The sequence below is a fragment of the Streptomyces sp. NPDC055955 genome, from assembly GCF_042270245.1.
Lineage (GTDB): Bacteria > Actinomycetota > Actinomycetes > Streptomycetales > Streptomycetaceae > Streptomyces.
This window is the reverse complement of the sequence record NZ_JBHJYS010000030.1, coordinates 62,328-109,819: the sequence shown is the minus strand read 5'-3', so window position 1 is coordinate 109,819 and position 47,492 is coordinate 62,328. Positions and strand designations below refer to the sequence as shown.

General features: G+C 71.8%; 42 protein-coding genes and 1 pseudogene. 13 read left to right on the top strand and 30 right to left on the bottom strand.

The window, feature by feature from the left end:
• Positions 1 to 100: 100 nt before the first annotated feature.
• From ACFC96_RS40775 to ACFC96_RS40745, 7 genes are all read right to left on the bottom strand, one after another.
• Positions 101 to 328, bottom strand: coding sequence for a DUF6059 family protein (locus ACFC96_RS40775; RefSeq protein WP_351442484.1), 228 nt, complete (start codon positions 326 to 328; stop codon positions 101 to 103).
• A complete protein-coding gene (locus ACFC96_RS40770) occupies positions 325 to 2,112 on the bottom strand; it encodes an acyltransferase domain-containing protein (protein WP_376617381.1) in 1,788 nt (595 codons plus the stop codon). Before ACFC96_RS40770 ends, ACFC96_RS40775 begins: the two co-directional genes overlap by 4 nt.
• Before the next feature lie 114 nt (positions 2,113 to 2,226).
• Positions 2,227 to 2,496 carry an acyl carrier protein gene (locus tag ACFC96_RS40765; protein WP_362909328.1) on the bottom strand — a complete coding sequence of 90 codons (270 nt, stop codon included), beginning with the start codon at positions 2,494 to 2,496 and terminating at the stop codon, positions 2,227 to 2,229.
• 63 nt (positions 2,497 to 2,559) lie between these two features.
• Positions 2,560 to 3,771, bottom strand: coding sequence for a ketosynthase chain-length factor (locus ACFC96_RS40760; protein ID WP_376264834.1), 1,212 nt, complete (start codon positions 3,769 to 3,771; stop codon positions 2,560 to 2,562).
• A complete protein-coding gene (locus ACFC96_RS40755) occupies positions 3,768 to 5,033 on the bottom strand; it encodes a beta-ketoacyl-[acyl-carrier-protein] synthase family protein (RefSeq protein ID WP_376264831.1) in 1,266 nt (421 codons plus the stop codon). The genes ACFC96_RS40760 and ACFC96_RS40755 overlap by 4 nt, the downstream gene beginning before the upstream one ends.
• A 261-nt stretch (positions 5,034 to 5,294) precedes the next feature.
• Complete coding sequence (locus ACFC96_RS40750) at positions 5,295 to 6,884, bottom strand: acyl-CoA carboxylase subunit beta (protein ID WP_376617379.1); 1,590 nt, start codon at positions 6,882 to 6,884, stop codon at positions 5,295 to 5,297.
• A 53-nt stretch (positions 6,885 to 6,937) separates the two neighbouring features.
• Positions 6,938 to 7,732, bottom strand: a complete 795-nt coding sequence (locus ACFC96_RS40745; RefSeq protein WP_376264825.1) for a BTAD domain-containing putative transcriptional regulator — start codon at positions 7,730 to 7,732, stop codon at positions 6,938 to 6,940.
• Positions 7,733 to 7,982: 250 nt separating this feature from the next.
• On the opposite strand from ACFC96_RS40745, the gene ACFC96_RS40740 reads away from it, so the two are divergent.
• From ACFC96_RS40740 to ACFC96_RS40725, 4 genes are all read left to right on the top strand, one after another.
• The gene (locus ACFC96_RS40740) at positions 7,983 to 8,300 is read left to right on the top strand and encodes a hypothetical protein (protein WP_376264822.1); all 318 of its coding nucleotides are present in this window, start codon (positions 7,983 to 7,985) and stop codon (positions 8,298 to 8,300) included.
• Entirely contained in the window at positions 8,297 to 10,570 is a 2,274-nt protein-coding gene (locus ACFC96_RS40735; RefSeq protein ID WP_376617377.1) for a TOMM precursor leader peptide-binding protein, read from the top strand. Before ACFC96_RS40740 ends, ACFC96_RS40735 begins: the two co-directional genes overlap by 4 nt.
• 90 nt (positions 10,571 to 10,660) lie before the next feature.
• Positions 10,661 to 11,872, top strand: a complete 1,212-nt coding sequence (locus tag ACFC96_RS40730) for a sensor histidine kinase (RefSeq protein ID WP_376264816.1) — start codon at positions 10,661 to 10,663, stop codon at positions 11,870 to 11,872.
• Positions 11,873 to 11,893: 21 nt separating this feature from the next.
• A complete protein-coding gene (locus tag ACFC96_RS40725) occupies positions 11,894 to 12,508 on the top strand; it encodes a DNA-binding response regulator (protein ID WP_227297739.1) in 615 nt (204 codons plus the stop codon).
• Between the two features lie 129 nt (positions 12,509 to 12,637).
• Here ACFC96_RS40725 and ACFC96_RS40720 read toward each other — a convergent pair.
• The 10 genes and pseudogenes from ACFC96_RS40720 to ACFC96_RS40675 form a co-directional block, all read right to left on the bottom strand.
• Positions 12,638 to 12,973 (bottom strand): annotated as a pseudogene (locus ACFC96_RS40720) (4'-phosphopantetheinyl transferase family protein); the annotation flags it as partial.
• Between the two features lie 370 nt (positions 12,974 to 13,343).
• A complete protein-coding gene (locus tag ACFC96_RS40715; protein WP_376264813.1) occupies positions 13,344 to 14,594 on the bottom strand; it encodes an acyltransferase domain-containing protein in 1,251 nt (416 codons plus the stop codon).
• 37 nt (positions 14,595 to 14,631) lie between these two features.
• Complete coding sequence (locus ACFC96_RS40710; protein WP_376617375.1) at positions 14,632 to 16,365, bottom strand: acyl-CoA dehydrogenase; 1,734 nt, start codon at positions 16,363 to 16,365, stop codon at positions 14,632 to 14,634.
• The gene (locus ACFC96_RS40705) at positions 16,362 to 18,107 is read right to left on the bottom strand and encodes a fatty acyl-AMP ligase (RefSeq protein ID WP_376617374.1); all 1,746 of its coding nucleotides are present in this window, start codon (positions 18,105 to 18,107) and stop codon (positions 16,362 to 16,364) included. Before ACFC96_RS40705 ends, ACFC96_RS40710 begins: the two co-directional genes overlap by 4 nt.
• A 128-nt stretch (positions 18,108 to 18,235) precedes the next feature.
• Entirely contained in the window at positions 18,236 to 18,415 is a 180-nt protein-coding gene (locus ACFC96_RS40700; RefSeq protein WP_376264804.1) for an acyl-CoA carboxylase subunit epsilon, read from the bottom strand.
• 118 nt (positions 18,416 to 18,533) lie between these two features.
• A complete protein-coding gene (locus ACFC96_RS40695) occupies positions 18,534 to 19,166 on the bottom strand; it encodes an antibiotic biosynthesis monooxygenase (RefSeq protein ID WP_376617372.1) in 633 nt (210 codons plus the stop codon).
• Positions 19,153 to 20,145 (bottom strand): aromatase/cyclase, encoded by a 993-nt coding sequence (locus ACFC96_RS40690; RefSeq protein ID WP_376617370.1) that lies wholly within the window; start codon positions 20,143 to 20,145, stop codon positions 19,153 to 19,155. The genes ACFC96_RS40695 and ACFC96_RS40690 overlap by 14 nt, the downstream gene beginning before the upstream one ends.
• Positions 20,146 to 20,285: 140 nt before the next feature.
• Positions 20,286 to 21,314 (bottom strand): ketoacyl-ACP synthase III family protein, encoded by a 1,029-nt coding sequence (locus ACFC96_RS40685; RefSeq protein WP_376617368.1) that lies wholly within the window; start codon positions 21,312 to 21,314, stop codon positions 20,286 to 20,288.
• Between the two features lie 59 nt (positions 21,315 to 21,373).
• Complete coding sequence (gene cimA, locus ACFC96_RS40680; RefSeq protein ID WP_376617366.1) at positions 21,374 to 23,011, bottom strand: citramalate synthase; 1,638 nt, start codon at positions 23,009 to 23,011, stop codon at positions 21,374 to 21,376.
• A gap of 117 nt (positions 23,012 to 23,128) precedes the next feature.
• Positions 23,129 to 24,175: a CaiB/BaiF CoA transferase family protein gene (locus ACFC96_RS40675; protein ID WP_376617364.1), complete on the bottom strand. Its 1,047-nt coding sequence runs from the start codon at positions 24,173 to 24,175 to the stop codon at positions 23,129 to 23,131.
• A 162-nt stretch (positions 24,176 to 24,337) separates the two neighbouring features.
• On the opposite strand from ACFC96_RS40675, the gene ACFC96_RS40670 reads away from it, so the two are divergent.
• The 3 genes from ACFC96_RS40670 to ACFC96_RS40660 all read left to right on the top strand — a co-directional run bounded on the left by ACFC96_RS40670 (position 24,338) and on the right by ACFC96_RS40660 (position 27,933).
• Complete coding sequence (locus tag ACFC96_RS40670) at positions 24,338 to 25,564, top strand: cytochrome P450 (RefSeq protein ID WP_376264787.1); 1,227 nt, start codon at positions 24,338 to 24,340, stop codon at positions 25,562 to 25,564.
• An 82-nt stretch (positions 25,565 to 25,646) separates the two neighbouring features.
• Positions 25,647 to 26,768, top strand: a complete 1,122-nt coding sequence (locus ACFC96_RS40665; RefSeq protein ID WP_376264784.1) for an epoxide hydrolase family protein — start codon at positions 25,647 to 25,649, stop codon at positions 26,766 to 26,768.
• A gap of 49 nt (positions 26,769 to 26,817) precedes the next feature.
• Positions 26,818 to 27,933 (top strand): winged helix DNA-binding domain-containing protein, encoded by a 1,116-nt coding sequence (locus ACFC96_RS40660; RefSeq protein WP_376617362.1) that lies wholly within the window; start codon positions 26,818 to 26,820, stop codon positions 27,931 to 27,933.
• Here the strand turns inward: ACFC96_RS40660 and ACFC96_RS40655 are convergent.
• Entirely contained in the window at positions 27,930 to 28,460 is a 531-nt protein-coding gene (locus ACFC96_RS40655) for a DinB family protein (RefSeq protein ID WP_376264778.1), read from the bottom strand. The genes ACFC96_RS40660 and ACFC96_RS40655 overlap by 4 nt on opposite strands.
• Positions 28,461 to 28,679: 219 nt before the next feature.
• On the opposite strand from ACFC96_RS40655, the gene ACFC96_RS40650 reads away from it, so the two are divergent.
• Positions 28,680 to 29,210 carry a nuclear transport factor 2 family protein gene (locus ACFC96_RS40650; RefSeq protein WP_376264775.1) on the top strand — a complete coding sequence of 177 codons (531 nt, stop codon included), beginning with the start codon at positions 28,680 to 28,682 and terminating at the stop codon, positions 29,208 to 29,210.
• An 87-nt stretch (positions 29,211 to 29,297) separates the two neighbouring features.
• Here ACFC96_RS40650 and ACFC96_RS40645 read toward each other — a convergent pair whose 3' ends face one another.
• Positions 29,298 to 29,753: a hypothetical protein gene (locus ACFC96_RS40645; RefSeq protein ID WP_376617360.1), complete on the bottom strand. Its 456-nt coding sequence runs from the start codon at positions 29,751 to 29,753 to the stop codon at positions 29,298 to 29,300.
• A 228-nt stretch (positions 29,754 to 29,981) separates the two neighbouring features.
• On the opposite strand from ACFC96_RS40645, the gene ACFC96_RS40640 reads away from it, so the two are divergent.
• The gene (locus ACFC96_RS40640) at positions 29,982 to 30,746 is read left to right on the top strand and encodes an SDR family NAD(P)-dependent oxidoreductase (protein ID WP_376617358.1); all 765 of its coding nucleotides are present in this window, start codon (positions 29,982 to 29,984) and stop codon (positions 30,744 to 30,746) included.
• A gap of 76 nt (positions 30,747 to 30,822) precedes the next feature.
• Here the strand turns inward: ACFC96_RS40640 and ACFC96_RS40635 are convergent, their stop codons facing one another.
• From ACFC96_RS40635 to ACFC96_RS40625, 3 genes are all read right to left on the bottom strand, one after another.
• Complete coding sequence (locus tag ACFC96_RS40635; RefSeq protein WP_376617356.1) at positions 30,823 to 32,250, bottom strand: alpha/beta fold hydrolase; 1,428 nt, start codon at positions 32,248 to 32,250, stop codon at positions 30,823 to 30,825.
• 101 nt (positions 32,251 to 32,351) lie between these two features.
• Positions 32,352 to 33,440, bottom strand: a complete 1,089-nt coding sequence (locus tag ACFC96_RS40630) for a winged helix DNA-binding domain-containing protein (protein ID WP_376617355.1) — start codon at positions 33,438 to 33,440, stop codon at positions 32,352 to 32,354.
• Positions 33,441 to 33,505: 65 nt separating this feature from the next.
• Positions 33,506 to 33,970, bottom strand: coding sequence for a nuclear transport factor 2 family protein (locus ACFC96_RS40625; protein ID WP_376617353.1), 465 nt, complete (start codon positions 33,968 to 33,970; stop codon positions 33,506 to 33,508).
• A gap of 174 nt (positions 33,971 to 34,144) precedes the next feature.
• Here ACFC96_RS40625 and ACFC96_RS40620 point away from each other — a divergent pair, with 174 nt between their 5' ends.
• Entirely contained in the window at positions 34,145 to 35,314 is a 1,170-nt protein-coding gene (locus tag ACFC96_RS40620; RefSeq protein ID WP_376617351.1) for a winged helix DNA-binding domain-containing protein, read from the top strand.
• Positions 35,315 to 35,335: 21 nt separating this feature from the next.
• Here the strand turns inward: ACFC96_RS40620 and ACFC96_RS40615 are convergent, their stop codons facing one another.
• Positions 35,336 to 36,355, bottom strand: coding sequence for a zinc-binding dehydrogenase (locus tag ACFC96_RS40615; RefSeq protein ID WP_376617349.1), 1,020 nt, complete (start codon positions 36,353 to 36,355; stop codon positions 35,336 to 35,338).
• A gap of 211 nt (positions 36,356 to 36,566) precedes the next feature.
• On the opposite strand from ACFC96_RS40615, the gene ACFC96_RS40610 reads away from it, so the two are divergent.
• Positions 36,567 to 37,838 carry a nucleotide disphospho-sugar-binding domain-containing protein gene (locus tag ACFC96_RS40610; RefSeq protein WP_376617347.1) on the top strand — a complete coding sequence of 424 codons (1,272 nt, stop codon included), beginning with the start codon at positions 36,567 to 36,569 and terminating at the stop codon, positions 37,836 to 37,838.
• Between the two features lie 256 nt (positions 37,839 to 38,094).
• Here the strand turns inward: ACFC96_RS40610 and rfbH are convergent, their stop codons facing one another.
• The 5 genes from rfbH to ACFC96_RS40585 are packed head-to-tail and all read right to left on the bottom strand — an operon-like array spanning position 38,095 to position 42,410.
• On the bottom strand, positions 38,095 to 39,402 hold the full coding sequence (rfbH, locus tag ACFC96_RS40605; RefSeq protein ID WP_376264752.1) for a lipopolysaccharide biosynthesis protein RfbH: 1,308 nt from the start codon (positions 39,400 to 39,402) through the stop codon (positions 38,095 to 38,097).
• The gene (locus ACFC96_RS40600; protein ID WP_376264749.1) at positions 39,399 to 40,355 is read right to left on the bottom strand and encodes an NAD-dependent epimerase/dehydratase family protein; all 957 of its coding nucleotides are present in this window, start codon (positions 40,353 to 40,355) and stop codon (positions 39,399 to 39,401) included. Before ACFC96_RS40600 ends, rfbH begins: the two co-directional genes overlap by 4 nt.
• Positions 40,352 to 41,332 (bottom strand): dTDP-glucose 4,6-dehydratase, encoded by a 981-nt coding sequence (gene rfbB / locus ACFC96_RS40595; protein ID WP_376264746.1) that lies wholly within the window; start codon positions 41,330 to 41,332, stop codon positions 40,352 to 40,354. The genes ACFC96_RS40600 and rfbB overlap by 4 nt, the downstream gene beginning before the upstream one ends.
• A complete protein-coding gene (locus ACFC96_RS40590) occupies positions 41,329 to 41,928 on the bottom strand; it encodes a dTDP-4-dehydrorhamnose 3,5-epimerase family protein (protein ID WP_376264743.1) in 600 nt (199 codons plus the stop codon). Before ACFC96_RS40590 ends, rfbB begins: the two co-directional genes overlap by 4 nt.
• Positions 41,929 to 41,936: 8 nt before the next feature.
• Positions 41,937 to 42,410 carry a hypothetical protein gene (locus tag ACFC96_RS40585; protein ID WP_376617345.1) on the bottom strand — a complete coding sequence of 158 codons (474 nt, stop codon included), beginning with the start codon at positions 42,408 to 42,410 and terminating at the stop codon, positions 41,937 to 41,939.
• A 171-nt stretch (positions 42,411 to 42,581) separates the two neighbouring features.
• On the opposite strand from ACFC96_RS40585, the gene ACFC96_RS40580 reads away from it, so the two are divergent.
• Positions 42,582 to 43,058 (top strand): hypothetical protein, encoded by a 477-nt coding sequence (locus tag ACFC96_RS40580; protein WP_376264737.1) that lies wholly within the window; start codon positions 42,582 to 42,584, stop codon positions 43,056 to 43,058.
• A 141-nt stretch (positions 43,059 to 43,199) separates the two neighbouring features.
• Here the strand turns inward: ACFC96_RS40580 and ACFC96_RS40575 are convergent, their stop codons facing one another.
• Both ACFC96_RS40575 and ACFC96_RS40570 read right to left on the bottom strand, forming a co-directional pair.
• A complete protein-coding gene (locus ACFC96_RS40575) occupies positions 43,200 to 44,402 on the bottom strand; it encodes an acyltransferase family protein (protein WP_376264735.1) in 1,203 nt (400 codons plus the stop codon).
• A 202-nt stretch (positions 44,403 to 44,604) separates the two neighbouring features.
• Complete coding sequence (locus ACFC96_RS40570) at positions 44,605 to 46,098, bottom strand: MFS transporter (protein ID WP_376264732.1); 1,494 nt, start codon at positions 46,096 to 46,098, stop codon at positions 44,605 to 44,607.
• Between the two features lie 289 nt (positions 46,099 to 46,387).
• Between ACFC96_RS40570 and ACFC96_RS40565 the strand changes: the two genes are divergently transcribed.
• Positions 46,388 to 47,455, top strand: a complete 1,068-nt coding sequence (locus ACFC96_RS40565) for a glucose-1-phosphate thymidylyltransferase (protein ID WP_376617344.1) — start codon at positions 46,388 to 46,390, stop codon at positions 47,453 to 47,455.
• The last annotated feature ends 37 nt before the right edge of the window (positions 47,456 to 47,492 follow it).

The window sequence follows — 47,492 nt, the reverse complement described above, 5'->3', positions numbered from 1 at the left end:
GTCTCCGAAGTGAACCGGTCACCCGTCAGCTGCATACCGTCGCCCGAGTCACCCGCAAACCGGATGATCACCCGCTCCAGACGCCGTACGTCCTTCACGTTCACCGCTGCTCCCTGATCGGCTCCATGAGCTGCCTCTGCAGCGCGAGTTCGGTCGACGTCAGCGCGATGTCCGGACGGAGCCGCTCAGGGTGCCCCTGGGGCGGCTCGTCCAGACCCGGCTCGGGCCCGACCGGCGGTGGGCCCAGGGTGGACATCCCCAGCCAGATCCATCCCGCGGCCGTCAGCCAGTGGTAGATCTCGCGCAGGGCCTTGGAGACGATTCTCATGCGACCAGAGCCTTTGCCGGTATGGGCGGCGTCCTGGTGCCGGCCGCCGCGAATGCGTCGTCGTCGCTCCACGTCCACAGGCGGGCGATCGCGTTCAGGTCCAGGTCGTGGCCCTCGGTCCATAGGCGCGCGGCCGCGTTGAGCACGGACTGGCGGTCGGCCTCCTGGGTGCCCGGGCGAGCCGGGAGGAGCGGGCAGACCGCGCCGGCGCCGAGGCGGACCGAGCGGTGCCTGCGGGCGAAGGCGGTGAGCGTCTGACGCGGGCCGGCCTCGATGAGGAGGACGTCGTCGGCGGCGAGGAGCTCGTCCAGGGCGTCGCGGAAGTGGACGGTGTCGGTGATCTGATCGGCCCAGAAGCGGGGGCTGCGCGCGGCCTCGGGGCTCATCAGGGTGCCGGTGTAGCCGGAGTAGAGGGGCAGTTTCGGCTCGCGCAGCGGGATGCCGCGGTAGTCGGTCTCGATCGCGTCGGAGGCGGGTGCCATCGCCGGGGAGTGGAAGGGGCTGGTGGCGGGGACCGCGACGACCGTGAGTCCGTCCGCACGCAGGCGGTCGGCGACTTCGCCGAGGGGCTGGTCCGAACCGGCCAGCATCACCTGCTGGTTGGCGTTGACGGCCGCGATGCCCACCCCGTCCGTCAGGTAGGGGCGCAGCCGCTCCTCGCTCGCGGCGACGGCGAGCATGCCGCCGGCCGGGATCTTCACGGCCTCCCTGACCCGGGCCTGGACCATGGCGACGGCGTCGCGCAGGGAGACCACGCCGGCGAAGGTGGCCGCCACGAGCTCGCCCGCGCTGTGGCCGAGGAACGCCGTGGGACGTACACCCCAGCTGAGGATCATGCGGCCCAGCGCGTAGTCGATCGCGAAGAGCAGCGGCTGGGCGCGGCGTACGTCGTCGATGCCGATGGCGGCGCTCTGCGGGTTCAGCCAGTCGGCGCGTACCCGGGAGCCCTCCTCGCCCAGGTGGGACAGGGCCGCGTCGACGGCCGCGGTGAAGACGGGCTCGCGGCGGTAGAGGCCGGCCGCCATGCCGGCGTGCTGCGAGCCCTGGCCGGGGAAGAGCAGGACGACGGGACGACTGCGGGACACGTCGACGGCGCGGGCCTGGTGGACGGCGCGGGCGGCGAGCGTGGACACGGCGACGGCCGCGCCGCGTACCGGGCCGGGCGGGGTGCCGCAGGGCACGGCGGTCGGCAGCGCGGGGTACGCCTCCCGGTGGATTCCGCCGAGCATCGGCAGGAGTTCGGCGCGCACCCGGACCTCGTCGTCCGCGGTCCGGCCGGACCAGAGGATCAGGCGGTGGCGGTCGGGGTCGGTGCCGCGGGGGTTCTGGCGCACGGGCCGCAGGGGCGGCGCGTCCTGCGGGCGGTGCGGGGCCGCCACATCGAGTACGCCGAGGACGGCGTCCCCGTCGGCCACCGCTTCCGCGGCGCGCTTCACCGCGTAGACGGTGATGGTCTGAGCGTCGGGCTCCCCGAAGCCCGCGACGAGGGCGAGGTCGGCGGCGCCCTCGTGGAGTTCGTGGTGGGCGCGGCGCAGGGCCAGGCCGGCGGTGGCCTCCGTGCGGACGGTGAAGCCCTCGTGTTCGGCACCGAGTCCGGGGTCGACGGCGGAGGATCCGATGAGGACGACGGTTCGGGCCGGCAGGTCCTCGGGGGAACGGCCGAAGGCGCGCAGTACGGCCGAGACGGCGGCGGCCGAGGCCACGACCGGAGCGTGCTCCTGCGGAGCCGCGCCGGGGCTGACGATCAGCCGGCGGACCACCGCACTGTGAGACGTGAGTGACATGGTTCCCTCCTCGTGGACCGTGGCTCGGCCCCATGGATGTCAAGGGATCGGGGCACGGAGCGGCCGCCCTGCCTGCCGGGGGAACGAAGGCAGGGCGGCCGCGGGGTGTCCGGCTCAGGCGGCGGGCGTCCGGCCGGAGTTGATGAGGGCGAGGAGCGCGCCCGGGGTCTCCGCGTCGACGACGGCGTCGTCGGGGATGCTGATGCCGTACTCGCGCTGTATCTCGCCGATGACCTGGAGCAGGGCGAGGGAGTCGTAGCCGAGTTCTATGAACGGCGTGTCGATGACGTCGCCGTCGAGGTCGACGCCCTCTTCCTCACCCGCGCTCTCGCGGAGCATGCGGGTCAGGTCGGCCAGGGTCACGGTGGCGGTGGAGATGGTCATGGTTGGTGCCGTCCTCTCGGTTGGGCTCGCTGATGCGGCGGGGTGTGGCGACTGGGGAACGGTTCAGGCGGTGCGGCGCACCACGAGTGCGGCGTTGAAGCCGCCGTGGCCGCGGGCGAGGACAAGTGCGGTGCGCAGATCGGCCTCGCGTGCTTCGGTGACCAGGTCGATGGTGTGCTCCGGGGCGGGAGCGGTGACATGGACGGTGGGCGGGACGACTCCGTCGCGCAGGGCGAGCAGCGCGGTCGCCGCGTCGAGGGCGGCGCCCCCGGCGAGGAGGCGGCCGGTCATCGTCTTCGGGGCCGTGACGGGGACGCCGGCCGGCCCGAACAGCTCGGTCAGTGCCAGGGCTTCGGCCCGGTCCAGGTCCGGTACGCCGGCGGCGTCCGCGAAGACGACGTCGATGTCGCCGGCGGTGATCCCGGCGTCGGCGAGGGCGTTCTCGGCGGCCCTGCGCAGTCCGGGCGGGCGGCCGGTGCCGGGGGCCGGGTCGAGGGTCGCCGCGTATCCGGCGATCTCGCCGTAGACGTGCCCGGCGCCGCGCGCGGCGGCCGAACCCGCCTCTTCGACGAGCAGGATGGCGCCGCCCTCTCCCGGGACGTATCCGCCGGCCTCGGCGGCGAACGGGAGGTAGGCCCGGGTGGGGTCGTCGACGGTGCTCATCAGGCCGGAGGCGATCTGCGGCACCCAGCCCCAGGGGCAGATGGCCGCGTCGACGCCGCCCGCGATGACGGCGGGGAAGCCCTTGCGGATGTGGCGGCGGGCGTGTCCGATGGCGTCGATGCCGCCGGCCTGCTCGGTGAGCAGGACACCGCTGGGGCCGCGCAGCTTGTGCCGGATGGAGATCTGCCCGGTGTTGACCGCGTAGAACCAGGCGAAGGACTGGTAGGCGCTGACGTACTCCTTGCCCTTGCTCCACAGGTTCTGGAGTTCGCGCTGGCCGAACTCGACGGCTCCACCGGACGCGGCCGTGACCACGCCGATGCCGTACTCGGGAAGTTCGTCGGTGTCGATGCCCGCGTCCTTCAGCGCCCAGTCGGCCGCGGTCAGCGCGAGGCGCGTCATGTGGTCGGTCTGCGGCATCAGCCGGCTGGGGATGTGTTCCTCGGCGACGTATCCGGACACCTCGCCGGCGACCCGGGACGGGTACTGGGCGGCGTCGAAGCGGGTGACGGGGCCGAGGCCCGACTCGCCGGCCAGGGTGGCCTTCCAGAACTCCTCGGTGCCGAGGCCGTTGGGGGCGGTGATCCCCAGGCCGGTCACGACGGCGGTCATACGGTCCTCCTGTCCGGGCGGGCCAGCACCATGGCGCTCTGGAATCCGCCGAACCCGCTGCCCACGCTGAGCACCACGTCGGTCTGCTGCTCGCGGGCGACGAGCGGGATGTAGTCGAGGTCGAGCTCGGGGTCCGGCTCGTGGAGGTTCGCGGTGGGCGGCAGGACGCCGTGTTTCATCGCGAGGGCGCAGGCGGCGATCTCCAGGGAGCCGATGGCTCCGAGCGAGTGGCCGATCATCGATTTGATGGAGCTCACGGGGGTGCGGTAGGCGTGCTCGCCGAGGCTGCGCTTGAAGGCGCCGGTCTCGTGGCGGTCGTTCATCTTGGTGCCGGAGCCATGGGCGTTGATGTAGTCGACCGAGTCCGGGGCGAGCCGCGACTCGGACAGGGCGGCGTCGATGGCCTCCGCCATTTCTAGGCCGTCCGGCTTGAGGCCGGTCATGTGGTACGCGTTGCAGCGGGAGGCGAATCCGGAGATCTCGGCGTACACATGGGCACCACGCCGCTTCGCGCTCTCCAGCTCCTCCAGGACCAGGATGGCGGCGCCCTCACCGAGGACGAGGCCGCTGCGGGTCCGGTCGAAGGGCCGGCAGGCGCTCTCCGGGGTGTCGTTGCGGGGTGTGGTGGCGAGGATGGCGTCGAAACAGGCCGAGGTGATCGGCGAGATGGGCGCCTCGGTGGCACCGGCGATCATGACGTCGGCCGTGCCCTCGCGGATGAGTTCCACGGCGTGGCCGAGGGAGTCGAGGCCGGAGGTGCATCCGGTGGACACGACCGCGGCCGGCCCCTCCGCCCCGGCGGCCCTGCCGACCTCGGCGGCCAGCGAGCTGGGCACGAAGTGCCGGTACAGCTCGGGTACGGCGTACTCGTGGTCGACGTTCCACTTGCGGCCGCCGTCGCTGACGACGGCGTACTCGCGCTCCAGGCTGGTGGTGCAGCCGACCGCGCTGCCGACCGCCGTGCCGACGCGGCCGGGGTCGAGGGCGGAGATCTCCAGGCCGCTGTCGGCGAGGGCCTCACGGGTGGAGACGACCGCGAACTGCGCGGCCCGGTCGAGCCTGCGGGTCTCCTGCTGGGAGAGCCCGGCCGCGAAGGGGTCGAAGTCGACCTCGGCGGCGACCTGCGAGCGGAACGGTGAGGGATCGTAGAAGGAGATCCGGCGGGTGGCCGTGCGGCCCGCCGTGAGCAGCTCCCAGTACTCCTTGACACCGACCCCACCCGGGGCCACGACGCCCAGGCCGGTGATGGCGACTCTGCGCATGGTCTACCTGGCCTTCGACGGGGCCTGGGGCGTCGCTGCGCACCAGCCGGTTGGCACTCTGGGGGTCACTGTCGATCCCTTCATCCGTGCTGATCATGGGTCGGTGGCAGCGGCCGGAGGGGGTTCGGGGTGGGAACCCCCCCGGCCGGCCTGTCCCGGTCTGCGGCTCGCTCGTAGCGTGCTGCCCTGACCGGTGAAGCTATGGAACGTCCGTGCCCTAGAACTGGACTCGTGTGTGCGTGGACCTGCCGAACTGCTGGTCTATGTCGGGACATTTCCGTGCTTGCGCGACGGCACTTCGGCGCGCTTCGAGCGCAGCATCGCGAGTGAGCTGATGAGGACGCGGCGGGTGTCCCCGGGATCGATGACGTCGTCCACCAGGCCGCGCTCCGCCGCGAAGTAGGGGTGCATGAGCTCGTTCCTGTACTCGTCGACGCGGCGGGCGCGTACCGCCGCGGGGTCGTCCGACGCGGCGATCTCGCGGCGGAAGATGACGTTGGCGGCGCCCTCCGCGCCCATCACGGCGATCTCGTTGGTGGGCCAGGCGAAGGCGAGATCGGCCCCGATGGAACGGGAGTCCATGACGATGTACGCGCCGCCGTACGCCTTGCGCAGGACGAGGGAGATCCGCGGCACGGTCGCGTTGCAGTACGCGTGCAGGAGCTTGGCGCCGTGCCGGATGATGCCGTTGTGCTCCTGGTCGACGCCGGGCAGGAAGCCGGGGACGTCCACCAGGGTGACGAGCGGGATGTTGAAGGAGTCGCACGTGGAGACGAACCGTGCGGCCTTCTCGCTCGCGTGGATGTCCAGCACGCCGGCGAGGGCCGCGGGCTGGTTGGCGACGATGCCGACCGTGCGGCCGTCGAGGCGGGCCAGGGTGCACACGACGTTGGGCGCCCACGCCTCGTGGACCTCGAAGGTCTCGCCGTCGTCGACGATCTCCTCGATCACCGCGCGGATGTCGTAGCTGCGCCCGGGGTCGGCCGGCACCAGGTCGACCAGGCCGTCGGTGCGCCGGTCGGCGGGGTCGTCGCAGGGCACCGCGGGCGGCAACTCACGGTTGTGGGACGGCAGCAGCGCGATGAGGAAGCGCACGTCCTCCAGGCAGTCGGCCTCGTCGTCGTAGGCGAAGTGGCAGACACCCGAGGTCGTGGCGTGCACGTCGGCGCCGCCGAGACCGTTGTGGGTGATCTTCTCGCCGGTCACCGCCTGCACCACGTCGGGTCCGGTGATGAACATCTGAGCCGTCTCGCGGACCATGAAGACGTAGTCGGTCAGGGCCGGCGAATAGGCCGCGCCTCCGGCGCAGGGGCCCAGCATCACGCTGATCTGCGGGATGACCCCCGAGGAGGCGACGTTGCGGCGGAAGATGCCGCCGTAGCCCGCGAGCGCGGTGACGCCCTCCTGGATGCGCGCGCCCGCCCCGTCGTTGAGGCTGACGAGCGGTGCACCCGCGTCCGCCGCGAGGTCCATCACCTTGTGCACCTTCGCGGCGTGCGCCTCGCCGAGCGCTCCGGCGAAGACGCGGAAGTCGTGGGCGTAGGCGAAGACCGTCCGGCCGTGGACCAGGCCCCAGCCGATCACGACACCGTCGCCGTGCGGCTTGCGGTCCTCCAGGCCGAACCCGGTGGCCCGGTGCCTGCGCAGCGGCTCGATCTCGGTGAACGTGCCCTCGTCGAAGAGGAGTTCGAGGCGCTCGTGCGCGGTGAGTTTGTTCTTCTCGTGCTGCCGCCGGGTCGCCGCGGGATCGGGCCCGCGACTCACCTCCTCCTTGAGCCGCCGCAGTTCAGCGGTGGCACGGCGGAGGTCGGGGGCTGCCGGACTGACGGTGATGTCGTCGAGGATCGTCATCGGCCGAACGTAGGAACGCCGGCTAGAGAGGTGCTGGAGGGAACCCCGGCCAGTCAGCCGGTCGCGGGGACGTGGGCGTCCAGGGCCGGGTCGGCGGACAGCACCGCCTGATGGAGCTGCTGCAACCGGGCCGAGGGCTCGAGTCCCAGCTCGTCGACGAGCGTCACCCGCAGCCGCTGGTAGGCCTCGAGCGCCCGCCAGGCGCTGCCCGACCGGTGCAGTGCGGTCATCAGCTGGGCACAGAAGTTCTCGTGCATCGGGTGCCGGGCGACCAGCACCCGCAGCTCCGGCACGATCTCGCTGTGCCGGCCGAGCTTCAGATCGGAGTCGATCCGCCTCTCCAGAGCGGCCATCCGGTCCTCCTCCAGCCGGAGCACCTCCAGCTCCAGCGCGGTGCCGACGCGTACGTCGACGAGGGCGGGGCCGCGCCACATCTTCAGTGCCTGGCCGAGGAGTTCGGAGGCCGCGAGGTGGTCCCCCGCCTCGTGGGCGGCCCGGCCCGACGCGGTAACGCGCAGGAACTCGTGCGCGTCGACCTGGCCCGGCTGCACCTGGAGCAGATAGCCGCCGTGCTGCGTGACCAGGACGTCCTTGGCCTGGCGGGCGGGGTCGCCGTCGAGCGCCGCGGCGATCTTGCGGCGCAGCTGGAGGATGTACGTCTGCAAGGTGGTGGCCGCGCTGCGCGGGATGTCCTCTCCCCAGATCTCCTCCATGAGCGTCGCCACGGTCACGACGCGGTCGGACTGCAGGGCGAGCAGGGACAGGATCTGGCGCGGTTTGGCGGCCGTGGGTACGACGGAAACCCCGTTCTCACGGGCCGTCAACGGCCCCAGGACATTGATCTCCATGATGGCGCCCTCCCCTTCGTGCGCTGATGCGGCAGGTCCGTCGGCGGGCCTGCACGGATTCGCGGAGTCTGCACCGACCCTCGCACCCGGGGCATCACGGTCCCAGTGAGGTGGTCACGTGACCGGGCATGAAAATGTCATGTCCCGATGGTGACAGTGGCACTGTGCCGTTCGACGTGGTGGGACGCAGAATCCAGGAATTCGGCAAGCGAACAACGTCTCGCACGATCGACTCAGCAGGGGGCTCTCCATGGACACCGCTACGGTTCAGCTGACTTCGGATCACCAGTTCGCACTCCTCACCGCCCGGGCCGGCCTCGAGCCCGACCTGGCCCAGCGCTACACGAGCGACCCCGTCTCCGTACTCGTCGAGTTCGGTCTCCCCGCCGTGGAGCCGGTGTACGGCGACGACGTCGCGGACCTCTTCGGGGAGGTGTACAAGAGCGGGAGCGCCGACCGGGGCCTGGTCATCGACCACCTGGACCGGCCCGGCACCGTCATGCTCTACGGCTGCGCCACCGGCATGGCGCCCCTGCCCGGCGAAGAGGCCGAAGCGGCGCGTGCATGAACATATCCGGGGGGGTACCCACCGAACTCCTGGTGGGGTTCAAGAGACATCTGCGGGTCGAGGCGATCGAAGGGGACGCCGTCTACCTGTTGTCCGAGCGGGAGACAACTGCCCTGCAGGGCCGTGAGGTTCAGCACCTCGCGGCCCTGCTGGACGGGACCCGCACGCTGGCGGGCGTGCTCCGGGACGCGGCGGCGACCCTGCCGCCGACGACCGCGGCCCGCATGATCGCCGAACTCGCCCGGGCCGATCTGGTCGGCTATCACGACCCGGCCGCCGACGCCTCGACGGAGGCGTACTGGGAGATCGCCGGCCTGCACGGGCCCAGCGCCTCCGCCTCGTTCCGGGAGACCCGGGTGGCGCTCGTGCACCTGGGGAAGGGGGATCCCGCGGCGGTGCGGGCCGAGTGCCTGGCGGCGGGCCTGCGGATGGCCGGCCCCGGCGACGAGGACGTGGCCGAACTGTCCCTCGTCCTGTGCGACGACTACCTGGATCCCCGGCTGGCCGAGGTCGACGCCCGGCACCGGGCCTCGGGCCGCTCCTGGCTGCTCGCCAAACCGAGCGGCGCGGAGCCCTGGGTGGGGCCGGTGTACGGGGGCGGGGACAGCGCGTGCTGGGAGTGTCTGGCACACCGCCTGCGCGGACACCGGTCCTCGACGGCGCCGGTCCGGCAGGCCCTGGGGCTGGGGGCCGTGCTGCCCGTGCCGGAGGCCTCGTTCGCCACCGTGCGCGCCCTGGGGCTGCACACCGCGGTGCTGGAGGCGACGAAGTGGGTGGCCGGCATGCGGTACGAGGGCCAGGGCGCCGTCTGCACGCTGGACACCCGTACCCTCGCGACCCGCCGCCACCCGGTGATCCGTCGTCCGCAGTGCTCCACGTGCGGGGATCCGGAGCTCGTCGCACGACGGGTACGCGCACCCTTCACCCCGCGCTCCAGCCCCAAGGTCCGCACGGTGGGCGGCAATCACCGGTCGCAGAGCGCGGAGACGGTGCTGTCCCGCTACCGGCATCTGGCCGACCCGGTCACCGGCGTCGTGTCCGAACTCCGTCCCGCCCCGGGCGCGCCGGACGGACTGAACCGGTACGTCGCCGGCCGCAATCTGGCCCTCGGTGACAGCCGTTCCCTGGCCGGGCTGCGCGGTGGCCTGCGCGGCCAGAGCGGGGGCAAGGGGACCACTCCGCAGGAGGCCGAGGTCAGCGCGCTGTGCGAGGCGCTGGAGCGTTACTGCGGTACCCGTCAGGGCGACGAGCCCACCGTGCGCGACACCCTGGCGGGGCTCGGTGACGCGGCCCTGCATCCCAATCTCTGCCAGCTGTTCGCCGACCGGCAGTTCCGGGAGCGGGACCGGTGGAATCCGCGGCACTCGCGCTTCCAGCAGGTCCCGCCGCCGTTCGACGCCCAGGCGCCGGCCGACTGGACGCCGGTGTGGTCCCTCACGTCCGGCGAGCAACGGCTCCTGCCGACGTCGATGCTGTACTTCGGCCCCGGTCCCGACGGTGTGCCGGCCACACCGTGGGCCGACTCCAACGGCAACGCGGCGGGCAGCAGCCCGGAGGACGCCGTCGTGCAGGGCTTCCTCGAACTGGTGGAACGGGACGCGGTGGCGCTGTGGTGGTACAACCGCACGCGCCGGCCCGCGGTGGACCTCGACGCCTTCGACGAGCCGTGGCTGGCCCGCACCCGGCAGACGTTCGAACGGCTCCACCGTCATGTCTGGGCGCTCGACCTCACTTCGGATTTCGGCATTCCGGTTGTGGTGGCCCTGTCCCGGCGCACCGACGGGCCGGGACAGGCGATCTCGTTCGGGTTCGGGGCTCATTTCGACCCCCGGCTCGCACTGCGACGGGCGGTCACGGAAATGGCCCAACTCCTTCCCCCGGAAGGGAACGCGGGTGAATTCCGGTCCGCAGACCGTGATCTTTCTGCCTGGTGGCAGGGGGCGACGGTGGAAAATCAGCCATACGTTCGCGCGGATCCGGCCGAAGCTCCACGGACCCCGGAGTCCTATTCCTTTCCGGTCCACAACGACCTGCTGGACGACATCGAGTTGGCCGAAACCCTTGTACGTGGCCGTGGCATGGAATTGTTGATCCTTGACCAAACACGCCCCGACGTGGGACTTCCCGTTGTGAAGGTGATCATTCCGGGAATGCGCCACTTCTGGGCACGGTTCGCCCCGGGCCGCCTCTTCGATATACCGGTGGCGCTCGGACACCGAACGCACCCTCTTCCGTACGAGGAAATCAACCCGATTCCCCTGTTCGTCTGAGTTCGGCCGTCGGTTCGATTCGCTGGCTCGGAGCCAGCGAATCGACATAGCATGCGTCCGCCCACACTGATCCTTCGCGAGGAGGCGGCAATGCCGACGAGGGACGTCGCTCCGTTCTCACCACGTTCCCAGGCGCCGGCCCCGCGGCTGGCTCAAGCGATCATCGTCGCCGCCCTGGCCTGCTACGCCACGATGACCGTACTGAACGTGGTGCGGACACGGCCCGGAACGGGAGAGCTCGTCCTGTGCGTCGTACTCGTACTGGCGCTGTTCGGCACGCAGTTGGCGGTCTCCTCGCCGCAGGCCCGCCGGTGGCCGACCCGGCGCAAGGCGCTCGTCCTGCTCCTCCAGGCGGTGCTCACCTTCGCGCCTCTCGCCTGGTTCAGCGTCAGCTGGGGCAGCATGGAAGGTCCGTTGGCCGCCTCGCTGCTGCTGACGCTGCCGGCCCGGTTCGCCTGGCCGAGCTACGGGCTGCTGATCGCCTTCATCCCGGTGTACAACGTGCTGGCGGGGGCATCGGTCGACCTGATCCTCTACTTCACCATCGCCAGCACCCTCACCGGCCTCGTCATCTACGGCCTGACCCGGCTCACCGACCTGGTCAGCGAGGTGCACGAGAACCGTGAGGAGCTGGCCCGGATGGCCGTCGCGCAGGAACGCCTGCGGTTCGCCCGGGACCTGCACGACCTGCTCGGGTACAGCCTCTCCGCGATCACGCTCAAGGGTGAGCTGATCCAGCGCCTGATCAGCACCCGCCCGGACAAGGCCCGCCAGGAGACCGACTCGGTCCTCCAGGTGGCGCGGCAGGCCCTGGCCGACGTACGGCTGGTGTCCAGCGGGTACCGCAACATGTCACTCATCGAGGAGGCGGAGTCCACGGGGACGGTGCTCTGCGCCGCCGACATCCGTGCCGAGGTCGAGGTGGAGTGCGGGCGGCTGCATCCGGTGGTCGACACCGTGCTCGCCACCGCACTGCGGGAAGGGGTCACCAACATCCTCAGGCACAGTCAGGTACGCGTCTGCACCATCAAGGCGGAGGTTGAAGAGGAAACGGTCCGGCTCGGCCTGACGAACGACAATCCGCACACACCGAGCGACCTCGTCTCGGCCCGCTCGGGCGGCACGGGCCTGGACAATCTGCGGTGCCGGTTCGCCGCCATCGGCGGAGGGCTCTCCGCGGGGCTGCGGGAGGACGGCCGATTCCATCTGGAGGTCTGGGCACCGCTCAGGCCCACAGGTCATGACGAGAACGAGCTGCTGGTGTTCGAGCCGACGCGCCCGGAGAGAACCGCCGTAGCCTGACACATCTCACCGGGGGTAAAGATGTTGTCCGTCAGGATCCTCCTCGCCGAGGATGTTCACATGATCCAGGGCGCACTCGTGGCGCTGCTCCAACTGGAGCCGGATCTGCACGTGGTGTCCACCGTCGACCGCGGCGACACGATCGTCGCGGCCGCACTCGAGTCCAAGCCCGACGTCGCCGTGATCGACATCGATCTGCCCGGCATCGACGGGCTGACCGCGGCAGCCGAGCTCCATGAACGGCTGCCCAGCTGCCGCACGCTGATCCTCACCTCGCTCGGACGTCCGGGCACCCTGCGGCGCGCCCTGTCCGCCCAGGTCTCCGGCTTCCTCCTCAAGGACTCGCCACCGAGCCAACTCGCCCTCGCCGTACGGTCGGTGGCGACGGGGCGGCGGGTCGTGGACCCCCAGCTCGCGCTGTCCGCCTGGGACTCTCCGGAGAATCCGCTGTCGCCGCGTGAGCTGGAGGTCCTGCGCCTAGCCGCCCGCGGCGCCGAAGCCGCCGAGATCGCCGGCTGCCTCTATCTCTCCAAGGGCACGGTCCGCAACTACCTCACGGCCATCGTCGGCAAGCTGGGCGCGCGCAACCGCATCGACGCCATCCGCATCGCCGAGGAGGCCGGCTGGCTGCCCTGACGGACCCGGGCCCCGGGCCGGACCGGGCGCGCCGAGCAACGCGTCGAACATGCCGTCGTCCAGCGTCGTCCCGACGGACAGGTCGGCGAGCTCACCGAAGCCCGCGTCACACACGGCGACGCTCAGCACGTACCCCGCCCCGGCGGGGTACGTGCCGAACTGCCACTCGCCGCCGGGTACCCGGGAGCCGTCGGGTCTGGTCAGCCGGGGCTCCCCGTCGTCCAGCGCGAAGCCGAACTCGGTGAAGCGGAAGCGCAGTCCCTGCCCCACCGCCTTGCTGTACGCCTCCTTGAGCGTCCACAGCTGCACCATGGTGTCGTTGCGTGCCTGTTCGCCACCCGCGTCCAGGCACGCCTTCTCGTAGGGCGTGCACGCCTGGCGCTCCGAGCCGGTGTGGGCGAGTCGCCGGTCCGCCCGTTCCACGTCCACGCCGATCCGGCCCCGGCGCGTGATCCCCACGACCATCATCTCGTCGGTGTGACTCAGGCTCACATCGATCTGGTCGCAGCCCCGGACGTAGGGGCGCCCGCCCGGCTGGTAGGCCAGGTCGACCAGGTCGGGGGCGGTGCGCAGGACCGCGGCCGCCGAATAGCGCAGCAGCAGCCGGGAGGCCACGAACCGTTCCCGCGCGCGGGGCCGGTCGAGGCTCTCGTAGCGCCGCCAGTCGCGTCCCAGGCGACGGCGCAGCTCGGCTTCCGTGCCGTCTCCGGGCCGCCAGTCGGGCATCGACGCGTAGAGCACGACGCTGCCGGTGCGGCTCAGTTCGCCGTGGACGTCGCCCCACGGTCCGGCGGGCCCCGGCGCGGGCAACGGGCGTCCCACCCGCTCCCCCACCTCAGGCTCCGGGCAGGGCCGCGGCCAGCGGTCCCGCGTCGAGCGCCGAGATGACACCCGCCAGGTCGACGGCGTCGCTCGCCGGACCCTGGCACACCGGGATGCAGGCGGGCCCGCGCAGGCCGCCGCCCATCCGCCGCAGATACGGCGTGAGGACCGCCTGCGGTCCGATCTCCACGACGTGGGTCGGCGCCTGCTGGGCGAGCAGGCTGCGCGCCGCGTCGGCGAACCGGACGGGGGCGGTGATCTGCTCCGTCCAGTACGGCGCGTAGAGCGGCTCGGTGGCGAGCCGGCCGTAGACCGTCGAGTAGAACGGCACCTGGGCGGTGCCGCCGGGCATCTTGCGCACGACGGCCTCGAACTTGGGGACCACCGGCGCCATCAGCGGCGAGTGGAAGGCGTGCGAGACGGCCAGGTGGCGGCAGCGGATGCCGCGCTCGGCGAGGCGGGCCTCGATGCGGTTCAGCGCGCTGCGGTCACCGGAGAGCACGATCGCCTTGGCGGCGTTGATGGCGCTGATGCCCACGGCCGGTTCGGCACCGACCAGTTCGGCGGCCTCGTACGGGGTGATGCAGACGGCCATCATGCCGCCGCCCGGCGGCAGGTACTGCATGAAGGCGCCGCGCATGGACACCAGTTTCGCGGCGTCGGCGAGGGTCAGCGCGCCGGCGATCGTGGCGGCGGCGAACTCCCCCACTCCGTGACCGAGGACGGCCGCCGGGCGCACCCCGGCCTCCTCCAGGGTCCGGGCCAGGGCGTACTCGACGGCGAACAGGGCGGGCTGGGTGAGCGCGGTGCGGTGGATGCGCGGGTCGTCGGAGAGGATCAGCTCCACCACGGACCGCCTGATCCACGGGCGGATCGCCTCGTCGGCCTCGTCGAGGAAGGCGCGGTACCCGGTGGAGTTCAGATAGAGACCGGAGGTCATCCCGGGGTGCTGGGAGCCCTGGCCGGTGAAGACGAACGCGGCCCTGACCTGGCCGGCGCGCCGGCCCGCGTCACGCATCACCAGCAGGTTCGCGAGCTGGCGCACGGTGGGGAACGCCCAGATGTCGTCCGGTTCGATCAGCGGGCCGAACTCCTCGTTGATGTCTCCGTAGAGGCTGAGCACCGCCACCGAGTCGAGGCCCTCCTCGGTCAGCCGTGCGGTGTCGTCGACGGGGTGGCCCAGATAGTGGGCGACCCTCTCGGTCAGCCATTCGCGGTGGGCGACAGCGAAGTCTTCCTGGGCGCTGGGGGACTGCTCCTGCATGGGTGTGCTCCCTGTCGGGCGGGGGGTGAGGCGATGGTCAGGCGAGCGGCGAGGCGTAGAGGTCGTAGCTGCGCCGGTCCTGCAGCCGCGCGACGACCTCGGCGAGCACCAGCCGTTCCGGTTCGACGGGCCGGTCGGGCAGCGGCAGCCCGAGCCGGGCGACCAGCCGGTAGAGGACCACGGTGACCCAGGCGGGGGCGGCGAGGAACGCGTCGGCGTGGCCGTGGGCGGCGGAGCGCTGCTCGCGCCACACGCCGAGGCAGGCCGCCGCCGCGAGGACCAGGGTGTACCGGTCGGAGAGGCCGAAGCTCTGCGGGCTGGACAGGGCCTCGCGGTCGCCCTCCGCGACCTTCTCGAACGCCTTCTTCAGCTCGGCGAGTTCACCGGTGAGGACTCGGGTCAAAAAGCGCAGGGCCGGGCCGCCCAGGCCGGTCTCGTCCCGCGGTTCCGCGGCCTCGAGGAGGTCGGTGCAGGCGACCAGGGTCGCGGCGAGCGGGTCGCCGTCGCCGAGCAGCGCGGGCTGGGACAGGTCCAGCGGCGGCAGCGGGCGGTCCGGCCGGAACAGGTCCGAGGGCGGCTCGGGGTCGGCGAACCAGGCGTGCCGCGCGAAGTACGGGAGTTGGGGCAGGATGCTGACCTGGCGGCCCGCGCTGCCCGCGTGTCCCAGGGCCGTGACCGGCAGGTCGCGCCGCTGCTTCTGGAACATCGCGTACGCGCCGTCCTCGGCGAACGTCTCCTCACCGAGGACCGACGACATCTCGTTCAGGCTCTCGGCCACGAGCTTCGGGGCGAGATAGGCGGCGGCCGCCGCGTAGGCGCTCATCTGCCGCGGCAGCAGGTGCAGTGCCCGGGTCGCGACCAGGGCGAGGCAGTCGATGATCAGCAGGTCGAGGAAGCCGCCGGTGAGCACGTCCCGCACGTGCCGCACGTCGAGGGACGAACGGCCGTCGTCCCGGCTGCGGTGGGCGAAGCGGGCCACTGTGCGCAGCGCGGTGTCGGCGCCCGCGAGCACGATGGACGGGATGAGGCCACGGATGAGCAGGGAGGAGCGCAGCGACAGCTCGTAGCCGTCACCGACGTCCCCGAGGACGGCGCTGCGCGGGACGAGGCAGTCGGTGATCCGCAGTCCGCCGAACTCGGCGCTGCGCATCCCGGTCGTCGTGCGGCGGGCCAGGGTCTCCACGGAGCCGGGGGGCAGCTCGTCGCGGTCGAGCAGCAGGACGGTGTGGCTGCGCCCGCGGGCGGCCCCGTCGGTGCGGGCGAAGACGACCAGGCCGGTGGCGCGTGAGGCGTTGGCGATGGCGGACTTGCTGCCGTCGATGACCAGGCCGTCCGGGACCGTCCGTGCGGCGAACTCGTCACGGACGAAGTCGTTCCCGTGGGCGACCTCGTGGCGGGCCACGGCGAGGCGACGGCCGCTCAGGAGCAGCCGGGCGGCGAGGCGGCGCTGCGCGTCGTCGCCCGCGGTCCACACCGGGGTGGCGGCGAAGAAGCAGTTGAGGCCGTAGCCGAAACCGAGGGAGGCGTCCCGGCGGAACACCGGGCGCAGGAGCCGGCCCAGCAGGTCCATCCGTTCGAGCCTGCCCCCGACGTCGGCGGGCACGAACTCGGCGTTGAGACCGAAGGCGTCAAGGACCTGTTCGGCCTCCGGCAGCACCGCGCCGGCCGCGTCGGCGGCGAGCAGGGCGGCGGCGCCGAGCGGGTTGTCCGGGTCGTCGAGGGAGCCGAACGCCAGCTCCAGGGCATCGATCCGGTCCTCTGCCGTCGTCATCGCCGCCCCCCAGCCGCCGTCAGCTGTTCCACCTCGGGTTCCATCCGCTGGTGCAGCGGGGTGAGTTCGCCGCGCAGGAAGAGCCGTCGCATGGCCGCCCGCTCCACCTTGCCGCTCGTGGTGCGGCGGACCGTGCCCGGCCGGACCAGCACGACGCCGGCGGTCCGTATCTCGTACTCCTCGCTGATCCGCTGCTGGACGGCGGCCGCGAGCCCGGCGAGGTCGATGTCGTAGCGGCTGCCGGAGCGCAGCTCCTGGATGATGACGACCCGTTCCCTCACGCCGGGGAGCGCGAAGGCGGTGGCGGCGCCGAAGAGGCCGCTGACCTGCTGCACCGTGCGCTCCAGGTCCTGTGGATAGAGGTTGCGTCCGGCGATGACGATCATGTCCTTGAGCCGGCCGGTGACATGGAGCAGGCCGTCGCGGAGTGCGCCGAGGTCGCCGGTGCGCAGGAAGCCGCTGCCGCCGCCGCTGATCCGGCAGCCGAACGCCGCGGCGGTCTCGGCGGGGCGGGCCCAGTAGCCGGGTCCGACGCTCTCGCCGCGGACCCAGATCTCGCCGATCCGGCCGTCGGGCACCTCGGCGCGGGTGTCCGGGTCCACGATGCGTACGTCGGCGGAGGCGGGCGGGCCGCAGTGGGTGACGGTGCGGTCCGCGCCGACGGGATCGGCCAGCCGGCCGCTCTCCAGTGCGGCCGCGTCCACGGCGCGCCCGGCCGGGGCCGGGGCGGTGCGCGTGCCGGAGACGATGAGGGTGGCCTCGGCCAGGCCGTAGCAGGGCGTCAGGGCACCGGGGCGCAGCCCGGCGGGGGCGAACCGTTCGGCGAACGCCTCCAGTGTCGCGGGGTCTATGGGCTCGCCCCCGTTGACCGCGGTCTCCCAGCCGGACAGGTCGAGGCCCGCGATCTGGGCGTCGTTGACGCGGCGCACGCACATCTCGTAGGCGAAGTCGGGGGCGGCGCTGACGGTCAGGCCGTACCGCGAGACGGTCTCGAGCCAGTTCGCCGGGCGCTTGACGAACGCCGTGGGGGTCAGCAGGACGGCGGTGCCGCCGAGCCACAGGGCGTGCAGCAACTGGCCGACGAGGCCCATGTCGTGGTGCAGCGGAAGCCAGCCGCCGAGCCGTGTGCCGGGGCGGGTTCCGAGTGCTTCCTGGATGGCGCGCTGGTTGGCGAGCAGGCTCCGATGGGTGACGATCACGCCGCGCGGGTCGCGGGTCGAGCCGGAGGTGTACTGGAGGTAGGCGACCGTGTCGGGGCCGGGCACGAAGGGCTCCCGCGGTCCGGCGCCGGCGCGCGCGGCGGGGCCGTCGGCCGGCAGGCAGACGACGTCGCCGTGTCCGGTGCGGGCGAGCAGCTGGGAGACGTCGGGCGCCTCCGTGGTGGACGTGAGCACACAGGCCGCGGCGGCTTCCTTGACGATCCCGGCGAGGCGGTCGTCGTGGTGACCGCGCCCGCCGCTCGGGGCGACGGGGACGGCGATCACCCCCGAGTACAGGCAGGCGAGGAAGCTGGTGACGAAGAGCGCGCGCGAGCGCTGGGCGATCAGCACCCGGTCCCCCGGGCCGACGTGCCGGGCGAGCACGGACGCCAGGTTGCGGGCCGAGCGGTCGAGTTCGCCGTAGGTGATCGTCTCGGGCCTCAGGGTGCCGTCGTGCTCGGTGAGGAGGATCAACGCCTCCCGGTCCGGCGTCCTGGCCGCCCGGTCCTGGATGTGCTCCGTAAAGGTCCGCTGACCGTTCACGTCTCCCCCTCCCCTGCCGTGACGCCGTCCCCGGGGACGGCCGGCGCCCGGCTCTGCTGTCGGCGGGACGGCAGGGTGCCCCTGAGGGGATCCTCCGCCTCGCCGGTGGATGTACGGCGAACTCGCGTTCACGGCGCGTTCCCGACGGCCCCGAGGCCGTGGCCGCCGCCCTTGACGGTCCAGCCCGCGTACGCGGCCTCGGCCTGGTCGTCGGGCTCGCCCGCGCGTCGCACGAGGGCGAGCAACACGGCGGTCACGGCCGCCAGTTCGGCCTCGTCGGGCCGGCCGCGGACCACAGTGATACGCATCTGGTTCACCATGAGGACAGCCTGCGCCCACCCGCTCGAAGCGGGCTCGCGCCCCGGACGCGCCGGAGCCGAGGACCTGATGGCCCTCGGCTCCGGTGCGGGTGGAACGGCGGGCGCGTCAGGCGACGACGCGCTCGTACGCCACGTGCCGGGTCCGCTCCACCTCGATGTCGGCGACGCGGCGCAGCTGTTCGGCCTGCGAACGGTGACCCGGGTCGGCCAGGGCCCGCTCGCAGTCCTCGGTGCCCCGCCACCACTGGATGCCCGTGTAGGTGTCGGGGCGGAGCGTCGAGCGCAGCAGGTCGCTGCCGCCGAAGCCGCCGAGCCGGCCGAAGTGCTCGCTGGTCTCGGCGAAGAGCCGCTCGAACGAGGACGACGTCGCGCCGAGGGTTCTGGCCCGGGTCAGGATGACGTTGCGGGCTCCCACGACGGCGTTCTCCTTGAGCACCCGCCCCACGCTCACGGCCTGGTCCACCTCGGTGTCGACGAACGGACCGAGTTTCTTGACGTGGGCCTGGAAGGTGTCGTCGTGGACCGTGTCGAGGAAGCCCCGCATGGTCCGCCAGTGCCCGAGGTGGACGTACACGTCGGGCCGTTCGACCAGCTGGACGGTCACCAGGAAGTCGAAGCCCTCGCGTCTGCGCAGGTACTGGGAGTGATCGCGGAACTCACGCTCGAACCAGGCGGTGTCGCCCTTGACCTCGAACCGGTTGACCACGGTGAGCGGTGTGTCCTGACTACGACTGTGCACGTGCTTGTTCCTCCGCGAACTGCTTGGCGTGGCGCAAGGTGGTGGAGCTGTTGGTCCCGAGCGCCTTGCGCACCAGCGCGCGGGCGTCGGCGAGCGTGGCCTGCGGGCCCAGTGCGGTGCGCACGCCGCCCGGGTCCAGGGTCACGGTGTGCCAGGACGTGGCCCGGACGGTGCCGTCACCCAGCGATTCGATGACCCAGCGTCCGGTGTGGCCGCTCATCGCGACGGGCACCCTGAGCTGCTTGTAGACGATGACCTTGCGGTCCTCGAAGCAGACGCGGACGGAGGTGGTGTTGTGGGTCGAGCCGTCGGGGCTCGCGGTGTCCATGTCCATGTGCTGGACACCGGCCTCGTCCTCGGTGAGGTCGAGGCGGGCCACGTGCGGCAGTCGCTGCGGCCACAGGTCGGCGCGGTCCAGGAAGGCGAAGACGTCACCGGCCGCGCCGAAGACGGTCTCGGAGTCACTGAAGGTGAAGTGGAGTTCCTCGCGCGCGTCGCCGAGCTCGGCGGTGTTCTTCAGGGCGAGCAGTTCGGCGCGGCTGTTGCGGTCGACGGCCTGCTCGATGAGCTCCTCGGCGGCCGGGTCGCCGTTCACGGCACGGTAGTCGTGCAGCAGCGTCACGCGGGTGGTGCCGTCCTCCAGTTCCCGGACGCGCCACTCACCGCCCATCTCGGCGACGGGGTCGGCCGTCACCACCTGGCGGAAGGTGATGGTGCGGGCCGCCGGGTCGAGGACGCGGCGCGAGGTCCAGGTGCGCACCTTGTCGCCGGCGACGGCCCAGATGCGCAGGAGCTGCTCGCCGCCTTCGGCGGGGGCCTCTTCGAGCACCTCGACGTGCACCGTGGGGCCGAACACCTGCGGCCACTCGGCGGCATCTGCCACCAGCGCGTAGACGGTGGCGGCGGACGCGGCCACGGTGATGGAGTGCTCGGCGACGTGGAGCGCTGCGGTCTCGGAAGTGGAGGTGGTCGGCGCCACGGCAATTCCCTTCGGACTGTCCGCTGCAGGGCGGATCACAAGGTTGGCATGGTGTGCTCAAGCGAAACTGGAGAACCGGTGGAACGTCGGGCGGTGTCCCGCGCGGACACGGGCCGCCGGGCCGCCGTCCGGCACAACTCCTAGGCGAAGCGGGGCCGTTCGAGCATGTCGATCACGGCGCAGCCCCAGCTGTACCCGGCGCCGACGCTGACCAGGACGATCCGGTCTCCCGGCGCCGCGCGCCCTGAGACGGTCAGATGGTCCAGGCCGGCGAACTGGTCGCCCGCGCCGAGATGCCCGACGGTGCGGCTGTAGTCCCAGGTGGTGCGCGCGGGATCGATGCCGAACGGCTTGTAGTAGATCGACGTCAGGCGCCGCCGGCCGAAGTGCGGCAGGACCACCCAGTCGGCCTGGGCGAGTTCGGATCCGGCGTCGGCGAGCGCCTGTTTGATCACCGTCTGCTGGCCGTTGTGCGCCCGGGAGATGGCGTACGACATTCCGGCACGGCCCACGAAGGCGCGCTTGGCCGCCTCGAAGTCGACGGGGATGCGGTGGCCGAACGGGGCCTTGGTGAACGGGTCGTCGCCGCGGTGCAGCGGCTCCAGGTCGGGGTCCGCGTGCAGGGCGAGCGAGACGAGACGGGCGTAGCCGCCGCGCCGGGAGAGCACCAGCGAGGTGGCTCCGTCGGCGTAGGGCGTGCCGGGGTCGGTCTTCCAGCGGTCGATGCCCGGGGCGCAGAAGCGGTCGGCGGTGGTGAGGAGGGCGTCACGGTGTCCGTGGCCCGCGGTGAGGTAGGCGGCCGCCAGATCGAGCGCGGCGAGCCCGCCGTTGGACATCTGCCGTATCTCGACGGCCTGGCAGGTGTTGCCGAGCGCCTCGCGCTGGATGTACGAGGCGACCGGCCAGAGGTCCTGGCCCTGGTGGTAGGTGTCGGCGTGCAGCAGCAGGTCCACGTCACCGCCGTCGCTGCCGGCCCGGCTCAGGGCGGTCCGCGCGGCGGCCGCGGCCATTTCGGCGGCCGACTCGTCGGGCGAGAACGCCACCGACTCCATGCCGGTGGCCGCGGCCGTCCCCGGCGGGCAGGCCCCGGAGGCGACCGCGTCGGCGAGCGGGAGGCGAGCGGGAAGCCGTGTGGCGGTCCCCCGTATGTAGACGTCTTCCAGACGCACTGTCTCTCCAAGTCGGGTCGGGGCTCGGCCGGTGCGTTCGCCGGGGCCTGTCCGGCGGGTCAGAGGCGGAACGGTTCGAGCGGCTCGGTGACGCCGAGTGCGGTGGGCCCGTCCCGGCCGGGCGTCTCGTCGAGCAGGACGTAGTGCACGGCGTCGAGGAGCGCCTGCCAGCTGGCCGCGGTGGTGTTGGCGTCGACACCGACAGTGCCCCAGCGGCGGGCGCCGTCCTGGTACGAGATGAGGACGCGGGCGCTGGCACTGCTGCCGGTCTCGCCGCTGAGCACGCGGACCCGGTAGTCGACGAGCCGGAGCCGGGCCAGGGCCGGGAAGCAGGGGTCGAGGGCGGCGTGCAGCGCGGTGTCCAGGGCGTTGACCGGGCCGTTGCCGTGTCCGGTCGCGGTGATGGACCGGCCCTGGACGGACAGGCGCACGGTGGCGTCGGTGCGGACCTCTTCGTCGTGCGCCCCTACGACCCCGACGGACCAGGACTCGACCTCGAACGGGTGGGACCGCGGGGCGCCCGCCAGCTCTTCGCGCAGCAGCAGTTCGAAGGAGGCGTCGGCGGACTCGAAGCTGTAGCCGACGCTCTCCAGTTCCTTGACGCGGGTGGCGGCACGGGCCACTTCGTCGGAGCCCGCTTCGACGTCGTAGCCCAGCTCGCGGGCCTTCAGCTCGATCGAGGAGCGACCGCCCATGTCGGAGACGAGCGTGCGCATCGTGTTGCCCACCAGCGCCGGGCGGGTGTGCTGGTAGAGATCGGGGTCCACGCGCAGGGCCGAGGCGTGCAGTCCGGCCTTGTGCGTGAACGCCGACGCGCCGATGTAGGGCGCGGCGGCGCTGCCGGGGAGCTGGGTCAGCTCGGCGACGGCCCGTCCGGTCGCGGCCAGGCCCGCGAGGCGTTCCAGCGGCACGACCTCGCGGCCGCGCTTGAGCACGAGGTTGGCGATGACGGTGAACAGGTCGGCGTTGCCGCACCGTTCGCCGTAGCCGTGGGCGGTGCCCTGGGCCTGGACGGCGCCGGCGTCCACGGCCGCCATGGTGTTGGCGACGGCGCAACCGGTGTCGTCGTGGCAGTGGATGCCGAGCTGTACGCCGGTCAGGGCGCGGGTCTCGGCGACGACGGCCGCCACCTCGTCGGGCAGCGAGCCGCCGTTGGTGTCGCACAGGACGACGGTCTCGGCGCCGGCCTCGGCCGCGGTACGGACCACGGCGAGGGCGTACTCACGGTTGAGCTGGTAGCCGTCGAAGTAGTGTTCCGCGTCGACGAAGACCCGTCGCCCTGCATGCACCAGGTGGCGTACCGTTCCGCCGATCATGGAGAGGTTCTCGGCGAGGGTGGTGCGCAACGCGTCGCGGACATGGCCCGTGTGACTCTTCGCGACGAGGGTCACCACGGGGGTCTCGGCGGCGAGCAGGGCTCGCACCTGCGGGTCGACGGGGGCGGGGACGCCGGGCCTGCGGGTGGCTCCGAACGCGGCCAGCTCGGCGTGCTTCAGGTCGAGTTCGGTGCGGGCCCGGCGGAAGAACTCGGTGTCCCGGGGTACGGCCCCGGGCCAGCCGCCCTCGATGAATCCCACACCGAGCCCGTCGAGTTCACGTGCGACGGCGAGCTTGTCCTCGACCGTCAGCACCATGCCTTCCTGCTGGGCGCCGTCGCGCAGGGTCGTGTCGTAGAGCTGGAAGCTCTGCTCGGCCATCGCCCCTCCCTTGTCCTGTGTGCGCCGGTGGTACCGGCCTCCGGATGCTGAACCCACCGTCAGACGGTGGCCCGGAGAACGGCTCGAGCGGTGATGGACCGGGGGCCGACGCCGGGGTCAGGGGAATTGCGCCGGAGTGCGGCCGAAGCGCGGGGCCACCGTGGCGGGTCCGCTGCCGCGTGCCTGGTGGTGCGGATGTGAGGCGGCCTCGGCGGCGCTCAGCACCGGTGTCACACACGCCTCGGTTCCCTCGAACAGCCGTGCCCAGTGGTCCCGGCCCCGGCCGACGAAGCGGTGCGCGAACGTCCCGCGCAGAGCCGGCCAGTTACGGGGGTCGTCACGGTCGGGCAGCGCTGCCGCGTCGAGTCCGAGGCCGTCGAGCAGCGCCGCGTAGAAGCGCTCCTCCAGGGCCCCGACCGCGACGTGTCCTCCGTCGGCGCACGCGTAACAGGTGTAGAAGGGGGCGCCGCCGTCGAGCAGGTTCGTACCGCGTTCGTGCCGCCACTGTCCGGCCGACCGCATCCCGACCATCATGGCGAGCATCGCGCCGACCCCGTCCACGATCGCGGCGTCGACGACCCGGCCGGCCCCGGTCGACTCGCGTTCGTACAGGGCCGCGAGGACGCCGGTGAGCAGGAACATGGAGCCGCCCCCGAAGTCCCCGAGAAGATTCACCGGGACGACGGGCGGGCCGCCGGCCTCCCCGATCGCGTCCAGGGCACCGGTCAGGGCGAGGTAGTTGATGTCGTGCCCGGGCGACGTGGCGAGCGGGCCGTCCTGGCCCCAGCCCGTCATCCGGGCGTAGACGAGCGCGGGGTTGCGCGCCAGGCACACCTCGGGCCCGATGCCCAGTCGCTCCGCCACTCCCGGCCTGAAGCCCTCGACCAGGACGTCCGAACTCTCCAGCAGACCCAGGAGTTCCGCGACGTCGTCCGGATTCTTCAGATCCAGGGCGACGCGGCGGCGGCCCCGGTCGAGCTCCCGGTGCCACTCCGCGAAGGAGCGCCGGCCGTCGGCCCGGTCGACCCGGATCACCTCGGCGCCGAGATCGGCAAGGATCATGCAGGCGAAGGGCACCGGCCCTATCGCCGCCAGTTCGACCACCCGCAGCCCGCTCAACGGGCCGGTCCCGCGGGGCCGGCCCTGTGTCGTCGCTATGCCCATCCCGCGAGACTAGGGAGCCGCGCCAGGGGCCCGCTCGAGCACTCCTGGACGGCGGTCGGCGGCGACTCCACCTGTGCCCGAGCGCGCGCTGGCACCGTCTTCCGGGAACTGCTGACTGTCCGGTTCTTCATGAGGTAACTCCCCCAGGAGGAAGGATCCACTGTGACCACCAGTGCCACGGACCAGGGCGCCGCAGAGGCGGAGACAAAGACCTTTCCCTACGCCCGGCAGTGCCCGTTCACGCCCCCGAAGGAGTACGAGGAGATCGTCGGGAAGGACGTCTCCCAGGTCACGCTGAAGGGATCCGGCCTGCGGATCTGGACGGTCGCCGGTTACGAGACGATCCGCCGTCTGCTCACCGACCCGCGGGTCAGCGCGTCCCGCAAGCACGACAACTTCCCCTTCTACTTCATCGCTCCGCCCGAGTACCGCACCGAGACGTCGTTCATCGGATACGACGGCAAGGAGCACAGCGACACCCGCCGCAAGGCCGCCCTGACGTTCACCAGCCGACAGGTGCGCAGGCTGCGGCCGCGGATCGAGGAGATCGTCGACGACCACCTCGACAAGCTCCTCGCGATGACGCCCGTCGTGGACTTCCACCACGCGTTCTCCCTGCCGGTGCCGATGACGGTCATCTGCGAGCTCCTCGGGATACCGCAGGACCGGCACGAGTTCTTCATCAAGCACGGCACCGCGCTGCTCGGCGGCCACAGCTCCACCGAGGAGCGGCAGGCCGCGATCGTCGAGGTGAACGCGTACGTCAGCGACCTCATCCAGCTGAAGAAGCGCGAGCCGGGCGAGGACCTGCTGAGCCGGGCGATGGCCGACTACGAGGCGTCCGGCGAGTCGTACACCGACCGCGATCTGTTCAACATGGTGCGGCTGCTGATGAACGGCGGCCACGAGACCACCGCCAGCCAGATCTCGCTGGGCACCGCCTGCCTCCTGGAGAACCCCGACCAGCTGCAACTCCTGCTCTCCGACCCGTCGTTGGTCAAGCCCGCCGTCGAGGAACTGGTGCGGTTCGCGACGATCGGTGACACCGCGGTGCCGCGGGTCGCCCTGGAGGACATCGAGATCGGAGGCCAGACCATCCGCAAGGGCGACGGCATCCTCTGCCTCGGTCTCGCGGCCAACCGTGACCCGGAGGTCTTCCCCGAGCCGGAGAAGCTCGACATCACCCGCGGCAGCCGCAAGCACCTCGGCTTCGGGCACGGAGTGCACCACTGCATCGGCGCGGACCTCGCCCGCCTGGAGCTGGAGATCGTGTGGAGCAAGCTGTTCCAGCGCATCCCGACCCTCGAACTCGCCAAGCCCTTCCTGGAGATACCCCGGAAGGAGGGGGCCGTGATCTACGGGCTGTGGGAACTGCCCGTGAAGTGGTGAGGTCCACCGGAGTCCGAGCCGCCGTACACAGCGTGACGCCCGACGCCGCAGTCCCGGCCTCGGCAGCCCAGGAGGAGGACGCATGAGCACCGAAGTGACGCCGTTCCGTGTCGAGTTCGCCGAGACGGATCTCGCCGATCTGCGCGAGCGGCTCTCCCGGACGCGCTGGCCGGAGAAGGAGACCGTCGACGACTGGTCGCAGGGGGTGCCCGCGGGCTACCTCCAGGATCTGGCCGCGTACTGGCAGAGCACGTACGACTGGCGAGCCACCGAGGCCCGGCTGAACGCCCTGCCGCAGTTCCGCACCGAGATCGACGGGCTCGGCATCCACTTCCTGCACGTGCGGTCCGCGCACCCGCAGGCGACGCCGCTGCTGCTCAGCCACGGCTGGCCGGGCTCCGTCGTGGAGTTCCTGGACATCATCGGCCCGCTCACAGACCCCGAGGACCCGGCCGACGCCTTCCACGTGGTCTGCCCGTCGCTGCCGGGCTTCGGCTTCAGCGACAAGCCGCGGACCACCGGCTGGACCGTGGAGCGCACCGCCGCCGCCTGGTCCGAGCTGATGCGCCGGCTCGGCTACGAACGGTTCGCCGCCCACGGCACCGACTGGGGCTCCTTCCTCACCGCCATCCTCGGCGAGACCGAGGCCGAGCGGCTGATCGGCATCCATCTGGCGATGCCCTTCGCCCGGCCGCCGCAGGAGCAGGTGGAGCTCGACGAGCGGGATCTCGCCGGCCTCGCCGCGCTCAAGCAGTTCCAGGCCGACGAGGGCGCGTACTCCGTCCTCCAGGCCACCCGCCCGCAGACGCTCGGGTACGGTCTGGCGGACTCGCCCGTCGGACAGCTGGCCTGGATGATCGAGAAGTACTGGGCCTGGAGCGACCACAGCGGTGACGTGGAGAAGGTCATCCCCCGCGACCGGCTGCTCGACGCGGTGACGCTCGCCTGGCTGGCCGGGACCGGTGCCTCGTCAGCCCGGATCTACTGGGAGAGCCACAACAAGATGGCCCTCGGGCGCGTCGACGTGCCGACCGCCTGCGCCGTGTTCCCCAAGGACGCCCGGATGCCACGCGCCTGGTGCGAGCACCGCTTCACCGACCTGCGCCGCTGGACCGACCACGAGCAGGGCGGTCACTTCCCCGCGCTGGAGCAGCCCGAGCTGCTGGTCGGCGAACTGCGGTCGTTCTTCGGTACCTTGCGCTGAGCGACACGGTCAGAGTCCGCGCGAGCCGAGGAACGAGGAGAGCAGGAGCATGGCCGCACCGGAGCCGCAGACCCTGGACCGCAGGGCACTCAACCGTGCGCTGCTGGCCCGTCAGCTGCTGCTGGAACGCTCGCCGTTGACGGCCGTCGAGGCCGTGGAGCATCTGGTGGGCCTCCAGGCCCAGGCGCCGAATCCGCCGTACATCGGGCTGTGGACCCGCCTGGCGGGGTTCACGATCGAGGAGCTCGCAGCCGCGGTGCGGGCCAGGCAGGTGGTCAGGATCGTCCTCATGCGCGGCACGATCCATCTCGTGTCCGCGCGGGACTGCCTGCGGCTGCGGCCGGTGCTGAGTGAGTCGCTGGAGCGCTCACTGATCGGCACCTTCGGACGGAAGCTGGCGGGCGCGGACCTCGACGCGGTGAGCGCGCGCGGCCGGAAGCTGGTGGAGCACGAGCCGCTGACGCTGGGCGCGCTGGGGGCCGCTCTGGCCGGGCGGTGGCCGGAGCACGACGCCTTCGCGCTCGCCAACGCCGTACGCAACCGGGTGCCCCTGATCCAGGTTCCGCCGCGTGGACTGTGGGGCGAGAGCGGACAGGCCCGGCACACGACGGCCGAGTCGTGGCTGGGCGCGGCGGCCGAACCGGCCGCCGACCCGGAGACGCTGGTGGAGCGGTATCTGGCGGCGTTCGGGCCTGCCACGGTGAAGGACATGCAGACCTGGTCGGGGATGACCCGTCTCGCCGCCGTGGTCAGGCGACTCGGGCCCCGGCTGGAGGTGTTCCAAGACGAACGGGGGCAGCGGCTGTACGACCTTCCGGACGCGCCCCGTCCCCCGGGCGGCACCCCGGTGCCGGTGCGGTTCCTGCCGGAGTTCGACAACATCCTGCTCTCCCACGCCGACCGGTCCAGGATCCTCACCGAGGAACAGCGCCGCCTCGTGTTCACCAGGAACGGGATCATCCGGTCCACGTTCCTGGTCGACGGTTTCGTCCACGGGCGGTGGCGTATCGAGCGGGACCGGGACACGGCCCGGCTGGTCGTCGAACCCTGGTCCCCGCTCGGCCGCGGCGCACGGACGGAGCTGAAGGCGGAGGGCGCCCGGCTGCTCTCCTTCGCCGCGGCCGGCTGCCCACGGACCGAGGTGACGATCGAGGCCGTCGGTTAGGGCGTGCCGCTGCCCGGATCAACCGAGTACCCGGCCAGTTTGGGCGCCGTCGCGCCGTCGATGGACTCACGGATGATGTCGGCGTGTCCGGCGTGCCGAGCCGCTTCCACGAGCAGGTCCAGCAGGATCGCCCGCACCGGGCGCGGGGGCGCGGTCGGCCCCCAGGGAGTCACCGGCATGGGGACCGTCCGGTCCAGATCCGGCAGGGCCCGTACGACGTCGTCGGTGCGCGCGGCGACTTCCGCGTGGGCGCGCAGCAACTCGTCCAGGGTCTCCTCGGGACCGACCTCGAACTCCGCCGCGCCGTCGCGGTCGCTCCAGTCCGCCCCCTCGCCGTGCAGCACGGGGGTCCAGGGGGGTTCCCCGAGGGCGGCGTGCTTGAGGAGGGACGCCAGGGACAGTTCGCTGGCGCTGGGGGTGTCGCGTGCCTGTTGGTCGGTCAGGCCGTCGACCGCGCGCCGCAGCGCCTGTCGCTGGGCGTCCCACGCCGCCACCAGCAGGTCTCGTTCGTCCACTTCTCCGGCCACCGGCCTCACCACGGGTCCGCCTTTCCCTTCGCGCTCGTGCGTCGCCGTTCGACGCCGGCGAACGGAACAACGCTCCGCTGCGGAGCCAGGACACGCAGCCCGCTCCCGCGTCCCGGCGGTGTAGCGCCTCTCCAGGGCACTTCCAGTCCCGTTCGGCACGCTGGCAGCGCCGCTGGCATCACCGGGCGAGGTGGTGCGCAATGACCGGAAGAGGATGAGATGTCGCAAACACTGCCGGAGGTCCGGGAAGGTGTCGGAGCGGAGCTCTACGTGGAGGTCCAGCAGTTCTACGCACGGCAGATGCCGCTCCTCGAAGAACGCAGGCTGGAGGAGTTCCTCGAGACCATGACCGAGGACGGCTCGATCGAGCACCGTCCCAACGGCTGGAAGCTGGAGGGCCGCGCACAGCTCCTGACCGAGATGCGGGCCCGCCGGGGCGATCCGGACCGGCCGCTCGCCGAGGAGACCTCCGCGCGGAACGCGCGGGAGGAGAACATTCCGTACTACGACGGACTGGTGTACCGCTACTGGTTCGACCGGATGCGCATCACGACGGCCGGCGACGACACCCTGCACGTCCGGTACCAGGCGATCGTGAGCATGACCGACCGGCGGGGCAAGGTGAGCTTCGAACCGACCACCGTCGTCGAGGACGTGCTCGTCCGCCGCGCCGGGCGGCTCCTCACCCGCTCCCGGGTCGTCACCCACGACGCGGCCGACTGGGCGGACAAGATCCACAACCCGTCCTGACGAGGGCCCCGCAGCTGCCGCGCACACCTCGGCGGCCGTCCGCGAACCACGGTTCACGGACGGCCGCCGACGCGCATGACGTACGGGTCAGAGCCGGGCGCCCCTGTCCTCGGCGTGCACCACCCGGCCGAGCCTGTCGTCCGCGTCGTACTGCCTGGACTCCCCGGTGCTGGTGAACGTGTCACCCGTCTGGACGGCACGCTGAGAGACGTCGACCCGGCCCAGGTAGTGGCCCTGGGAGTCCCAGATCGGCTCGGCGATCCGGAAGGTGAAACGGTCGTCCCCGGTGCGGGACCAGGTCCCCGCCCCGCCCTTGACGAGGAAGGCCCGGCCGTTCCTGGTGAACTGCACCGTGCTGTCGAACGTCTGCCCGCCGAAGCTCACCTTGAGACTCCACGTGCCGACGGGGGTCTGCACCACGTGGTCGTGCCGAGGCCGGGCGCTCGCCGTGCCCGTCGCCGGGACGGCCGCCAGCGCGGCGGCCGCGGCCACGAGCAGCAGCCTGGCCGCCGGTCCGGCGCCTTCGGTACCCGATCGGTTCATGTGTTCCTCCCGCGCAGGGCGCGTCTCGCCGGGGCAACTGACGCGTACACCCTGGCCGCAGGGGCTCAAAGCCCGCTTGACCGCGTGTACAGCCCGCTCCGTACGGCGCGGCCCGGGACGCTCCGTGTCCACTCGACCGGGGCCCCAGCCGGTTTCGCTGTACTGGCCGCCCGGCCCCCGGGCCTGCCCCAGTCACTCCGCCTTCACCGGCCCAGAGAGGGAACTCCCATGTCGGACCAGCCTTTTGCCGATCGGACCGTCGTCGTCACCGGAGGAGGCACCGGCATCGGCCGCGCCTCCGCACTGGCCTTCGCCCGGCTCGGCGCGGCCGCCGTCATCATCACGGGCCGCCGCAAGGAGCGGCTCGAAGAGGTCGCCACGGAACACCCGTCGATCGTCCCCGTCGCCGCCGACGTGACCACGCAGACGGGAGCGGAGACGGTCGTCGCGGCGGTCCGCGAGCGCGGAGGCGCTCTGGACGTCCTGGTGCACAACGCCGGCATCTTCCGTTTCAGCCCGCTCGCGTCCGTCGACACCGCCGTCGCCCGCGAGGTGCTGGAGACCAACGTCCTGGGCCCGGTCGTGCTGACCCGCCATCTGCTCCCGCTGCTGCGCACCCCCGGCGGGAACATCGTGCTGATCTCCAGCCGCGGCGGCCACAACCCCGGCCCGGAGAGCTCCCTGTACTCCGCCAGCAAGGCCGCGCTGCACAGCTTCACCCGCAGCTGGGCCGCCGAACTCGCCGCGCAGGGCATCCGGGTCAACGCCGTCGCCCCCGGTTTCGTACGGACCGAGGCCTATGTGGCCAACGGCCTGACGCCCGAACAGGCCGAAGGCCTCTTCGCCGGGGTCGCGCAGTCGGTGCCGCTCGGCCGGATCGCGGAGGCCGGCGAAGTCGCGCGCTGGGTGACCGAGTTGACCCGGGACACCGAGTCGCTCGTCACCGGCCAGATCCTCACCCTGGACGGCGGCATGGACGTGGCCGCCCGCTGACGTCCGGACGGCCGCACGCCGACAGAGAACCGCCCGGCCGGGACTCCCCGGCCGGGCGGTTGTCGGATGTGCGGGCTCAGGCGGTGTCCGCCGCGATGTCGGGGCGTGGGGTGCGTCCCGGGACCGAGGAGCGGGCGGGCGGCAGTTCGCCGTCCACGAGATAGCGGTGGACGACGGCGTCCACGAGCGGGTTGCCGCCGAGCACGTACACCTCGTGCTCGCCCGAGTCCTCGACGGTGAGCAGGTGGTGGCCGAGCCGCTCGGCCATCGCGACGCCGCCCGCGTAGTGGTCCATCGGGTCGCCGTCGGCCTGCACGATCAGGCCGGCGCCGTAGCCGTCCCTGGTGAGCACCACCGGCTCCTCCGGGGCCTCGAACGCCCGGAAGGCGCCGACCCACGGCTGGGCGCGCAGAACGCCGTAGCCGTACGGGAACCGCTTCCTGAACTCCCTCATGTCGCGGTAGTAGACCTCCAGGTCGGACGGCCAGGCGTGCTCGAGCGTGATGGCCTCCAGGACGCCGACGCGCAGATCGCCCTCGCTGTCCGCGGGCCGCCAGGTGCCCTGCGCGGCGAGCAGTTCGCGGCAGCCGTCGAGGTCGCCCGCCACCGCCCTCTCGCGCAGGCCGGCGACCACGACCGCGAGTGTGTCCCACTGGCCGCGGTCGCTCGCGCGGTTGCCGACGGCGCCGTCGAACAGGGTCCGCAGCCGTACCGCGTCCTCGGGCAGCTTCTCCAGTGCCGCGACCACCTCCTCGACGGTGGTGAGCACCGCCCCGGCGGACGCGCCGATCCCGAAGTGGCCGTGCCGCTCGCCGGCCCAGCGGGCCCACAGGTCGACATTGCGCTGCACCGCGTCGCCCTGCCACAGGAACTGTTCGCGCCAGGTCCAGTCGGGGCCGACGCAGGAGTCCAGCACGAGCCGGTCGAGAGCGGCCGGGAAGAGGCTGCCGTAGACGGCTCCCACGTAGGCGCCGTAGGCGTACCCGACGAAGCTGATCCGGTCCTCGCCGAGAACCGCCCGGATCACGTCCAGGTCCCGGGCGGTGTTGCGGGTGCTGATGTGCGGGCGCAGTGCACCGCCGCCCCGGGCGCACGCCTCCTCCCGCAGCCGCATGTCCTCGGCCAGTTCGGCGAAGGCGCCGTCCGGCGGCCGGGAGTCGAACTGCGCGGTGGGGACGGCCACTTCGGCGTACAGCCGGGTGGACTCACCGGTGCCGCGCGGGTCGAAGCCGATGAGGTCGTACACCTCGTTCAGCGGGGTGCCGGCGAATTTCGCGGGCAGGTCCCGGCCGTGTCCCCAGTCGCCGCCGGGGCCGCCGTTGACGGCCAGCAGGATGCCGCGCCGTCGCGCCGGGTCGGTGGCGCGGCGGCGGCTCAGGGCGAGCGTGATGCGTTCACCCCCGGGGTCGGCGTAGTCGCGGGGGACCTCGATCGTCGCGTACTCGGCCTGGTCGTCGCCCGGTGCGAGCGACCATGTGGGCCGCTGTGTGTGGAACTCGCTCACCACGGCGAACCTCCGTTCTCGTCAGACGGCCAGCGTCCCGCTGTCTCCTCGAGCAGCACTGGAACGTTCCCGGACCGCGGCGAGGCCCTCCTGGCGCCCTCTCAGGCGAAGGCGACGTCGCCGGCCTTCCCGTCCTCGCCGACGAACGCCGCCAGCTTCCCGGCCTCTTCGACGACGTCCCGGGTGTCCTCGTCGGACAGTTGGCGGAACGGGCTCAGCAGCAGCGTCGAGCCGTTGAGCGCCCAGGTGCCCTCGACGAAGCCGTCGACCAGGAACGTGGGCCTGACCTGTGACATCCCCGGCATGACCTGCTTGCGGTCGCCGTCGTCGATCACCCGGCTGCGGTCGCTGTGTCCGAGGACGGCGTTGTCGAACGGCGGCAGGAACCGCACCGGGGCGGGCAGGTCCGGATCGGCGAGCTCCGCGTCGGGGAGGTCGAAGAGTTCCCTGCCCCCCTCGTCGCGGTAGGTCCGCAGCCGCGGCCGCATCCGGTCGAGGACCTCCCCGAGCCGGGTGAGTCCGCACCACGCCTGTACGTCCATGACGCCGGCCGGCCCGAAGGCCGCGAGATAGCGGAGCACCATGGTCTCCACCTGGGGTGCCGTCGACAGGGGCCGACCGGTCCACTCGTCGGCCAGCACACAGGGAACGGCTTTGCGGTTGCCCCACTTGCCCCAGGTGCCGCTGGGCGGCGGGTGGAGCAGGGCCAGCAGGAAGTGGGCCGTCCCGCCGAGAGCCTGGGGACTGCGGCCGGGAAACCGTTCCGCGAGCAACCGGCCCAACTGGGGCCGGGTGAGGGTCTGTCCGGCCAGCAGCTCCCGGCCGGCCGCGGCGAGGGCGGCGAGATCGAGTCCGGCGATCTCCTTGCCGAATCCCTGCCGCGGCGAGCGGTCGAGCACCGGCTGGACCAGGGGCCGCAGCAGCGCGAAGTCCTCGGCGGCCGTGAGGTGCTGGGTGGTGCGCAGCAGCGCTCCCCGCACCACGCTGCGATCGTGCAGCAGCGCCGTCAGGTCCTCGTGCGCGAAACCGGCCACACGGGCCCACAGGCCCACGTACGGCGCGTTGCACTCCTGTCCCTGCATCGCGACCAGGTGCCTGATCGCTTCGAGCGCGGTGCCGTCGGTGCGGCGCAGCAGCAACTGCCTCTGCAGGAGCGTCCGGTTGAGCACCAGGTTGGAGAGCACGGACATGTCGGCCCTTTCTCGTGTCGCGGGCCGGTTCGTGCCCGTTCGGTGCGCCTCGGTGGGCGACCTGGCTAGTCGGCGTCGGCTGCGCCGTCCGGGGCCGCCACGTCCCGCCGGACCACACGCGAGCGGGTGAACAGCCGGCCGTCGCGGCGGACCAGGACGTCCTCCACCGTCGAACTGGGCTCCAGGATCACGGCGCCGGTCTCGTCCGTCACGCTGACCAGGGAGCGGAAGACGACGCTGATCTCGTCCTCGGCCACCTGCTCGATCACGAACTTGTCGAACCAGTGCCGGAAGATCTTGTTGCCGTAATGAGGGATCGCCCGGGACATCGCGGCGAGCAGGTTCTCCCGGCCGGCCAGCTCCCAGCCGTCCTTGACCTGAGCATAACTTCCGTCCTCGGTGAACGTGAGCACGAACTCCTCCAGCTTCCGGTCCTCCAGGAGAGGGAGCTGGAACGCGTAGAACGCCTGGACCTCCACGTGGAGTTCGGCCGAGACCCGGGTCGGAGCGGAACTTGATCGGTGCGGCACGGTGCATCCCCTTCGTCGGTGCGCGCGTCACGAGCGCGGGCGCACCACTCTCGGCCGCGCCCCTCGACCATGGATCGCGCACCGCTGGAACGTCACCGCGTCGTTCTCCAGCGGGAGTCGAGCACGGCACGGGACAATCCGGCAGATCATCACGACCGGACGGAGCGCACTTCCATGACCGACCGCACCACCGACGAACTACGGATGTCCTGGGCCGAGGCGTGTGCCCGCCGTGTGAGCCGGCACTTCCTGGCGGAGACCGCGCCGGGCGGGGGGATCACGGAAGCCGCGAGCGCCATGTGCGGCGCCCATGCGCAGGTCATGTCCGGTGCCGAGATGTCGCTCGGGCTGCGCGTCCCGGGCACGACGCGCACCGATGTGCAGTCGGCGCTCTGGAAGGACCGCAGCCTCGTGAAGAGCTACGGGCCCCGCGGCACCGTGCACCTCCTCGCGGCCGAGGAGCTCCCCATGTGGGTCGGCGCCCTGTCGTGCGTCCCGAGGCCCCCGAGCGCCCTGCCCCACGCATTACTGACAGACCATCAGGTGGAGGAGGTGCTGGAGGCGATCGAGTCCGCCGTCGAGGACGGCGAGCTGACCGTCGAGGAACTGGGCGACGAGGTCGTCGGCCGCACCGGCCCCTGGGCGGCGGACCTGGCGCTGCCCGCCTTCTCCGGTGCCTGGCCCCGGTGGCGGGCCGCCCTGCAGACCGCCGCGAACCGGGGTGTCCTGTGCTTCGGGCCGAACCGGGGGCGCAAGGTCACCTACACCAGTCCGCGCCGATGGGTCCCGGGCTTTCGCCCCATGGACAGCGCCGCCGCCTCGGCCGAGGTCCTGCGCCGCTATCTGCACGCCTACGGGCCGGCGACCTCCCAGCAGTTCGCGCAGTGGCTGGGCGCCCCGAGAAGGTGGTCGGCGGACCTCTTCGACACGATCACGGACGAGTTGGTTCCGGTCGATCTGGACGGCACGCCGGCCTGGACGACCGAACCGGCCGCCCCCACGGCACCCAGCCCCCGCAGCGGCCTGAGGCTGCTGCCGTACTTCGACCCCTACGTCATCGGCTGCCACCCGCGCGACGCGGTGTTCCCCGGCCCGGCCGCCGGCCGGGCACTCTCCGGCGGCCAGGCAGGGAACGTACCTGTGGTCCTGATCGACGGAGTCGTCGCCGGCGTGTGGCACCAGCGGCGGTCGGGGCGCCGCCTCGACGTCCGGGTGGAGCCCTTCACCCCGCTCTCCGCCGCCCGGCGCTCCGAACTGACCGCCCAGGTGGACCGGATCGGCGAGATCCTGGAGGGCACCCCGACGCTCACCGTCGGCGTCGTCGACGCCGGCAAGCATCTGTAGCCGCCCGTGCGGCGGGCGCGGTCAGCCCGAGACGGTGAGGGACACGTTGCCCCGGTACGCACCGTCCAGCAGCGACAGCATCGTCCGGGGGGCCTCCTCGATGCCCCCCTCGACCACGGTGTGCGGGAAGACGAAGCGCCCCTCGCCCAGCCAGGTCCCGAAGTGCTCCGCCCAGGCCCAGATCTGCTCCGGCGTGTGGTAGCAGGCGAACGGGCGCAGCTCCAGGTGCTTGGTGATCGCGGTCATCAGGTCCAGCCGGGGCCGGCCGGCCTCGGTGTCACCGATCTGGCCGGACAGCGCACCGCAGAGCGCGAACCTGGCGTGCGGGGCCGCCACCTCGACGGCCGCCTCGAACTGCTCGCCGCCGACGTTGTCGAAGAAGACGTTGATGCCGTCGGGTGCCAGCTCGCGCAGGCGGTCGACGACGGGACCGTCGTGGTAGTCGAAGGCCGCGTCGAAGCCCAGCTCGTCGACCAGGTAGTCGACCTTGGCCTTGCTTCCGGCGCTGCCGATCACCCGCGCGGCGCCACGGCACTTGGCGATCTGGCCGGCCAGCGAGCCCACCCCGCCCGCCGCACCGGAGACGAACACCACGTCGTCCTTGCCCGCCTTGGCGATCTCGGCCATCCCGTAGTACGCGGTGGGGCCCTGGCTGAGGAAGTACACCGGGCTCGGGAAGGCACCGACGGGCAGCTTGAAGTAACCCTGGGCCGGACCGACCGAGTACTCGCACCAGCCGCTCATGCCCTGGACGACGTCGCCGACGGCCAGGTCGGGGCTGTTGGAACGCACCACGGTGCCGACCGCGCCGCCGCCCAGACGGTCGCCCACCTTCCACGGCGGGAGCGGCAGCTTGCAGTCGGCCTTCATCAAGTCCGCGTAGGCCGCGGCGAGGCTCAGGTGATCCGTCCTGACGACGACCTCTCCCTCGCCCGGCTCGGGCACCTCCACCTCGACGAGGTCGAAGTTGCCGAGGACCGGCCGCCCCTGCACGTGCGAGGCCATACGGACTTCCCGGGCCGTCTTCGGAATGGTGGTCATCTCTCTCCTCGTGATGGTTCCTGAGCGCCGACGCGGCGGGCCCCTGTCTCCCTCATGGGTAACGCACGGCGCTCGAGGGGCGCTGGAGCGGAAGCCGCTGCTCCAGGGCGCCGACGGCCCGTGTCCAGGAGCGCTCCAGATCCGCACGAGTCACCGGCGAAAGGCTCGTGACTCTCCAGACAGCTCAGCCCTGATCCCTGAGGAGCTCACGATGCGCGTCCTGTTCACCGTGTGGCCGATGTCGGCGCATCTGTATCCCGTCGTTCCGCTCGCCTGGGCCCTGCAGGGTGCGGGGCACGAGGTGCGCGTCGCCTCCCACCCCGCGCTGACGGAGTCGGTCACCGCCGCGGGTCTGACCGCGGTGCCGTTGTCCGACGCGGACACCATGCCCGCGCTCTCGGCGGTCGGCCGCTTCATGATCGACGACGAGGAGCGTGGCCGGCTCGCCGAGGCGCTGGCCATCGGGCCCGGCGACCAGGACGCGTGGCAGATGTTCAGCGACTACGCCCTGGCGGCCCTGCGCATCTTCCACACGCCCGAGGGCTCCTCGGCTCTCGCCCCGGGCGTGGAGCACCTGGTCGACGTGGCCCGCAGCTGGCAGCCGGACCTGGTGCTCTGGGACCAGTGGCCGGCCGCGGCGGTGGCGGCCCGGCTCTGCGGCGCGGCCCAGGCCCGCACGCTCTGGGGGCCGGACTACTGCGGCTGGGCCCGTGCCCGGTTCCTCGAACGCGGCGGGGCCCCCGCACTGGGCCTGGAGGACCCGCTGGTCGACGTGGTGCGGCCGATCGCCGAGCACTACGGCCTGGACGTCGACGAGGAGTTGCTCCTCGGCCAGTGGAGCGTCGACCCCACGCCGGCGTCGATGCGGCTGCGCACCGGGGCCCGCACGGTCGCGGTGCGCAGGGTGCCGTACACGGGCGTCGGTGCCGTGCCCGAATGGCTGCACCGCGCGCCAAAGCGGCCGCGGGTGGCGCTCTCCCTGGGGATGTCCGGCCGGCTGTTCCACACCAACGCGGCCATGATCGCCGATATGCTGGAGACGGTCGGCGGTCTGGACGCCGAGGTGGTGGCCACACTGAACGAAGCGCAGCTGGCCGGTCAGCACGTACCGGACAACGTCCGTACGGTCGACTATCTGCCGCTCAACCAGCTGTTGCCCAGCTGCTCGGCGATCATCCACCACGGCGGTGGCGGCACGCTGTCCGCGGCCGTGGCCCACCAGGTGCCGCAACTCGTCCTGCGTGACGAGGGGGTGGAGGGGCCGGCCTACGCCAGGTACCTCACCGACCGCGGCGCGGGCCTGACCCTCGACCACAAGGAGCAGTCCCCTCAGGAGATGCGCGCCAGGATCCAGCGGGTCCTCCAGGAGCCGCGGTTCCGGGCCGGTGCGGACACACTGCACGCCGACTGGCTCGCCACACCGAGCCCGCACGACGTCGTCCCGGTCCTGGAAGGGCTGACCGCGCGGTATCGCCGCCGGTAGTGACCAGGGACCCGACGCGGCCCGTCGCCATGCACACCGGCGGCGGGCCGCGTCGTGGCCATGCCCGGGGCCGGGGCCGGGGCCGAAAGCGACTGTCGGGCTTTCGGCTTTTGCTTCCGGCTTCCGGCTTCCGGCTTCCGGCTTCCGGCTTCCGGCTTCCGGCTTCCGGCTTCCGGCAGCAACGCCGACGCCGCCCGGATGCGGGTCCGAGCGGCGCTGACAGCACTTCGGGCGGGAGCGGTCCCGCCGTGCGGCTCTAGGGCCGGGCCGCGATGAACTCCTTGACCGAGGAGATCACGTAGTCGAGCATCTCGTCGGTGAGACCCGGGTAGACGCCGATCCAGAAGGAGCCCAGGGTGACGATGTCACTGTTGGTCAACTCCCCTACCACTCGGTGCGGTTGGTCCGCGTAGGCGGGATGCCGGGTCAGGTTGCCGGCGAACAGCCGACGGGTGCCGATCTTCCGTTCCTCCAGGAACGCCACCAGTTCGGCCGCGCCGAAAGGTGCCTGGGGATCGACGGTGAGCACGAAGCCGAACCAGCTCGGGTCACTGCGCGGCGTGCTCTCGGGAAGGACCAGGTGCGGAAGCCCGTCCAGCCCTTCGCGCAGCCGTCGCCAGTTGCGCCGGCGCGCGTCCACGAAGCGGTCCAGTTTGTCGAGCTGGGTGAGCCCGAGCGCCGCCTGCAGGTCGGTGGCTTTGAGGTTGTAACCGACGTGGGAGTAGATGTACTTGTGGTCGTAACCGGCGGGCAGCGTGCCCAGCTGGTACTTGAACCGCTTGAGGCAGGTGTCGCTCACACCGGGCTCGCACCAGCAGTCACGGCCCCAGTCGCGCAGCGACTCCACCACCCGGGCCAGCACCAGGTTGGAGGTGAGGACGCAGCCGCCCTCCCCCATCGCCAGGTGGTGCGCGGGGTAGAAGCTGACGGTGGACAGGTCACCGAAGGTGCCCGTGGGCCTCCCGTCGTAGGTGGCGCCGACCGCGTCGCAGTTGTCCTCGATCAGGAACAGATCGTGCTGGGTCGCCAGTTCGGCGAGCTCCGCGACCGCGTAGGGATTCCCCAGGGTGTGGGCGATGATGATCGCGCGGGTCCGGGGGCCTATCGCCTCGGCCACCCGCTCCACCGTCGTGTTGTACGTGCCGAGCTCGATGTCGACGAAGACCGGGACCAGGCCGTTCTGCAGGATCGGGTTCACCGTGGTGGGGAAGCCCGCGGCCACGGTGATCACCTCGTCGCCGGGCCGGAGCCGGCGGTCCTCCAGGAGGTGCGAGGTCAGCGCCGAGACCGCCAGGAGGTTCGCGGAGGACCCGGAGTTCACCAGGTGCGCCTTGCGGCGTTTCAGCTTCTTGGCGAACGCCGACTCGAACGTGCGTGAGCTCGGACCCGCCGCGATCCGCATCTCCAGCGCGGCCTCGACCAGCGCAAGCCGGTCCTCCTCCTCGAGCACCGCGCCGGACGGCCAGATCTCCGTCACGCCGGGAGTGAACGGCTCGGCCGAGTCGGCTGCTGCCTGGTGGTACGCCCGCACCGCGTCCAGGACCGATGCCTTGTGATCGCTCATGTCTGTGCCTCTTCCCTCTCTTCTCCGCGTACTGGTACGCATGCCGTGTCGAGCAGGTCTCGCAGCGATCGGTCCAGATCACGGTGTGGCTGCCAGCCGAGCAGGCGCCGGGCCTTGGAGACGTCCAGCCGCTGCCACTGCGCGTCCTCACGCAGTGAGCGGCCGTCCGCGTCCTCGACGACCTCGACGGGCAGACCGCTCAGCGCGACCATGCGGGCGACCAGGTGCCGCATCCGCACCGCCTCGCCCCGGCCGATGTTGACGATCTGTCCGTTCACCGCGGACAGCGGGGCGGCCGCCGCCGCCAGTACCGCGTCGGCCACGTCCCGGGCGTCCACGAAGTCACGCCGGACGGCCAGCGTCCGGAACCTCAGGGCCGCGGGGGTCTCCCCCCGGTCCTGTGCCCGCGCCGCCTCCACGAGGTGGTCGGCCACCTGCCGGAGCAGGCTGCCCCGGGGGGTCCCGGGCCCGGACACGTTGGCGAGGCGCAGCACGACCCCGTCCGCCTCGCCCACCGCGACGGCGCGCAGGACGGAGCGGGTGCCGAGGAGCTTGGTCCGTCCGTACGGCGTACTCGGCGCGGCCGGGTGCTCCTCCGCCGTGCTCGTCCCGGCACGGCCGGGCCCGTACTCGTGGACGCTGCCCAGATGGATCAGTCGCGGCCGGTGGTCCTGTGCGGCGAGGACGCCGACGAGCCGGTCGACCAGCTCGGCGTTCCCCTCCGCCATCTGCCGTTCGTCGGCCCGCCAGGCCCGTCCGGCGGCGTTGACGACCACGTGGGGCCGGATACGCGCCAGCAGGGCGGCGAGGCTGCGCAGCCCGGAGTCCTCGGTGAGGTCGGTGTGTGTGGCGTCGGACCGTGACACCGGCACCACCCGCGCCCCGGCGTCCTGGAACGCGCCGTGGATGTGACGTCCCAGGAAGCCGGTTCCGCCGAGGACCACCGCCCTCATCGTGCGCCCTCCGCGGACTTCGCCGCCTTCCACCAGTGCGGGTTGTCCCGGTACCAGTCGACGGTGTCGGCGAGCCCCTGCTCGAAGGGGGTCGACGGCAGATAGCCCAACTGCTCCCTGATCTTGGTGTCGTCCAGCGAGTAGCGCCGGTCGTGACCCTTGCGGTCGGCGACCCGGCGCAGCGCGGAGCGGTCGGCGCCGAGCAGCTCCAGGAGGCGGCCGGCGACCTCGGTGTTGGTCCGCTCGTTGCCGCCCCCCACGTTGTAGACCTCGCCGGCCCGGCCCTGGGTGAGGACCAGCTGGATCGCCCGGCAGTGGTCGTCGACGTGCAGCCACTCGCGGACATGGGCGCCGTCGCCGTACAGCGGGACGGGGCGGCCCTCCAGGAGGTTGGTGACGGCGAGCGGAATGAGCTTCTCGGGGTGCTGGTGGGGCCCGTAGTTGTTGGAGCACCGGGTGATGGACACGTCGAGGCCGTGCGTGCGCCAGAAGGAGCGGGCGATGAGGTCGGATCCCGCCTTGGACGCGGCATAGGGGGTGTTGGGCTCCAGCGGCCGTTCCTCCGTCCAGGACCCCTCCTCGATGGAGCCGTACACCTCGTCCGTGGAGATGTGGACCACCCGGCCGACACCGGTGCGCAGGCAGGCCGCGAGGAGGTTCTCGGTACCTGCCACGTTGGTCCGCACGAAGTCGGATCCCGAGTCGATGGAACGGTCGACATGCGATTCGGCGGCGAAGTGGACCACGGCGTCGTGGCCGGGCAGCAGGTCGAGGAGGAGCGGCAGGTCGCAGATGTCCCCCCGGACGAAGTCGAGGCGGGGGTGGGTGTCCGGAAGGTTGTCGCGGTTTCCGGCGTAGGTGAGCTTGTCCACGACGGTGATCCGGGCGTCCTCGTACTGCGGGTACCCGCCCGCCAGCATGGTGCGCACGTAGTGGGAGCCGATGAAGCCGGCGGCGCCGGTGACCAGGATCCTCATGCGCCCACCCCGGCCGGGACGCGTCCGTCGAGCTGCCACGGCGTGAGGATCCCGGCCGTGCGGGCCTCGGCCAGAGTGGGCGCGCCCGCGTCCTTCTCGGACATCACCGGTGGTTCCGAAAACCCCCACGGCAGGGCCAGTTCCGGGTCGAGCGGCTGGATGTGCACCTGAGTGCCGGGCACGTAGGCGCTGGACACGACGTAGCTGATGCAGGTGTCGTCGGCGAGCGCCAGGAATCCGTGGCCGACGCCCTCGGGGACGTAGACGCACCGTCCTGACTCGGCGTCCAGTTCGACCACCGCGTGGCGGCCGAACGCCGGCGAGCCCACCCGCAGGTCCACCACGATGTCACGCAGGGCGCCGCGCACGCAGGTGACGTATTTCGCCTGCCCAGGGGGTGTGCTCACACTGTGTATGCCCCGCAGCGTGCCGCGGCGGGAGACCGAGTAGTTGATCTGGCGCGGCACGAACGGGTACCCCAGCACCCGTTCCAGCTCGTCCGCGCGCAGGGACTCGTAGAAGTTGCCTCGGTCGTCCCTGATCTGTTCCGGGGTGATGACGTACGCCCCGGGGACTGCTGTCTCTTCGACACGCACGGGTCCGGTCACCTTTCCTTTCCTGCTCTGTCGGTGGGCCGCGCCGGCGCACCGGTGGTCGCGTGGGCCTCGCTCATGCTGGCCGGATCCGCTGGACGCTTCCTCGAGAGACGGTGCATCCCCGGGGCGTCCGCCCGTACGGCCGAGACGCCGACCGTGGCGCTGTGCGTCCTGACGTCGTCGATGTCGTAGACGACGGTCACGCCCGTACTGGTGAAGGTGTCTCCCGAACGGACGGCCCGCTGGTCGATGTCGACCCAGCCGATCCGGGCCCCGCTCCCGTCGAGCAGCAGCTCGGCGATCCGGTACGAGAACCGGTCCGGCCCGGTGACGGTCCAGGTTCCCGCGCCGACGCCCCCGGAGACGAGAAAAGCCCGGCCGCCCGGGGTGAAGTGGAACGTGCTCGACGCCGTCCCTGAAGGTCGTTCGACCTGTGCCGTCCAGGCACCGGCCACCGTTTCGGACACCGGTGTGTCTGCCATCCGCCTGCCACCTCCTGGTCGCGGGCCCGGGTCGGGGGTCTCAGGGTGCGAGGGCAGCCTCGACCGGCACTGGAGTACGCGGTGTGTGCAGCGGGGCTCAAGAGTGCGTCTAGCCCGCTGGCGCAGGGTGCTCCCACAGAGAATCCGCACGGCACCCAACGGAGGAATTCAATGAGTCGCACAGGTATCAAGGGCAGCAGGTCCCGGGCGCTGGCTGCCGCAACCGCCGCGGCCCTGCTGGTGCTCCCCCTCGTCGGCGCGACCACCGCACAGGCCCAGGGCGGGACGTCGAGATCCGCCGCCACGCAGGCCGCGGCCAACGTGGCGGGCACCTGGGCGGTACACGTCCACATACCCGGCAGCCCGGACGTCGTGACCAACATTCACTTCACCCCGGGCGGGATCGCGTTCGCCGCCTCGTCGGGTGGTTCGGGCCCCTGGGTCAAGACCAGCACCAACCACTACTCGTACCGCCTCGCGGAGCCGATGTTCGACGCGAACGGGACCTACCTCGGGCGTCTGGACGTCAAGCAGAACATCGTGGTCAGCGGCGACACCTTCACGGGTTCCGGTGAGACCAAGGTCTACGACGTGAACGACACCCTGACGGCCACGGTGCCCGTCACGGAGGACGCCACCCGGGCCTGAACCCCGGCCGCGACGGCCCCGCCCTCGTCCCCCACGGGAGACGAGGGCGGGGCCGTCGCGCTGTCCGCACCACCCGCGCCACATGCGGAAGGCCCGGCCATGCGTCCCGGGGGACGCGTGGCCGGGCCCTGGCCCGCTCGGTCAGTTGACGCCCGCGCCCTGCGGCGCGGTCTCCTGCCCCGGCGCGTCCGGCGTCACCGGCACGGCCGCCGAAGAGGCGGGGCGGCTCCACCTGCGCATGAGCGGCCGCTCGACAAGGCCGTGCAGCGCCCAGGCGAGAACCAGACTGATCGCGACCGTGAGACCGACATCCAGCAGCGCTTGTGGACCACTCCACTTCTCCATCCAGAACTCGGGGTACGCGGTTCCGATCGGCCCGTAGGTGACCACCAGGAAGTGCACGATGTAGAAGGCGTACGACACTTCGCCCAGCCAGACCATGACCCGGCCCCCGAACGGGGTGCGCCGGCCGCGCTGGTCCGCGGTGGCGGCGGAGGCGATCAGCAGCGCCAGCGGCAGCGCGGTCGGCGCCACCCGGCCGTACTCGCCCGGCAGTTGGGACGCGAGGGCGAACGCGGCGACGGTCAGGAGCAGCGACCAGCCGAGGCCCAGGTTGATCCAGCGTCGGGTCAGCACGACGCGGGCGATCAGGATGCCCAGCACGAACTCGAGGAGCCGGGTGAGGGGGAAGTAGTAGACGAACCAGTACTTCCACCAGGGAATGGGATCGAACTGCATCCGCGGTGCGTTGGGAAGCAGTTCGGCGAGGAACGGCACCGCGATGATCGCCAGCGTGATGGCGCCCACCCAGCGCCACAGGCGGGCCGGCTCGATGCGCCGGATGAGCAACAGCAGCCAGGGGAACGCCAGATAGAAGAGCACCTCACAGGCGAGCGACCAGCTGGGGGTGTTGGTGCCCGGGCCCTGGATCACGTCGAAGTCCGGTATCCAGCTCTGCACCAGGAACATGGTGGGCACGGTGTTGGCGACCGTGACGGCGATTCCCGCGTACAGCATCAGAAGCACCGTGGCCGTCAGCGTGACCAGGTGGTTGGGGAAGATCTTCACCACTCGGCGGCGCCAGAACCGCATGCGGGTGTCTCCCGGCCGGGCCACCCAGGTGAGCACGAACCCACTGAGGATGAAGAAGAAGGAGACTCCCTTGTTGCCCGCGCCGAACAGGTACTGCGAATAGCTCTCCCCGGAGCCCCCCATGCGTACGAGCAGGAATCCGCCCGCGTGCGACAGCACCACGAGGAGCGCGGCGACGAAGCGGAGACCGGTGAGAGAGGGGAGCCGGGATTGTTCTCCGGCCCCGGTGGACGGGACATGTGACGCTGACATGGAGCGCCTCCTTCACTGCCGAGCGTCGTTGGGTTGGCCGGCGTCCGACGTCGTGGGCGGAAAGCCGGAGCCACAACGTCCCCCAGGACTGTGGATACCGGCTCGAATATCTGTGGAGTCGCCCGGCCGGACCCCCCGCGCCTCCCGGCGCGCACGCCTGAGGCCGCCCACCTGGTCGGTGGGCGGCCTCGGGTCAGGTGGTTCAGACGGCGAGCTCCTCCACTCCGGCAGCCGGCGCCGTCTCGCCCCGGTTCACGGACCTGGGCAGCGCGAACATCAGCGCGAAGACCAGCGCCAGGCCCCCGGCCACCCACCACAGGGCATGGGTGAAGGCGTCGGAGAAGACGTCGCCGACGGGCCTGCGGGCCGCCTGGCCGGAGTCGACGACGGAGAAGAACACCACGGCGACGAGGCCGAGGCCCAGTGCCAGCCCGAGTTGGTTGATGGTGTTGATGAGCCCGGACGCCGACCCCGCGTGCTCCGTGGGCACCTCCGACAGCACCGCGTCCGTGATGGGGGCGATGATCAGGCCCATGCCGAGCCCCATCACCACCAGGGGCGGCAGCATCTGCCAGCTGGTGATGGCGCTGCCCTGCTGATCGGCCTCCCAGATGTACAGCAGCACGCCGACGAGCTTGACGAGCGCTCCGGCCTGCAACACCTTCCGCCCGAAGCGCGGCACGAGCATCTGCACGGACACGCCCGCGGAGACCGAGGCGGCGACCGAGAAGGGCACACCGGTCAGACCGGCGTGCAGCGGGGACCAGCCGAGGCCGAGCTGCATGTACAGGGTCCAGATCAGGAAGAAGATCCCGGAGATCACCCCGTACGTGAGCTGTACGCCGATGCCCGCCGCGAAGCTCTTCACCTTGAACAGCGACAGCTCCACCAGCGGTGAGCCGTCGCGCGTCTTCTTGGCACGCTCGTACAGGACGAAGACGACGAACACGAGCACGGCGGCGCCCATCGAGAGGAAGCCCCACAGCGGCCAGCCCAGCTCCCTGCCCTGCATCAGCGGGTAGAGGAGCAACAGCAGTCCGACGCTGGCCAGCGCCACGCCGACCAGGTCGAGGCGGAGCGCCTGCGGGGCCCGGGACTCACTGATGTAGCGCCGTCCGAGCACGAGGCCGGCGATGCCGACCGGCAGGTTGACGAGGAAGATCGGACGCCACTCCAGCCCGAAGAGGTTCCACTCGGTGAGCAGCGCGCCGATCATGGGGCCGGCGACGGCGCCGAGGCCGATCATCGCGCCGAACATGCCGAAGACCTTGCCGCGCTCCTCCGCGGGGAAGGTGACGTGGATGATCGACAGCACCTGCGGCACCATCAGGGCGGCCATCGCCCCTTGCAGGAAGCGTGCGACGACCAGGGTCTCCGGGCCGGGCGCGAGACCGCAGACGGCGGAGACGATCGTGAAGCCGGCCATCCCGATGAGGAACAGCCGCTTGCGGCCGTAGATGTCCCCGAGCCTGCCGCCCGTGATCAGGCCGATGGCGAAGGCCAGGGCATACCCGGCAGTGATCCACTGGATCGAACTGAACGAGGCGCCCAGGTCCTCCTCGATGCGTGGCACGGCGACGTTGACGATCGTTACGTCGACCAGGTCCAGGAAGGACGCGGTCATCACCACGGCCAGAGCCAACCACCGTCGGCGGTCGGCCACTTGGCCGACAGATTCGTCGGAAGCGGAGTCCATGAGGCCTCTTCCCCTAGGAATGCAGAGACAGATATCAGGACGGAAGCGTTCCGCACTGCCCTCGACTCCGGCTCGCCGCAGCGTGGAGCAGGCCTTCGCGGGCGCCGCTGCGGCGGCGCCACCTGGTCGGGGCCCCGGCCCATCAGGGATTGAGCGATCCGCGACCACGCGCCCACAAGCTGCGTGCGCGGTGCGGCTCCGCCCTCGCAGCAACGCCGAGCCACCGGGACGCACGGCACGGTGGTCGTCGCTCCCGCGACGACCCCGCGAGGCTCTGAGGAGGGCTCTGATGAAAGCACTCGTGTTGGCCGGAGGCCTGGGCAGCCGGCTGCGCCCGTTCAGTCACTCCATGCCGAAGCAACTCATCCCGATCGCCAACAAACCGGTGCTCGCCCATGTGATGGACCAGCTGCGGGACATGGGCGTCACCCAGGTCGGGATCGTCGTGGGCAACCGAAGCAAGGACATCGTCTCGGCGCTCGGCGACGGCTCGGCGCTGGGCGTCCGGATCACCTACATCCCGCAGGACGAACCCCTGGGACTGGCCCACTGCGTCCGCATCGCCGGTGACTTCCTCGGCGAGGACGACGACTTCGTGATGGTCCTCGGCGACAACATGCTCGCCGACGGCGCGGCCGACCTGGCGGAGGACTTCCGCGCCCGCCGCCCGGCAGCCCAGGTCGTGGTGCGCAAGGTCGCCGATCCACGGGAGTTCGGCGTCGCGGAGGTGGACGAGAACGGCCGTGTGCTGCGGCTCGTGGAGAAGCCCGAGTTCCCCCGGAGCGACCTCGCGGTGATCGGCCTCTACTTCTTCACCCCGGCCATCCACGAGGCGGTCGCCGCCATCGAGCCGAGCGCACGGGGCGAACTGGAGATCACCGACGCGCTGCAGTGGCTGATCACCTCGGGGGCCGACGTCCAGGCCCGGGTCTACCCGGGTTTCTGGAAGGACACCGGCCGGGTCGAGGACGTCCTGGACTGCAACCGCAACCTCCTGGACCGCCTAGACCGGTCGGTGCTGGGCGCGGTCGACGAGAGCAGCGAACTGGTCGGGGCGGTCGTGGTCGAGCCCGGCGCTCGTGTGGTGCGCTCACGCGTCGTCGGGCCGGCGATCATCGGCGCCGGCTCCGTGGTGGCGGACAGCTGGGTCGGCCCGCACACCTCCATCGGCCGCGACTGCCGGCTCAGCGCGGCGGGCGTGGAGTACTCGATCATGCTGGACGGCGCCGCCGTCGACCGGGTGAGCGGCGTCAAGGGTTCCCTGATCGGCCGCGACGCCACGGTGAGCTCGGCCGTGCTCGACGACCACTACCGGCTGGTGGTCGGCGACCACTCGAGCGTGGAGGTCGCCGCCTGACACATGCCGGACGGCCGGTCACCGCTTCGCGGGTGAC

Excerpts from the sequence above, each read along its gene's own strand:
- ACFC96_RS40630 (WP_376617355.1), bottom strand. The coding sequence starts at position 33,440 with ATGTCCGTGCTCTCCAACCTGGTGCTCAACCGGACGCTCCTGCAGAGG.
- ACFC96_RS40660 (WP_376617362.1), top strand. The coding sequence starts at position 26,818 with ATGGCCGCACCGGAGCCGCAGACCCTGGACCGCAGGGCACTCAACCGT.
- ACFC96_RS40580 (WP_376264737.1), top strand. The coding sequence starts at position 42,582 with ATGAGTCGCACAGGTATCAAGGGCAGCAGGTCCCGGGCGCTGGCTGCC.
- ACFC96_RS40650 (WP_376264775.1), top strand. The coding sequence starts at position 28,680 with ATGTCGCAAACACTGCCGGAGGTCCGGGAAGGTGTCGGAGCGGAGCTC.
- ACFC96_RS40740 (WP_376264822.1), top strand. The coding sequence starts at position 7,983 with ATGGACACCGCTACGGTTCAGCTGACTTCGGATCACCAGTTCGCACTC.
- ACFC96_RS40710 (WP_376617375.1), bottom strand. The coding sequence starts at position 16,365 with ATGACGACGGCAGAGGACCGGATCGATGCCCTGGAGCTGGCGTTCGGC.
- ACFC96_RS40610 (WP_376617347.1), top strand. The coding sequence starts at position 36,567 with ATGCGCGTCCTGTTCACCGTGTGGCCGATGTCGGCGCATCTGTATCCC.
- ACFC96_RS40700 (WP_376264804.1), bottom strand. The coding sequence starts at position 18,415 with ATGCGTATCACTGTGGTCCGCGGCCGGCCCGACGAGGCCGAACTGGCG.
- ACFC96_RS40715 (WP_376264813.1), bottom strand. The coding sequence starts at position 14,594 with ATGCAGGAGCAGTCCCCCAGCGCCCAGGAAGACTTCGCTGTCGCCCAC.
- ACFC96_RS40665 (WP_376264784.1), top strand. The coding sequence starts at position 25,647 with ATGAGCACCGAAGTGACGCCGTTCCGTGTCGAGTTCGCCGAGACGGAT.
- ACFC96_RS40750 (WP_376617379.1), bottom strand. The coding sequence starts at position 6,884 with ATGACGATCCTCGACGACATCACCGTCAGTCCGGCAGCCCCCGACCTC.
- ACFC96_RS40745 (WP_376264825.1), bottom strand. The coding sequence starts at position 7,732 with ATGGAGATCAATGTCCTGGGGCCGTTGACGGCCCGTGAGAACGGGGTT.
- ACFC96_RS40735 (WP_376617377.1), top strand. The coding sequence starts at position 8,297 with ATGAACATATCCGGGGGGGTACCCACCGAACTCCTGGTGGGGTTCAAG.
- rfbH (WP_376264752.1), bottom strand. The coding sequence starts at position 39,402 with ATGAGCGATCACAAGGCATCGGTCCTGGACGCGGTGCGGGCGTACCAC.
- ACFC96_RS40765 (WP_362909328.1), bottom strand. The coding sequence starts at position 2,496 with ATGACCATCTCCACCGCCACCGTGACCCTGGCCGACCTGACCCGCATG.
- ACFC96_RS40760 (WP_376264834.1), bottom strand. The coding sequence starts at position 3,771 with ATGACCGCCGTCGTGACCGGCCTGGGGATCACCGCCCCCAACGGCCTC.
- ACFC96_RS40615 (WP_376617349.1), bottom strand. The coding sequence starts at position 36,355 with ATGACCACCATTCCGAAGACGGCCCGGGAAGTCCGTATGGCCTCGCAC.
- ACFC96_RS40675 (WP_376617364.1), bottom strand. The coding sequence starts at position 24,175 with ATGGGCATAGCGACGACACAGGGCCGGCCCCGCGGGACCGGCCCGTTG.
- cimA (WP_376617366.1), bottom strand. The coding sequence starts at position 23,011 with ATGGCCGAGCAGAGCTTCCAGCTCTACGACACGACCCTGCGCGACGGC.
- rfbB (WP_376264746.1), bottom strand. The coding sequence starts at position 41,332 with ATGAGGATCCTGGTCACCGGCGCCGCCGGCTTCATCGGCTCCCACTAC.
- ACFC96_RS40725 (WP_227297739.1), top strand. The coding sequence starts at position 11,894 with ATGTTGTCCGTCAGGATCCTCCTCGCCGAGGATGTTCACATGATCCAG.
- ACFC96_RS40570 (WP_376264732.1), bottom strand. The coding sequence starts at position 46,098 with ATGGACTCCGCTTCCGACGAATCTGTCGGCCAAGTGGCCGACCGCCGA.
- ACFC96_RS40585 (WP_376617345.1), bottom strand. The coding sequence starts at position 42,410 with ATGGCAGACACACCGGTGTCCGAAACGGTGGCCGGTGCCTGGACGGCA.
- ACFC96_RS40565 (WP_376617344.1), top strand. The coding sequence starts at position 46,388 with ATGAAAGCACTCGTGTTGGCCGGAGGCCTGGGCAGCCGGCTGCGCCCG.
- ACFC96_RS40645 (WP_376617360.1), bottom strand. The coding sequence starts at position 29,753 with ATGAACCGATCGGGTACCGAAGGCGCCGGACCGGCGGCCAGGCTGCTG.
- ACFC96_RS40575 (WP_376264735.1), bottom strand. The coding sequence starts at position 44,402 with ATGTCAGCGTCACATGTCCCGTCCACCGGGGCCGGAGAACAATCCCGG.
- ACFC96_RS40600 (WP_376264749.1), bottom strand. The coding sequence starts at position 40,355 with ATGAGGGCGGTGGTCCTCGGCGGAACCGGCTTCCTGGGACGTCACATC.
- ACFC96_RS40775 (WP_351442484.1), bottom strand. The coding sequence starts at position 328 with ATGAGAATCGTCTCCAAGGCCCTGCGCGAGATCTACCACTGGCTGACG.
- ACFC96_RS40640 (WP_376617358.1), top strand. The coding sequence starts at position 29,982 with ATGTCGGACCAGCCTTTTGCCGATCGGACCGTCGTCGTCACCGGAGGA.
- ACFC96_RS40730 (WP_376264816.1), top strand. The coding sequence starts at position 10,661 with ATGCCGACGAGGGACGTCGCTCCGTTCTCACCACGTTCCCAGGCGCCG.
- ACFC96_RS40755 (WP_376264831.1), bottom strand. The coding sequence starts at position 5,033 with ATGCGCAGAGTCGCCATCACCGGCCTGGGCGTCGTGGCCCCGGGTGGG.
- ACFC96_RS40620 (WP_376617351.1), top strand. The coding sequence starts at position 34,145 with ATGACCGACCGCACCACCGACGAACTACGGATGTCCTGGGCCGAGGCG.
- ACFC96_RS40770 (WP_376617381.1), bottom strand. The coding sequence starts at position 2,112 with ATGTCACTCACGTCTCACAGTGCGGTGGTCCGCCGGCTGATCGTCAGC.